Origin of the sequence: Promicromonospora sp. NPDC019610 (genome assembly GCF_044389365.1) — a bacterium.
GTDB lineage: Bacteria > Actinomycetota > Actinomycetes > Actinomycetales > Cellulomonadaceae > Promicromonospora.
This window is the reverse complement of record NZ_JBIRXX010000004.1, coordinates 170,584-228,048: the sequence shown is the minus strand read 5'-3', so window position 1 is coordinate 228,048 and position 57,465 is coordinate 170,584. Positions and strand designations below refer to the sequence as shown.

51 protein-coding genes (2 of these 51 cut by a window edge) are annotated in these 57,465 nt (G+C 74.4%); 25 read left to right on the top strand and 26 right to left on the bottom strand.

Going from position 1 to position 57,465, the window contains the following annotated elements:
- The 6 genes from eis to mqo all read left to right on the top strand — a co-directional run.
- Positions 1–219 carry the 3' end of an enhanced intracellular survival protein Eis gene (gene eis, locus ACH45N_RS25895; protein ID WP_397398838.1) on the top strand. 987 nt of this gene lie to the left of the window's left edge, so 219 of the gene's 1,206 nt are visible here — the last part of the coding sequence; the start codon falls outside the window, past its left edge; its stop codon occupies positions 217–219.
- A 138-nt stretch (positions 220–357) separates the two neighbouring features.
- Positions 358–576: an SCO4848 family membrane protein gene (locus ACH45N_RS25890; protein ID WP_397398837.1), complete on the top strand. Its 219-nt coding sequence runs from the start codon at positions 358–360 to the stop codon at positions 574–576.
- 126 nt (positions 577–702) lie between these two features.
- The gene (locus tag ACH45N_RS25885; RefSeq protein WP_397398836.1) at positions 703–1,356 is read left to right on the top strand and encodes a TetR/AcrR family transcriptional regulator; all 654 of its coding nucleotides are present in this window, start codon (positions 703–705) and stop codon (positions 1,354–1,356) included.
- Entirely contained in the window at positions 1,353–2,006 is a 654-nt protein-coding gene (locus tag ACH45N_RS25880; protein ID WP_397398835.1) for a pyridoxal 5'-phosphate synthase, read from the top strand. The genes ACH45N_RS25885 and ACH45N_RS25880 overlap by 4 nt, the downstream gene beginning before the upstream one ends.
- Positions 2,007–2,114: 108 nt before the next feature.
- Positions 2,115–2,804: a maleylpyruvate isomerase family mycothiol-dependent enzyme gene (locus ACH45N_RS25875; protein WP_397398834.1), complete on the top strand. Its 690-nt coding sequence runs from the start codon at positions 2,115–2,117 to the stop codon at positions 2,802–2,804.
- A 160-nt stretch (positions 2,805–2,964) separates the two neighbouring features.
- On the top strand, positions 2,965–4,458 hold the full coding sequence (mqo, locus tag ACH45N_RS25870) for a malate dehydrogenase (quinone) (protein ID WP_397398833.1): 1,494 nt from the start codon (positions 2,965–2,967) through the stop codon (positions 4,456–4,458).
- A gap of 123 nt (positions 4,459–4,581) precedes the next feature.
- On the opposite strand, the gene ACH45N_RS25865 is transcribed toward mqo, so the two are convergent.
- The 5 genes from ACH45N_RS25865 to ACH45N_RS25845 all read right to left on the bottom strand — a co-directional run bounded on the left by ACH45N_RS25865 (position 4,582) and on the right by ACH45N_RS25845 (position 11,264).
- A complete protein-coding gene (locus ACH45N_RS25865) occupies positions 4,582–5,850 on the bottom strand; it encodes an MFS transporter (RefSeq protein ID WP_397398832.1) in 1,269 nt (422 codons plus the stop codon).
- Between the two features lie 48 nt (positions 5,851–5,898).
- On the bottom strand, positions 5,899–6,474 hold the full coding sequence (locus ACH45N_RS25860) for an ArsR/SmtB family transcription factor (protein WP_397398831.1): 576 nt from the start codon (positions 6,472–6,474) through the stop codon (positions 5,899–5,901).
- 86 nt (positions 6,475–6,560) lie between these two features.
- Positions 6,561–8,132: a hypothetical protein gene (locus tag ACH45N_RS25855; protein WP_397398830.1), complete on the bottom strand. Its 1,572-nt coding sequence runs from the start codon at positions 8,130–8,132 to the stop codon at positions 6,561–6,563.
- The gene (locus ACH45N_RS25850; protein WP_397398829.1) at positions 8,113–9,777 is read right to left on the bottom strand and encodes a hypothetical protein; all 1,665 of its coding nucleotides are present in this window, start codon (positions 9,775–9,777) and stop codon (positions 8,113–8,115) included. The genes ACH45N_RS25855 and ACH45N_RS25850 overlap by 20 nt, the downstream gene beginning before the upstream one ends.
- Complete coding sequence (locus ACH45N_RS25845; protein WP_397398828.1) at positions 9,774–11,264, bottom strand: condensation domain-containing protein; 1,491 nt, start codon at positions 11,262–11,264, stop codon at positions 9,774–9,776. Before ACH45N_RS25845 ends, ACH45N_RS25850 begins: the two co-directional genes overlap by 4 nt.
- A gap of 189 nt (positions 11,265–11,453) precedes the next feature.
- On the opposite strand from ACH45N_RS25845, the gene ACH45N_RS25840 reads away from it, so the two are divergent.
- A complete protein-coding gene (locus tag ACH45N_RS25840) occupies positions 11,454–12,932 on the top strand; it encodes a hypothetical protein (RefSeq protein WP_397398827.1) in 1,479 nt (492 codons plus the stop codon).
- A gap of 17 nt (positions 12,933–12,949) precedes the next feature.
- Here the strand turns inward: ACH45N_RS25840 and ACH45N_RS25835 are convergent, their stop codons facing one another.
- Positions 12,950–14,320: a glycosyltransferase gene (locus ACH45N_RS25835; RefSeq protein WP_397398826.1), complete on the bottom strand. Its 1,371-nt coding sequence runs from the start codon at positions 14,318–14,320 to the stop codon at positions 12,950–12,952.
- 53 nt (positions 14,321–14,373) lie between these two features.
- Here ACH45N_RS25835 and ACH45N_RS25830 point away from each other — a divergent pair, with 53 nt between their 5' ends.
- Positions 14,374–15,864, top strand: coding sequence for a hypothetical protein (locus ACH45N_RS25830; protein ID WP_397398825.1), 1,491 nt, complete (start codon positions 14,374–14,376; stop codon positions 15,862–15,864).
- Between the two features lie 201 nt (positions 15,865–16,065).
- Here the strand turns inward: ACH45N_RS25830 and ACH45N_RS25825 are convergent, their stop codons facing one another.
- The 5 genes from ACH45N_RS25825 to ACH45N_RS25805 all read right to left on the bottom strand — a co-directional run bounded on the left by ACH45N_RS25825 (position 16,066) and on the right by ACH45N_RS25805 (position 21,965).
- Entirely contained in the window at positions 16,066–16,959 is an 894-nt protein-coding gene (locus ACH45N_RS25825; RefSeq protein WP_397398824.1) for a ketopantoate reductase family protein, read from the bottom strand.
- Complete coding sequence (locus tag ACH45N_RS25820; RefSeq protein ID WP_397398823.1) at positions 16,956–17,366, bottom strand: hypothetical protein; 411 nt, start codon at positions 17,364–17,366, stop codon at positions 16,956–16,958. Before ACH45N_RS25820 ends, ACH45N_RS25825 begins: the two co-directional genes overlap by 4 nt.
- A gap of 172 nt (positions 17,367–17,538) precedes the next feature.
- On the bottom strand, positions 17,539–18,975 hold the full coding sequence (gene pntB / locus ACH45N_RS25815; protein ID WP_397398822.1) for a Re/Si-specific NAD(P)(+) transhydrogenase subunit beta: 1,437 nt from the start codon (positions 18,973–18,975) through the stop codon (positions 17,539–17,541).
- Entirely contained in the window at positions 18,972–20,573 is a 1,602-nt protein-coding gene (locus ACH45N_RS25810; protein WP_397398821.1) for a Re/Si-specific NAD(P)(+) transhydrogenase subunit alpha, read from the bottom strand. The genes pntB and ACH45N_RS25810 overlap by 4 nt, the downstream gene beginning before the upstream one ends.
- 96 nt (positions 20,574–20,669) lie before the next feature.
- Positions 20,670–21,965, bottom strand: coding sequence for a cytochrome P450 (locus tag ACH45N_RS25805; RefSeq protein ID WP_397398820.1), 1,296 nt, complete (start codon positions 21,963–21,965; stop codon positions 20,670–20,672).
- Between the two features lie 346 nt (positions 21,966–22,311).
- Between ACH45N_RS25805 and ACH45N_RS25800 the strand changes: the two genes are divergently transcribed.
- Positions 22,312–23,073 (top strand): IclR family transcriptional regulator, encoded by a 762-nt coding sequence (locus ACH45N_RS25800; protein WP_397398819.1) that lies wholly within the window; start codon positions 22,312–22,314, stop codon positions 23,071–23,073.
- A gap of 172 nt (positions 23,074–23,245) precedes the next feature.
- Here ACH45N_RS25800 and ACH45N_RS25795 read toward each other — a convergent pair whose 3' ends face one another.
- A complete protein-coding gene (locus ACH45N_RS25795) occupies positions 23,246–24,247 on the bottom strand; it encodes a diacylglycerol kinase family protein (RefSeq protein WP_397398818.1) in 1,002 nt (333 codons plus the stop codon).
- Between the two features lie 21 nt (positions 24,248–24,268).
- The gene (locus ACH45N_RS25790; RefSeq protein ID WP_397398817.1) at positions 24,269–25,876 is read right to left on the bottom strand and encodes an FAD-binding oxidoreductase; all 1,608 of its coding nucleotides are present in this window, start codon (positions 25,874–25,876) and stop codon (positions 24,269–24,271) included.
- 107 nt (positions 25,877–25,983) lie between these two features.
- Here ACH45N_RS25790 and ACH45N_RS25785 point away from each other — a divergent pair, with 107 nt between their 5' ends.
- Both ACH45N_RS25785 and ACH45N_RS25780 read left to right on the top strand, forming a co-directional pair.
- Entirely contained in the window at positions 25,984–26,664 is a 681-nt protein-coding gene (locus ACH45N_RS25785; protein ID WP_397398816.1) for a TetR/AcrR family transcriptional regulator, read from the top strand.
- 94 nt (positions 26,665–26,758) lie between these two features.
- A complete protein-coding gene (locus ACH45N_RS25780) occupies positions 26,759–28,372 on the top strand; it encodes a glycerol-3-phosphate dehydrogenase/oxidase (RefSeq protein ID WP_397398815.1) in 1,614 nt (537 codons plus the stop codon).
- A 28-nt stretch (positions 28,373–28,400) separates the two neighbouring features.
- Here ACH45N_RS25780 and ACH45N_RS25775 read toward each other — a convergent pair whose 3' ends face one another.
- On the bottom strand, positions 28,401–29,147 hold the full coding sequence (locus tag ACH45N_RS25775; protein ID WP_397398814.1) for a phosphatase PAP2 family protein: 747 nt from the start codon (positions 29,145–29,147) through the stop codon (positions 28,401–28,403).
- 291 nt (positions 29,148–29,438) lie between these two features.
- Entirely contained in the window at positions 29,439–30,515 is a 1,077-nt protein-coding gene (locus tag ACH45N_RS25770; protein ID WP_397398813.1) for a LacI family DNA-binding transcriptional regulator, read from the bottom strand.
- 97 nt (positions 30,516–30,612) lie between these two features.
- Between ACH45N_RS25770 and ACH45N_RS25765 the strand changes: the two genes are divergently transcribed.
- From ACH45N_RS25765 to ACH45N_RS25750, 4 genes are all read left to right on the top strand, one after another.
- Positions 30,613–31,563, top strand: a complete 951-nt coding sequence (locus tag ACH45N_RS25765; protein ID WP_397398812.1) for a carbohydrate ABC transporter permease — start codon at positions 30,613–30,615, stop codon at positions 31,561–31,563.
- A gap of 3 nt (positions 31,564–31,566) precedes the next feature.
- Positions 31,567–32,496, top strand: coding sequence for a carbohydrate ABC transporter permease (locus ACH45N_RS25760; RefSeq protein WP_397398811.1), 930 nt, complete (start codon positions 31,567–31,569; stop codon positions 32,494–32,496).
- A 57-nt stretch (positions 32,497–32,553) separates the two neighbouring features.
- Positions 32,554–33,894 (top strand): ABC transporter substrate-binding protein, encoded by a 1,341-nt coding sequence (locus ACH45N_RS25755; protein ID WP_397398810.1) that lies wholly within the window; start codon positions 32,554–32,556, stop codon positions 33,892–33,894.
- Positions 33,895–34,014: 120 nt separating this feature from the next.
- The gene (locus ACH45N_RS25750; protein WP_397398809.1) at positions 34,015–35,853 is read left to right on the top strand and encodes a beta-galactosidase family protein; all 1,839 of its coding nucleotides are present in this window, start codon (positions 34,015–34,017) and stop codon (positions 35,851–35,853) included.
- Positions 35,854–35,916: 63 nt separating this feature from the next.
- Here ACH45N_RS25750 and ACH45N_RS25745 read toward each other — a convergent pair whose 3' ends face one another.
- Genes ACH45N_RS25745 through ACH45N_RS25735 form a run of 3 tightly spaced genes read right to left on the bottom strand, consistent with a single transcriptional unit; the run spans position 35,917 to position 39,511 of the window.
- Entirely contained in the window at positions 35,917–36,837 is a 921-nt protein-coding gene (locus ACH45N_RS25745; protein ID WP_397399503.1) for a carbohydrate ABC transporter permease, read from the bottom strand.
- 11 nt (positions 36,838–36,848) lie between these two features.
- Positions 36,849–37,817, bottom strand: a complete 969-nt coding sequence (locus tag ACH45N_RS25740; protein WP_397399501.1) for an ABC transporter permease — start codon at positions 37,815–37,817, stop codon at positions 36,849–36,851.
- A gap of 14 nt (positions 37,818–37,831) precedes the next feature.
- Complete coding sequence (locus tag ACH45N_RS25735) at positions 37,832–39,511, bottom strand: extracellular solute-binding protein (protein WP_397398808.1); 1,680 nt, start codon at positions 39,509–39,511, stop codon at positions 37,832–37,834.
- Between the two features lie 229 nt (positions 39,512–39,740).
- Here ACH45N_RS25735 and ACH45N_RS25730 point away from each other — a divergent pair, with 229 nt between their 5' ends.
- Positions 39,741–40,739 (top strand): LacI family DNA-binding transcriptional regulator, encoded by a 999-nt coding sequence (locus tag ACH45N_RS25730; RefSeq protein ID WP_397398807.1) that lies wholly within the window; start codon positions 39,741–39,743, stop codon positions 40,737–40,739.
- 27 nt (positions 40,740–40,766) lie between these two features.
- Here ACH45N_RS25730 and ACH45N_RS25725 read toward each other — a convergent pair whose 3' ends face one another.
- The 5 genes from ACH45N_RS25725 to hutH all read right to left on the bottom strand — a co-directional run bounded on the left by ACH45N_RS25725 (position 40,767) and on the right by hutH (position 48,761).
- Positions 40,767–42,050, bottom strand: a complete 1,284-nt coding sequence (locus ACH45N_RS25725; RefSeq protein WP_397398806.1) for an amidohydrolase family protein — start codon at positions 42,048–42,050, stop codon at positions 40,767–40,769.
- Positions 42,047–43,498: a formimidoylglutamate deiminase gene (locus tag ACH45N_RS25720; RefSeq protein ID WP_397398805.1), complete on the bottom strand. Its 1,452-nt coding sequence runs from the start codon at positions 43,496–43,498 to the stop codon at positions 42,047–42,049. Before ACH45N_RS25720 ends, ACH45N_RS25725 begins: the two co-directional genes overlap by 4 nt.
- A gap of 109 nt (positions 43,499–43,607) precedes the next feature.
- A complete protein-coding gene (locus tag ACH45N_RS25715; RefSeq protein ID WP_397398804.1) occupies positions 43,608–45,278 on the bottom strand; it encodes an allantoate amidohydrolase in 1,671 nt (556 codons plus the stop codon).
- Between the two features lie 23 nt (positions 45,279–45,301).
- Entirely contained in the window at positions 45,302–46,978 is a 1,677-nt protein-coding gene (gene hutU, locus ACH45N_RS25710; RefSeq protein ID WP_397398803.1) for a urocanate hydratase, read from the bottom strand.
- Positions 46,979–47,018: 40 nt separating this feature from the next.
- Positions 47,019–48,761 (bottom strand): histidine ammonia-lyase, encoded by a 1,743-nt coding sequence (gene hutH / locus ACH45N_RS25705; RefSeq protein WP_397398802.1) that lies wholly within the window; start codon positions 48,759–48,761, stop codon positions 47,019–47,021.
- 328 nt (positions 48,762–49,089) lie between these two features.
- Here hutH and ACH45N_RS25700 point away from each other — a divergent pair, with 328 nt between their 5' ends.
- The 3 genes from ACH45N_RS25700 to ACH45N_RS25690 all read left to right on the top strand — a co-directional run bounded on the left by ACH45N_RS25700 (position 49,090) and on the right by ACH45N_RS25690 (position 51,879).
- Positions 49,090–49,857: an IclR family transcriptional regulator gene (locus ACH45N_RS25700; RefSeq protein ID WP_397399499.1), complete on the top strand. Its 768-nt coding sequence runs from the start codon at positions 49,090–49,092 to the stop codon at positions 49,855–49,857.
- A 217-nt stretch (positions 49,858–50,074) separates the two neighbouring features.
- Positions 50,075–51,247, top strand: coding sequence for a UDP-N-acetylglucosamine--N-acetylmuramyl-(pentapeptide) pyrophosphoryl-undecaprenol N-acetylglucosamine transferase (locus tag ACH45N_RS25695; RefSeq protein WP_397398801.1), 1,173 nt, complete (start codon positions 50,075–50,077; stop codon positions 51,245–51,247).
- Positions 51,244–51,879, top strand: coding sequence for a hypothetical protein (locus ACH45N_RS25690; RefSeq protein ID WP_397398800.1), 636 nt, complete (start codon positions 51,244–51,246; stop codon positions 51,877–51,879). The genes ACH45N_RS25695 and ACH45N_RS25690 overlap by 4 nt, the downstream gene beginning before the upstream one ends.
- Before the next feature lie 33 nt (positions 51,880–51,912).
- Here the strand turns inward: ACH45N_RS25690 and ACH45N_RS25685 are convergent, their stop codons facing one another.
- A complete protein-coding gene (locus ACH45N_RS25685) occupies positions 51,913–52,335 on the bottom strand; it encodes a MarR family winged helix-turn-helix transcriptional regulator (protein WP_397398799.1) in 423 nt (140 codons plus the stop codon).
- A gap of 92 nt (positions 52,336–52,427) precedes the next feature.
- Between ACH45N_RS25685 and ACH45N_RS25680 the strand changes: the two genes are divergently transcribed.
- Positions 52,428–53,243 carry an SDR family NAD(P)-dependent oxidoreductase gene (locus tag ACH45N_RS25680; protein WP_397398798.1) on the top strand — a complete coding sequence of 272 codons (816 nt, stop codon included), beginning with the start codon at positions 52,428–52,430 and terminating at the stop codon, positions 53,241–53,243.
- Between the two features lie 68 nt (positions 53,244–53,311).
- On the opposite strand, the gene ACH45N_RS25675 is transcribed toward ACH45N_RS25680, so the two are convergent.
- Entirely contained in the window at positions 53,312–54,145 is an 834-nt protein-coding gene (locus tag ACH45N_RS25675; RefSeq protein WP_397398797.1) for a phosphotransferase, read from the bottom strand.
- Between the two features lie 104 nt (positions 54,146–54,249).
- Between ACH45N_RS25675 and def the strand changes: the two genes are divergently transcribed.
- The gene (def, locus tag ACH45N_RS25670) at positions 54,250–54,813 is read left to right on the top strand and encodes a peptide deformylase (protein WP_397398796.1); all 564 of its coding nucleotides are present in this window, start codon (positions 54,250–54,252) and stop codon (positions 54,811–54,813) included.
- 310 nt (positions 54,814–55,123) lie between these two features.
- Here def and ACH45N_RS25665 read toward each other — a convergent pair whose 3' ends face one another.
- Positions 55,124–55,474 carry a DUF429 domain-containing protein gene (locus tag ACH45N_RS25665; RefSeq protein ID WP_397398795.1) on the bottom strand — a complete coding sequence of 117 codons (351 nt, stop codon included), beginning with the start codon at positions 55,472–55,474 and terminating at the stop codon, positions 55,124–55,126.
- A 130-nt stretch (positions 55,475–55,604) separates the two neighbouring features.
- Between ACH45N_RS25665 and ACH45N_RS25660 the strand changes: the two genes are divergently transcribed.
- The 4 genes from ACH45N_RS25660 to ACH45N_RS25645 all read left to right on the top strand — a co-directional run.
- The gene (locus tag ACH45N_RS25660) at positions 55,605–56,180 is read left to right on the top strand and encodes a shikimate kinase (protein WP_397398794.1); all 576 of its coding nucleotides are present in this window, start codon (positions 55,605–55,607) and stop codon (positions 56,178–56,180) included.
- 87 nt (positions 56,181–56,267) lie between these two features.
- On the top strand, positions 56,268–56,687 hold the full coding sequence (locus ACH45N_RS25655) for a GNAT family N-acetyltransferase (protein WP_397398793.1): 420 nt from the start codon (positions 56,268–56,270) through the stop codon (positions 56,685–56,687).
- A 31-nt stretch (positions 56,688–56,718) separates the two neighbouring features.
- Positions 56,719–57,063, top strand: a complete 345-nt coding sequence (locus ACH45N_RS25650; protein WP_397398792.1) for a hypothetical protein — start codon at positions 56,719–56,721, stop codon at positions 57,061–57,063.
- Positions 57,060–57,465, top strand: partial view of an isochorismatase family protein gene (locus tag ACH45N_RS25645; protein ID WP_397398791.1) — the 5' portion only. It continues 152 nt past the right edge of the window; the window shows 406 of its 558 coding nt (coding positions 1–406); its start codon is at positions 57,060–57,062; the stop codon falls past the right edge of the window. Before ACH45N_RS25650 ends, ACH45N_RS25645 begins: the two co-directional genes overlap by 4 nt.

The window sequence follows — 57,465 nt, the reverse complement described above, 5'->3', positions numbered from 1 at the left end:
GACGGCGTCACGCACGTGGAGCGCGACGCCGTCGACGTCGACGACGCGCACCACGCGCGGCCCGTGCTCAGCCCGAACGGGCTGGCGCTGCTGTACACGGGGGCCCAGTCGGCGGCGAACCTGCGGATCGCGGGCCATCTCACCGGCCCGCCGGACCACGACGCCGCGCTGTCGACCCTGTTCGGCGGTCGCCAGCTCCACGTCCGGGACTACTTCTGACCGTCGCCCGCCGCCGGCCGGGCGATGTCGACCACAGCAGTTCCTGCCAGAACGGCGTCGATCCTGGCAGCAACCGCTGTGCTCAACGCCATCGGTGGGCGAGTCCGGACGGCGAGCAGGGCGGCGGATAATCGGCGGGTGGATATTCCTGTCGGCTGGTCCGTCGTACTCATCGTCACCGCGCTGTGGAACCTGCTCATCTGGCCGCGGTTCTGGCAGCGCATCGTCGCCGACCCCCGGTCGCGCGACGCCGACGGCCGGGCCACGACGTTCCTCACCGTGCACAGCGTGCTGATCGGTGTGTCGCTCGCGCTGGCCCTGGCCGTCGGCGTCCTGGGCGTGCTCACCCTGTTCTGACGCCGCCCCGCTGACGCGTCGAGATCTGGCCGCGCGCCGCCAGGTCCCGGCGCGACCACACCCGCCCGACCCCCTGACCGGGAGTATTCGGTTGGCACCATACCTGGAGGTAGGTATGGTGCAGGCATGAGCAGCAGCACCTCCGCACGTGAGCGGCTCGTCGGCGCCGCGCAGGACCTCTTCGCCGCCCAGGGCGTCGGGCCCACGAGCCCGCGCGCCGTGCTGGCCGCGTCCGGCGTCGGGCAGGGCAGCCTGTACCACCACTTCCCCACCAAGCACGACCTCGCCGTGACCGCCGTCGGCGCCACCGTGGACGACGCGCTCACCCGCGCGATGCGCACGCTGGGCGGCGACTCCCCCGCCGTCGAACGGCTGGTCGCGTACCTCGAACGGCCGCGCGACGCGCTGGCCGGCTGCAAGATCGGCCGCCTCACCGCCGACCAGGCGGTGATGGACGACGACGGCCTGCACGACGTCGTGACCGCCTACTTCGTGCGGCTGCTCGGCGCCGTCACCCAGATCTTCCGCGAGACCGGGCTGCCCGGCGACGTCGCCCGCGACCGCGCGCACGCCGCCCTCGCGATCATCCAGGGCGGCTACGTCCTGGCCCGGGCCACGCGGGATCCCGGCGCGCTCGACGCCGCGGTGCGCGGCTTCGTCGGCCTCCTGACGCAGGACCGGCCGCCGCAGGACCGGCCGCCGCAGGACCGGCCGCACCAGGACCGGCCGCCGCAGGACCAGCCGAACCCGGCCTCGCCGACCCCGAAGGAGAACTCGTGACGTTCCGCGAGCGCCTGCGCGCGCTGCCCACCTTTGCCCGGCCGGGGCTGCCGGTCTTCGACACCGCGGCCGCACCGGCCACGCCGCACGAGCTGTTCGTGACGTGGATCGAGCAGGCGATCGACGGCGGTCTGCTGGCCCCGCAGGCGGCGACGCTGTCGACGGCGGACGCCGCCGGGCGGGTGCACGCCCGCACCCTGGTGCTCAAGGACGTGACGGCGGACGGCTGGTGGTTCGCGTCGCAGTCCACGGGCCCCAAGGGGCGTGACCTGGCGGCGAACCCGAACGCGGCGCTGACGTTCTTCTGGCCGGAGCTGGGGCGGCAGGTCAAGGTGACGGGCACGGTGGCGTCGGCCGGTGCGGAGGCGAGCCGGGCGGACTTCGTCGCGCGGTCGGACCTGTCGCGCGCCTCGGGGCTGGTGAACCACCAGAGCGAGCCGCTCGGGTCCCCGGAGGAGTACGCGGACGCGTTCGCCGAGGCGCTGCGCGCCGTCACCGCCGACCCCGGGCTCGCCGCCCCGGACTGGACCGCGTACGTGCTCGCGCCGACGGAGGTCGAGTTCTGGCAGGCGCCGGACGACGGCCCGCACACGCGGCTGCTGTACCGGGCGACGGCCGACGGCTGGTCGACCGGCCTGCTCTGGCCCTGACCGGCGTCCGCCCGCCCGACGTACCACGGGTCAGACCCGCAGGCCCCTCGGGGTGACCTGCGCGTCTGACCCGCCCACCACAGCACGCCCCGACGAAGGGACATCCCCGTGAGCACCATCTCGACCGCCGCGCCCACCACCGACCTGATCGCCCACGCCCGCGCCGACGCGGCGTCGGGGCTGGACGACCTCCTGTCCGCCGTCGGGCGGCTGACCGCCGACGACCTCGCCGGTCCGTCGACCCTGGACGGCTGGACCCGCGGGCACGTGCTGGCGCACGTCGCGGGCCTGGCCACGGCGATGCTCGGGCAGGCGCGGGCCGCCGAGCGCGGCGAGGTGGTGCCCGTCTACGCCAGCCCGGAGGCCCGCGCCGCGGGCATCGAGGCGGGCGCCGGGCGCACCGTGGCCGAGCACCTGACGGTCCTCGGCGAGCTGCGCGACGACCTGGCCCAGGCCTGGCCGGAGCCCGGTTCGCCGCTGTGGGACGCCCCGAGCGGGTACCGCGGCGGGCCGCTGTCGGGCTGCCTGCTCGCCTGGTGGCGCGAGGTGCGCATCCACTCGGTCGACGCCCTGGCCGGCACCGCGCAGGAGGTCGGGTACGAGACGTGGGACGACGCGCTGTGCGCGCACCTCCGCGCGTTCCTCGCGGTGCGGCTGCCGGACGGCGTGTCCGTGGACGACGTCGCGGGCGACCCGCGCGACGTCACCGCCTGGCTGGCCGGACGCGTCCCGGCGACGCCCCTGCCGGGCGACCTGCCCGAGCTGGGCCCCTGGCCGTCGGCGACGCCCGCTCGCTGAGCCCGGCGGCCGCGTGGTGACCACGCGCGCCGCCGCAGCAGCAACAGCGGACGGCGTGGCCGCGCCGCTCCCCATACCGTGAGCGAGGTCACGGCACACATCACGTGATTCATGCCACAGCGCTCGTTCCGCTTTTCACAAGCGCGCTATCTTTCTGAGCGTGACTTCTTACCTCCAGACAGCCCCGCGTCCCTCCGAAGAGGTCGACGTCGCGCTGATCGGCGGGGGGATCATGAGCGCCACCCTCGGCGCGCTGCTCACGATCCTCGAGCCGACCTGGCGTGTCGGGATCTACGAGCGCCTCGACGAGGTGGCCCTCGAGTCGTCGAACCCGTGGAACAACGCGGGCACCGGCCACGCCGCCCTCTGCGAGCTGAACTACACCCCGGAGCGCAAGGACGGCTCCGTCGACATCTCCAAGGCGGTGAAGATCAACGAGCAGTTCCACACCTCCCGCGAGTTCTGGAACCACCTGCTCACCGCCGGCCTGATGGAGGGCACCGACTTCATCAACGTCACGCCGCACATGACGTTCGTGCGCGGCGCCGACAACGTGGACTTCCTGCGCCGGCGCTACGAGGCGCTCAGCGTGCACCCGCTGTTCAGCGACCTGGAGTTCAGCACCGACCCCGCCGTCATCGGCTCGTGGGCCCCGCTGATGACCCTGGACCGCGACGCCGACGAGCCCATCGCGGCCACGCGCGCCGCCGCGGGCACCGACGTCGACTTCGGCTCGCTCACCAAGAAGCTCATCGGCTTCGCCACCGCGCACAACACCGAGCTGCACCTGAACCACGAGGTGCGCGGGCTCAAGAAGCTCCGGGATGGTCGCTGGCGCCTGACCCTGAACGACCGCACCTGGAACGCCGGCACCCGCCGGCGCACCGTCACCGCGAAGTTCGTCTTCGTCGGCGCCGGCGGTGGCGCGCTGCCGCTGCTGCAGTCGTCGGGCATCAAGGAGGCGCGGGGGTACGGCGGCTTCCCGATCTCGGGCGAGTTCCTGCGCACCGCCAACCCCGAGCTCGTCGCCCAGCACAACGCGAAGGTCTACGGCAAGGCCGACGTCGGCGCCCCGCCGATGTCCGTGCCGCACCTGGACACGCGCATCGTGGACGGCCAGAGCTACCTCATGTTCGGCCCGTACGCCGGGTTCAGCCCCAAGTACCTCAAGAAGGGCAAGTACCTGGGCCTGATCACGTCGCTGCGCGCGCACAACGTGTTCTCGATGCTGGGCGCCGGCGTGAAGAACCTCGACCTCACCAGCTACCTCATCGGCCAGGTCGCGGCCGCCCCGGAGACCAAGTTCCACGAGCTGCAGCGGTTCATGCCGACGGCGCAGCCGGGCGACTGGGAGAAGATCACCGCCGGCCAGCGCGTCCAGGTCATCAAGTGGGTCAAGGGCAAGGGCGGCGTGCTGGAGTTCGGCACCGAGGTGGTCGCGTCCCAGGACGGCACCATCGCCGGCCTGCTGGGCGCCTCCCCGGGCGCCTCGACCGCCGTCGCCGCCATGACCGGGCTGCTGGAGCGCTGCTTCCCCGGCAGGTACGCCGAGTGGAAGCCGCAGCTCACCTCCATGATGCCGAGCCTCGGCGGCGGCGTGGAGTACGACGCCGCGCAGCTCGCCCCGACGGAAAAGGTCCCGGCCGGCGCCTGACCCGGCAGCCCCGACCGCACCTGAGCGCGGGTGTGGTGGCACTCCCCGTCCTGGGAGTGCCACCACACTCGCGTTCATCTTTCTGCGCGGCAGCGCCGGTCAGTTTCTGCGCGGCAGCGCCGGTCAGCCGCCCAGCGGGCCCGGCGGGAGCTCGCGGAGCCGGGCCAGCGGCGAGACCAGCACGCTCCACGTGGCGAGGCAGTGCACCGCCGCCATGAGCAGGATGGTCTCGCGCACGCCGAGCACCCCGCCGAGCCAGCCCGCGACGACGCCGGCCACCGGCATGGTGCCGAAGTTCACCACCTGCATGACCGTCATCACGCGCCCGCGCAGGCCGGCCGGCACGTAGCCGAGCCGCCACGCGTTGCGGATCACGTTGCCCGACACGACGCACAGGCCGACCAGGAACTCGCCCGTCCCGCTGATCGCCGCGCCCCATCCGGGCAGTCCGGCGCCCACGAGCAACGCCGTCGGGCCGGAGACCACGAGCAGGACGGTGGAGGCCCGCCCGCTGCCGAGCCGCGCGCTCAGGAACGGCGCGACCACGGCCCCGACGACGCCGCCTGCTCCCGCCAGCGCCAGCACCGCGCCGACCCCTGACTCCGTGAGCCCGAGGTCGCGCACCAGGAACAGCACCAGGAGCGCACCGTAGCCGGTGAGCCCGAAGTTCGACGCGCCGCCCATGCCCACGAACCACGGGAGGTAGCGGTCGCGCCGGACCAGCTCGACGCCCTCCCGGATGCGCGCCGCGAGCGGCTGGCCCGGTCCGGACGGCGGGGCGACCGCGCGCGCCGGCCGGATGCGCCACAGGCACACCGCCGACCAGAGGAACGTCACGGCGTCGAGCGCGAGCCCGACTGCCGCCGTCAGCCACTGGGCCAGCAGGCCGCCGAGGCCGGGACCCGCGACGTTGGCCGCCGACTCCGTGCCGAAGAGGCGCGCGTTCGCCGCCTCGAGCTGGCCGGCGGGCACCACCTCGGGCAGGAACACCTGGTAGGCCGTGCGGAAGAACACGGTGCAGACCCCGCCCACCAGGGCGACCACCGCGATCTGGGTCAGGGTGAGGATCCCCGACGCGAACGCCACGGGCACGCTCGCGAGCGAGACGGCGGCGGCCAGGTTCGCGACGATCATCACCGGCCGGGCCGGGAGCTGGTCGACCCAGGCGCCTACCGGCAGCCCGATGAGGAGCCAGGGCAGCCACGCCGCCGCGGTGATCAGGCCCATCCAGGCCGGCCCGGCGTCGAGCTGCGTCACCGCGAGCAGCGGCAGGAGCATGGAGGTCGTCGCGTTGCCCACCACGCTCACGCCCTCCCCCAGCCAGAGGAGGCCGAAGGCCCGGTTGCGGGACAGGGGCGCTGACTCGACGGCGGGCACGGCGGGGATGGTCATGCCGGTAGCGTATATGTACAACGCTCCTTGTACAACGGATCTTGCAGGCTATGGGCGGGAGGGGAACGCTCGCGCGAAGAGGAACACGTGCTCGGCCTGCTCGTCGGGCGTCGCCGCCCTCCCCCGCTCCTTCCAGCGCCGCACCACCTGGTTGATCTCGTCGCTCAGCTGCTGCAGCTCGGCGGGGGTGAGGCGCAGCCAGCTGTCGGTGGAGAGCTCGGCCCTGCTCCACTCGTCGTCCTGCTCGGAGCGCTCCAGCCAGGTGCGGGCGCGTTCGACCTGGCGCGCCAGCATGAACTCCTCCGCGGCCACCGCCTGCCGCTGGCTCTCCGCGTCCGGGGGCAGGGTCGACCGGCCCCAGGTGATCGACCGCGCCGCGCGGCGCCACCAGCGTTCGCGCCGGTCACGGGCGAGCTCCGGCGCCTCCTCGACGAGCGCGGCGGAGGCCAGCACCTTCATGTGGTGGCTGATGCTCCCGACGGCCAGCCCCGTCCGCTCGGCGAGCACCGACGCCGTCGCCGGCCCCTCGGCCGTGAGCGAGTCGAGGAGGCGGGACCGCGCCGGGTTGGCGAGGGCCGCGACCGCCCTGGCCTCGGTGAGCGTGCGGACGTCGTCGGTTGCCATGCAGGCAGGGTAGGACGGCGCCGCCGACGCCGTCGCCCCCGACGCACCCGGCCCCGGCCGTGCGCCCGCTCAGACCGCGGGCCTGCTCAGCCCTCCGGCCCGCTCAGCAGCTCCGACCAGCGGTCCAGGACGGCGTCGACCGTCGCTGTCGCCGTGTCGGTGCGGGGCATGCGGGCGCGGACGGCGAGGCCGGCGTCCGTGCGGGAGACCCAGACCTGCAGATCGTCGGCGCGGGTCGCGGCCGACACGTGGTGGGCCCGCCGCCCGGCGGCCGCGGCGTGCCCCGGCAGGCGGCGGTAGTCCAGGTACGACACCTGGAAGATGTCCGTCCGCGGGAACCGCAACGGCCGGGGCAGCGACGTCACCACCTGCTCCAGCGGCACCGCGGCCAGCTCGCGCGCGGCGCGCAGGGCCTTGCCGGTCGCCGCCAGGGCGGTGTCCGGCACCGCGGGCCGGACGGCGGGGGGCGGGCCCCACCGGCGATCTCTCGCGGGCGTGTGCCCGGCGCCGGAGTCGATCCGCAGCGGCACCGTGGTGGTGTGCCAGCCGACGGCGCCGCGCGCGGCCGCGTCGTCGCGGGTGTGCACCGGCAGCAGGGTCTCCAGGACGGCGGGCCCGCCCCGGTCCGCGACCGCCCGGGCCAGCGTGACCAGCACGGCCGCCGACGTCGACGCGCCGGCCGCCCGGGCGCGCGCCGCGACGGTGTCCGCGGCCGCGGCGTCGGCCAGCGGGCGCACGACGGTGCGCTGCGCCACCCGCTCGCCCTCCGGCACGCCGAGCGGCAGCGGGAACGTGGGCAGCGCCCAGCCGCGGTCGCGCAGGAAGCCGTGCCAGGCCGCGAGCCGCAGGTCGTCGGCGCCGACGGGCGCCGGGCCGGCGGGCGGCAGGTCGGCGGGCGCCAGGCCGGCGGGCGGCAGGCCGGCGGGCGGCAGGTCGGCGGGCAGTGGGCCGGCAGGCAGTGGGCTAGCAGGGAACAGTCCGGCAGGAGGCAACAGGCCGGCGGGCGCCGGGCCGGGCCCCGCACCGCCGGCGAGGATCGCGGCAGCGGCCTCGCCCCGCGCCCCAGCACCGGCCCCGGCACCGGCGGCCCGGCCCGGCGCTCCCCCGGTGCGCTCGGCGTACCGGGCGGCCAGCTCGTCGATCACGACGGTGGTGGACCAGGCATCGGTGTGCAGGTGGTCCATGCCCAGCACGATCGTCGACCGGTCGGGCCGGCTGATCGCGGCGGGCAGGAACGCCGGGTACCCGAACGGCGCGCACCGGCGGGTGAGCTCGGCCGCCAGGTGCTCGCGGGTCTCCGCGACCGTGCGGGTGACCGGGCCGTCGTGCCGCCGCCAGACCAGGCCGTCCGGGTCGTGCCGCACGAGGCCCACCCGCTCGGGCGCGGGCCGGCGGACCGCCTCGACCCACAGGCCCGGGTGGTCGGCCACGAGGTCGCGGAAGGCGGCCTCCAGGGCCCCGGGATCGATCGGCCCGTCGACGTCGAACGCGGCGGTGATCCACACGCTCGGCTCGCCGGAGCCGGCCCCGAGGAGGTGGTTGCGCTGGTTGTAGGTCGGCGCCGCCGCGGCCGGACGGCGTCCTGCCCCGGGCGTGACGTCCCAGGTGACGACCCGGCCGGGCGCCGGCTCCCAGAGGTCAGCCGAGAGGACCCGCACCGGTCGCCTCCAGCCGCACGTCCCGCTCGTCCGGCACGTCCGGCTCGTCCGGCACGTCCCGCTCGTCCCGCACGACGGCGGCCGGGGCGACGGCGGCCGGGGCCTCCGCGACGGCGGCCGGGGCGACGCCCGTCGGGGCCTCCGCAACGGCAGCCTCGGTGACGGCCGCGGCGGCGCCCTCGGCGGCGGCGGCCGCGAACGTCGCGGTCAGCTCCGCGAGGTACCGGTCCACGGCGGCCTGCGCCGCCGGGGTGTCCGGCGTCTGCGTGACGACGTACAGCCGCTCGTGGTCGCGGTTGACCCACAGCGACGCGTTCGCGGTGCGGCCCTCCCCGGTGAAGTGCAGGCCGTTGTCGTAGGCGGGCCGCCCGACGCCGGGGAACCGCCGCAGGTCGAGATAGCTGATGAGCTGCGGGCTGCCGAGGGAGGCCGGGTCGAGCACGCCGCCGGCCAGCATGACGCCGAGCGCGGCGTGCACCGGCACCTCGGCGACCTTCCTGGCCTGGCGGAACGCCGCGTCGGCGACGGGCAGGGCGGCAGCGAACGACGCCGGGTCCCCGCCGTCGGGCACCGGGAACGTGACCGGCGCGAAGTTGCACAGCCAGCCCTGGGTGGTCTCGAAGCCGGGGCCGCGCGTGCCGACCACGGTGACGCCGAACCAGTCGGAGGCGCCGGTCAGCCGGACGTCCGTGAGCGCGATCCCGGCGAACACCGCGCCGGTGAACCGGGCGCCGTGCGCGGCGGCCAGCGCGTCGACCCGCGCGAGGCCGGCGGCGTCGAGCAGGGTCGCCGAGCGGATCTTGACGGGGGCGGTCTCGCCCGGCGGCAGGCCGAGGTCCAGCGCGAACTGCGGCAGGCGCCCGCCGTGCGCGGTCACGGCGTCGGACCAGGCGCGGATCTGGGGCGCGTCCGGCGGGGTCGCCGCGGCGAGCTCGTGCTCGGCCCGGGCATGGTCGAGGAAGGACCCGGCGGTCGGCGGGGGCTCGGCCGGCGCGGGGCCCGGACCGACGTCGCCGGCCCCGGCGCCGTCGCCCGCCGTGAGCTCCTGCCCGTACAGCTCCTCGATCTCGCTGAGCACCATGAGCTGCGACCCGCCGTCCGTGAACGCGTGGTCGCAGCCCCAGAACAGCCCGAACCCGTCGTCGGTCACGACGGCGCCGAGCGCGAACGGGGCCCAGGAGTCGGGGCGGCACGCGGCGTCGAAGGTCGCGTTCAGGTGTCCCGTCACCCACTCGTCCCATCCGAGACCCGGCACCGGCGAGAGGGCCGGGACGTCCACGGGCGCGAAGTCGACGGCGTCCGCGGGGACCAGGTGCCGCACCGGGGCGCCGCCCTCGGCGCAGGCGTCGACGTCGAACCAGGTGCGCAGGCCCTCGTGCCGCCGCACGAACCGGGTCAGGGCGCGGGCCAGGGCGGCGCCGTCGAACAGCCCGTCGAGGCGGGACGCGGTGCCGGTCCAGGCGCGGTGCCGGCCGCCGGAGGCCCGGCGCGCCGCGAAGGCACGCAGGTGGTCGCCCTGCAGGAACGACGGCGGTCCGGCGTCCACCGGCGCCTGCCGGGCCGCGGCGAGCGCGGCGGCCGTGGGCCGCACGTGCACCACCTTCCCGGTACGCGGGGACCAGGTGCTCAGGGCGCCGAGGATCATGCGACCGCCTCGCTCAGGCCGGCGGTGCCGAAGGCCCGGAAGCAGGCGCGGAGCTCCTCGATCAGGGCGTCCGTCGCGGCGTGCGCCTCCGGTGTGTCCGGGTAGCGGGTGGAGACGTTGAGGCCGTCGTGCGTGCGCAGGAACCACAGGTAGAGCTCGTCGGTGCCGTACGCGGGGCTGCGCAGGGTGCGGGCGTCCCAGGCGCTCCAGCGCTCGGACCCCGGCACGAACCGGGTGTCCACGTAGGAGACGGCGAGGTGCGGGCCGTCGGTGATGCCGCCCAGCTCGGCGATGCGCGCGAACGAGTACCGCACCAGGGGCTTGCCGGCCGCGACCGCGGCGTGCACGCGCTCGACGGCGGCGGTGAGCGCGGTGCCGTCGACCACCCGGCCCGCGGCGGCCCGGCCGGTACCGACCCGACCGGCGCCGCCCGGCCCGCCCGTGTCGACCTCGCGCAGCACGGGGTCGAGGCCGGCCAGGTCGACATCGACGGGGCACAGGCCCACGTACCAGCCGACGGCGGCGGCGTGCTGCGGCGCGTACCGGGTGTGCATGGGCAGCACGAACCGGAGCCGGTCGATCCCGTGCACCCGCCGCGCGGCGTGCGCGAACGTGGCCAGCACGCCGGACTGGGCGGACGCGCCGCGGGCCCGGCTGCGGGCGCTGAGGTCGTCGGTCTGGTCGGCGGTCGCGAGCCACGCCGACCGGGAGGCCTGCGGGCGGGCGGCCTCGGCGGCGTCGGCGGCCGGATGCGTGACGCCCTCTGCGCCGTAGCGGGGGAACGTGGCGCCGGGGCCGAGGAAGTCGAGCCAGCGGCGCACGGGCTCGCCGTCGGCGGCGAGCGTCATGGCGAGCTTGCGGTCCTCCGCGGAGAAGTCCACGTGGGAGCCCACCTCCAGCGCGCGCAGCTCGGCGTCCGGCACGCCCCGGCGGGCGGCGTCGTACAGCGAGACGATCTCCTCGAACCACAGGAGCTGGGAGTAGGCGTCCATGACCGAGTGGTCGGCGCCGAACGCGAGCACGAAACCGTCGGAGCCGGGACCAGCCGCGTCCGCCGGCACCACGCTGGCCAGGACGCAGTGCGGCCACGCGGTCGGCGAGACGTCGGCGAGCAGGCTGGGCAGCAGCGCCGTGACCTGCTCGGCGGTCAGGTGGCCGACCACGAGGTCGCGGACGGCGACGGCCTCGGCCGGGGCAGTCACGCGCCGCCAGCCGGCACCGGCGTCGCGGGTCACGGTGGTGCGCAGCACCTCGTGGCGGCTCATCCAGGCGTGGATCGCGCGGCGCAGCGGCTCCGCCTCGTACGGGCCGGGGACCCGCAGCACCGAGCCGATCCAGGAGCCCGGCTCGGAGTCGCGCAGGTGCGCCTCGTGCCCCGGCGAGAGGTCGCGCGGGTCCTGCTGCCAGCGTCCGGCGTCGGCCCGCGGCGTCCAGGACGTCACGACCCCGGCGGGCAGGTCGTAGGCCGAAAGCTCGGTGTATTCCATGCGGTCGGGTCCCTCGATCGGTCTGTGGGCACGGCCAGCACGACGTCGGACGAGTTCCGCGGTCCCCTTGCGGCGACCTTTATACCGGATTCGCCGGGTGAAAGTTAGTCCCCCCGTAATGCCCGGTATGGTCGGGCTGCTGAAGCCCACGGTCCCCTCCGGGACCGCGAACCGACCGGAGAGACGAGCGTGACGGAACCGCCACCCGCACTGCGCCTGCAGTTCGCCGACGACATGTTCCTGCGCCGGCACGACGGCGGCGCGAGCCCCGCCGTGAACCAGGTGCTGTGGCGCCTCGACGGCCCCTTCGACGCCGACCGCCTGCGCGACCTGGCCGAACGCCTCGCCGCAGGGTCCCTGCACCGGCGCGTGGTGCGCGCCCGCGTGCCCGGCGCGCGGCACCGCTGGGCGCCCGCGGGCACCCTGCCGGTGCTGGACCTGCAGACGGAGCCCGTGCCCGAGGGCGGCATCGGCACCTGGGCGCAGGCCCAGGCCGACGTGCCGCTCGACCCGGCCCGCGGCCTCTCCTGGCGGATCTCCGCCGCGGACGTCGCCGGCCGCCCGGGCGCCGGCGGCGCCGGGACCGTCGCCGGGTCGGTGGTCTCGCTCACGTGCGCGCACGCCGTCGCCGACGGCGCCGCCCTGATCGACGCCGTGGTGCGCGCCGCGACGCACGCCGAGCCGATCGTCGTCCCGGCACCCGAGCGCGGCCCGCGGGCGCTGCTCGCGGACGCCGCCGACGCCGCGGCGCAGGCCGCCGCCGTCGCGCGCTGGGCCCGGGACAAGGCCCGGGCGAAGGCGCAGGCCGCCGCCCAGGAGGCCGCCCCGCAGATCGAGGCCGGGACGCCGGGCACGCGGCACGAGCCCGTGCCGCCCCCGCCGGACGAGCCCGCGCCCGGCGGCCCGGCCGGGATCGCCGCCGCGGAGGACGCGGCTCCCGCACCTGCCGACCCCGCCACCGACCCCTCCGCCGACCCCGCCGCCGACGCCGGCTGGCGCGTGCCCGTGCTGCACGTCGAGCTCCCCGCCGACCAGGTGACCCAGGCCGCCGCCGCGCACGGCGGCACGCCGAACACCTGGTTCGTCGCGTTCCTGGCCCGTCTGGTGCACGCGACCGGCCGGTTCCCGGGCGAGCCCGTGCCCGTCGCGCTGCCCGTCTCGACCCGCGGCGCCGACGACCCCCGGGCCAACTCGACCAAGATCGCCCGCGTCACCATCCCGGCCGACGTGCTGGCCCACCGCGACCTCGGCTGGGTCCGGGCGGCCGCCAAGGAGGCGTACACCGCCGTCGGGCAGGCGGAGCCCGGGGTGGCCCCGGTGCCCCTCGAGCTGGTGCAGATGCTGCCGGACACCCTGGTCAGCCGCCTGCCGCAGCCGCCGGTCGCCGCCGCGCTGGCGTCCAACCTGGGCCGCCCGCCCGAGGGCTACACGCAGGCGGCGGGCGGGCCGGTCCGCGCCGTGGCCACGCTGTCGCACTACCAGGGCGCGTCGGCGGCCGAGCTGCGCGCCGCGGGCGGCGGGCTGGTCGCGTTCTGCACCACCGCCGGCCGCACGACGACGCTGAGCGTCGCCGCCCTCGACCCCGACCGCGTGGCCGACGCCGACACCCTGCGCCGCCTGGTGCTGGCCGAGGCCGAGGCCTGGAAGCTGCCGGCGGCCCCGTGGTGAGTGGACGGGACCGGGGCTCAGGGTCGGTGTGCGCCGGTGATCGCGTCCGCCGCCGCAGCGACCGCCTCGGCCGGCGGCCTCAGCCGCGACCCGAGCGCGGCGGCGCGCGCCGCGGTGGCGTCGTCGAGCACCGCGGCCAGCGCCCCGGCGAGCACGCCGGGCTGCGTGAGGGTGCTCGCGCGGCGGGCGACGCCGACCCCCGCTCCGCGCAGCAGCTCGCCCCACATCGGCTGGTCCGCGGAGTACCAGCCGACGACGGCGGGCAGGCCCGCGCGCAGCGCCGCCGCCGTCGTCCCGGCACCGCCGTGGTGCACGGCCGCGCGGCAGCGGGGCAGCACCGCGGCGTGGTCGACGGCGCCGACGACGCGCACGCGCTTCGTGTCGGGGCCGAGCTGCCCGGTCTGCCCGGGCTGCCCGTCCGCCCCGGACTGCCCCGCCGGCCCGTCGGAGCCGGCCGCTCCCGAGAAGTCGTTCCAGCCCGCGCTGACCAGCGCTCGCACCCCGAGGTCGGCGCACGCGGCGTCGACGGCGGCGAGCAGCGCGGCAGGGTCCACCACGGGCATGGAGCCGAAACCCACGTAGACGGGCGGCTCGCCGTCCTCCAGCCAGGAGTCGAGCCCGGCGTCGGGACCCGGGTCGAGGCTGCCGCCCGAGCCGGCACCGGCCTCCCCGAGGCGCGCCCGCGCGGCGTCGTCCAGGGCGAGGAAGCCCGTCAGCGGACGCCGCGGACCCCACTCGTCGGCCAGCCCCGGCGCGAGGACCGGGTCGTAGGCCTGGATCTCCACGGCCCCGGCGGCGCGCAGGCGGGTGGGCAGGTGCACGCGCGTGCCGCCGAGCCCGAGCGCGGCGCGCTGGGCGTTCTCCGCCCGGCGGGTCAGGCCCCAGCGCACCCGCTCCCCCAGCGCCCAGACGGCCCGGGTCGCACCCGGGCCGCGCACGCCGCTCACCGGCGAGACCACGCGGTTGGCCCGCACCGGGCAGTAGTGCAGCGCCGCCATGGCCAGGCCGCGGCGTTCGGCCACCGCCGCGGCCACCTCCTGGCCCAGCAGGCCGGTGACCACGGTGTCCGCGCCGCCCACGTCGTCGAGCAGCGCGATCAGCCCGGTGCGCAGCTCGTCCCAGCCGGCCGACGCCACGGCGCGCAGCGCGCGCACCCGGCGCACCGGGTGCGCGGACCGCATGTCGCGCCGCACCAGGTCCGACCCCAGCAGCGCCCCCGAGTCGATGCCGAGCGGCACCGGGTCCAGCCCCAGCCGCGCGGCCAGCGGCACGAGGTTCGGCGCCACGCCGGTGACCACCTCGTCCCCACGCCGGCGCAGCTCCAGGGCGACCGCGAGGGCCGGCTGGACATCTCCACGACTGCCCACCAGGGCCATGACATGACGCACGCGCGCAACCTACACGCCCGCCGACCACCCGCCCGCCCGGCACCGGAGAACCAGTGACCAGCCCTGTGACCAGCCCGCCCGCCACCCCGCCGCACCGCACGCCGACCACCCCGCCGGCCGTCCCGCCGGCCGCGGCCTCCCCCGCCGCGAGCAACCGCCTGACCTACGATGACGACCTGTTCCTGCGCACGCGCCGGGTGCTCGGCGTGGCCGTGGTCAACCAGACCGTCTGGCGACTGCCGGCTCCGTTGGACCTCGACGCGCTGCGCGCGCTGCACCGCGGCCTCGCCGAGGGGCCGCTGCAGCGGGTGGTGCGGCCCGGCCGCCTCCCGGGCGCCCGTGCCCGGTGGGCGGCGTCCACCACGCTGCCGGACCTGCTCATCGGGTCCGCGCCGGTGCCCGAGGCCTACGTGCTCGCCTGGGCGGACGAGCAGGCCCAGGTCAGCCTGGACCCGGAGCGCGGCCCGACCTGGGCGCTGTCCGCGGCGCCGACGACGAGCGGCGGGAGCCTGCTCAGCCTCCTCACCTCGCACGTGGTGGCCGACGGCGGGATGCACGTGGGCGCCCTGGAGGCGGCCGTCGCCGCCGCCGCGGCCCGAGGCGCCTTCGCGGGCGGGTACGCCGAGGGCGCGCCGTCGTCCGACGGGCGCCGCCTGCCCAAGGAGGGCGAGCGGATCCGTACGGGCCTCGTGGCCGACCTGCGCGACGCGACGGACCAGGCGCGCGCCGCCGTCGGCGGCCTGCGCCGGATGGCGCGGCAGGGTCCGGTGCCGCCGCTGATGGCGCAGCAGTCGGCGGACCGGCCCCGGCCCGCCCCGCGGCCCGACGACGCGGAGCCGGCCCACCCGCCGATCGTCGTCGTCGACACGGACGCCTCCACCTGGCACCGCGCGGCACACGCCGCGGGCGGCACGGCGAACAGCCTGCTCATCGCGGTGTGCACGGAGATCCTGCTCGCCGCGGGCGCCGCCCGGGCGGGCATGCCGGTGCGCGTGTCGCTGCCCGTGAGCCTGCGGCAGCCGGGCGACCTGCGGTCCAACGCGACGTCCGGGGTGTCCATCGCCGTGGACACCACCGTGACTCCCGCGCCCGAGCGGGCCGGCGTGGTGGCCGACATGGCGCAGATCCGGGCCCGGTCCAAGGCGGAGTTCGCGGCGCTGACCTCCGGCACGCGGGTGGACACCCTGGGCCCGCTCAAGCCGCTCATGCAGATGGTGCCCGACGCCGTCGCGAAGATGGCGGCGCGCGACGGCACCGCGCCGCTGTGCCTGGCCTCGAACCTGGGCCGGCTGCCGACGGCGTTCGCAGCGCCGCTCGGCACGCCCGCCTCCAGCGTGCTCATGCGTGGCGTGACGCAGGGGCTGACCCGCGGCCGGCTGCGGCAGATGCGCGGCGGCCTGGACTCCTGGTGGTCCGAACACAACGGCATCGCGACCCTGGCGGTGCTCGGGCTGGACGACGAACGGCTGGGTACACCCGCCCAGGTGCGCGCGGCGGTCGAGAGCGTGTACGCGCGGCACCGGCTGCCGGTCCGGTTCTGGTGACCCGACCCGACGGTCTGCTCCAGGAGGCCGCGGCCCTGCTGCTGCTGACCGGCCGCGGCCCGGCGCCGTCCGCCCGCCGCCGCGCGAAAGTGCGCTTCTACCCCGCCATTGCGCCCGAAAACTAGCTGATTCCGGGCCGAATGACGGGGTAGAAGCGCACTTCGCTCGCGGCGCGGCGGCGGCCGGGGCGGCCGACGTCGCCTAGCGGCCGACCGACGCCGCCAGCTTGTCCACCGTCGCGGTGAGCACCGGCAGCACGATCCCGCGCCGCGCACCCGCGCGCAGGATCGCGCCGCCGATCGCGTCGAGCTCGCCCGGCCGTCCCGCCGACAGGTCGGCCTCCAGCGAGCCGACGGTCAGCGGCGGCATCCCGGCCAGCAGGCCGCGCAGGCCGTCGCCCGTGGAGGGCACGCCCTCGGCGGAGGCGACGGCGGCGATCTCGTCCAGCAGCCCGGCGGTGAGCGCCGGGTCGCGGTCCAGCGCGTCGGCGATCCCGGTCTTCCACGTCGAGGTCAGCAGCGACAGGCCGGCGAGGAACCGCAGCTTCTTCCAGAGCACCTCGGCCTCGGTGCCGCCGGTCTGCAGCGCGGCGCCGGTGTCCCGCAGGGCGGCGGTCAGGCCGAGGTCGGCGGCGGCGTCGGGCACCACGATCGTGAGCAGGTCGAAGGAGTGCGTGACGGTCGCGGGGCCGGGGCCCTCGGCGGGCGTGCGCCGCGTCTGGCCCGCGATGGTCGCGCCGAAAACGGCCGCTCCGGGGGCCGCCGCGCGCAGGGGCACCATGTGCTCGACGCCGTTGAGCAGCGCGATCACCTCGGCCGGGTCCGCGGCGCGGAGCAGGTCCGCCGTCGCGGCGACGCCGTCGGCCTTGACCGCGACCAGTACCCGGGCGCCGCGCGGCACCGCGGTGGACGCCGCCAGCGGCGCGTGCCACGACCCGAACATGTCGGAGACCACGTCGAGCCCGTGCTCGGCGATGTGCGCCGCCGTCGCCTCCCGGGCGACCACGGTGACGTCGTGCCCCGCGCGCTGCAGGAGGGCGGCCATGAGGCCGCCGATCGCGCCCGGGCCGACCACGGCGACCGGCGCGCCGCTCACGCGGCCATCCGCACCGGAGGGTGCCCCTTCGACCCGGGGATCGCGGTGGGCCGGACCGCCTTGCGGCGGCGGATCGTCACCAGCACGCCCGCGGACGCCGCCGCGAACGCCAGGACGCCGAAGCCGGTGGACCACGCGTCCAGGTCGACCGAGAGCGCGAAGGCGACGATCGCTCCGACCGGGGCGGCCATCCCGACGAGCACGGAGATGCGGGTCAGGCGCATGGCGCGGGCGATCCGGGCGACGGACCAGCCGACGACCGCCCAGGTGAGCACGGTGAGGGCGGCGCCGCCCACGGAGGCGAAGATCTCGCCGGCGTTGTGCGCGCCGGACGGAGGCCCGAACCAGAAGAGCTCGGTGGTCGCCACAAGCACCAGGAACCCCACGATCGCGGCCGTTCCGGTCACGAGAGAGCGTGTCAACACTCGGCCTCCGCACTGAGGGACTGCGCCGGACTTTCCTGGCGCGCCCCTTTATACCAACCCGTTACCGCGCGGTGTGAGCGCGTCACCCTCAATTCACCCACACATGACCACCAGAATGCAAAAGGCCCTGGCCAGGTCGGGGTGCCCGACGCGGTCAGAGGGCCTGGACGATGAGCTCCACCTGGTCCTTCGCGTCCCCGAACAGCATGGCGGTGTTCTCGCGGAAGAACAACGGGTTCTGCACCCCGGCGTAACCCGTGGCCATCGACCGCTTGAAGACCACCACCTCCCGAGCCTGCCACACCTCCAGCACCGGCATGCCCGCGATGGGCGAGCCCGGGTCGTCCTGGGCGGCCGGGTTCACCGTGTCGTTGGCGCCGATCACCAGCACGACGTCGGTCGCGGCGAAGTCGTCGTTGATCTCGTCCATGCCCAGCACCTGGTCGTAGGGCACCTTCGCCTCGGCGAGCAGCACGTTCATGTGGCCGGGCAGCCGCCCGGCCACCGGGTGGATGCCGAACCGCACCGTGGTGCCGCGCGCCGTGAGCCGGGCGACGAGGTCCGCGACGGGGTACTGGGCCTTCGCCACGGCCATGCCGTAGCCCGGCACCACGATCACCGACCGGGCGGCCGTCAGCCGGTCGGCGACCTCCAGCGCCGTCGTCTCCCGGTAGGTGCCCTGCTCGGCGGGCGCCCCCTGCGCCACGACGCCGGTCTCGGCGCCGAACCCGCCCAGGATCACGCTGACGAACGACCGGTTCATCGCGCGGCACATGAGGTAGCTGAGGATCGCACCCGAGGACCCGACCAGCGCGCCCGTGATGATGAGCAGGTCGTTGCCCAGCATGAAGCCCGCCGCGGCGGCCGCCCACCCCGAGTAGGAGTTCAGCATCGAGACGACGACGGGCATGTCGCCACCGCCGATCGCCGCGACCAGGTGCCAGCCGAGGGCCAGGGCGACCACGGTCATGAGCAGCAGCGGCACCAGCCCGGCCTCCCCCGCCGCCAGGAACCACCAGAGCAGCCCCGCGCAGGCCACGAGGGCGGCGAGGTTGAGCCAGTTGCGGCCCGGCAGCAGGAGGGGCGACGAGCGGAGCCGGGCGGACAGCTTGCCGAAGGCCACGATCGATCCCGTGAACGTCACGGCGCCGATCAGCACGCCCAGGAACACCTCGACCAGGTGCACGGTCGCCCCGGCGCCGTCCGCCCCGGCCGTGCCGGCGGCCCCGCCTGTCCCGGGGTCGGTCAGGTAGGAGCCGAAGCCCACCAGCACCGCCGCCGCGCCGACGAACGAGTGCAGGAGCGCGATGAGCTCGGGCATCTGGGTCATCTCGACGGTCCGCGCCCGCCAGGTGCCGACCGCCGCGCCCACCAGGAGGACCAGCAGGATCAGCCCGGCCGTCACACCCACCGGCCGCTCGGACCGGTCCAGGGCCAGCGCGACCGTCGCCACCAGCGCGAGCGCCATCCCGGTCATGCCGAGCAGCACGCCGCGCCGCGCCGTCTCCTGCTTCGACAGGCCGGCCAGCGACAGCACGAATAGCACCGCCGCCACCAGGTACACCGCCTGGACCACCGACTCGACGCTCATCGGCCCGCCCCCTCGCCCGGACTGTGGTGGAACATGCCGAGCATGCGGTGGGTCACCAGGAACCCGCCGAAGATGTTGATGCTCGCGACCGCCGAGGCCAGCACGGCCAGCGTGGTCACCACCGGGTCCGCCGAGCCGATCTGCAGCATCCCGCCCACCAGGATGATCCCGGAGATCGCGTTGGTCTGGGACATCAGCGGGGTGTGCAGGGCGTGGCTGACGTGCGAGATCACGTAGAACCCGACCACCACGGCGAGCGCCAGCACGGTGAAGTGGGCCGCCTGGTCCGGCGGGGAGGCCGCCACGGCCAGCGCCGCCAGCACGGCGCCGAGGGCGACGAGCACCGTTCGGGCGGACCGGGTGCGGGTGGCACCGACGACCGCCGGTCGAGCTTGTCGAGACCCCGGTGCGGTCTCGACGGGCTCGACCCGGGACGGATCGACCCGCGAAGGATCGACCTGCGACCGGGGCGCCGAGACCGCCACCGGGGGCGGCGGCCACAGCACCTCGCCGCCGGCGGCCACGGTCATCCCGCGCACGACGACGTCGTCCGGGTCGAGCGCGAGGCGGCCGTCGCGTTCCGGGGTGCCGAGCTGAACCAGGTTGGCGACGGCGGTGCCGAGCAGCTCCGAGGCGTGCCGCGGCATGCGGTCGGGCAGGTCGGTGTACCCCAGGACCACCACGCCGTTGTCGCTGACCACGCGCCGCCCCGGCACGGTCAGCTCGCAGTTGCCGCCGCCGGGCGCGGCGAGGTCGACGACCACGCTGCCGGGCCGCATCCGCGCGACCATCTCGGCCGTGATCGTGGTGGGCGCCGTCCCGCGCACGAGCGCCGTGGTGATCACGATGTCGGCCGCGGCGGTCTCGACGGCGTACGCGCGCAGGGCCGCCGCCTCCTGGCCGGCGGTCAGGGCCTGGGCGTACCCGTCGGCGCTGACCTGCTGCGCGGCGTCGTCGGCCCGGACCACCGTGGCGCCCATGGACTCGATCTGCTCCGCCACCTCGGGGCGCACGTCGAAGGCACGGACCTGCGCGCCGAGGCTGCCCGCCGCGCCGATGGCAGCGAGCCCGGCCACGCCGGCGCCGATGACGAAGACGTTCGCGGGCGGGGTGGTGCCCGCTGCGGTGACCTGGCCGGAGAACATGCCGCCGAACTCGGCGGCGGCCTCGACCACGGCCCGGTACCCGGCGACGTTCGACAGCGCGCTCAGCACGTCGAGCGACTGCGCCCGGGAGATGCGCGGCACGGCGTCCAGGGCCAGGGCGGTGACACCGCGGGCCGCGAGCGCCCGCACGAGGTCCGGCCGGGCAGCCGGCGCGACCTGGGCGATCAGCACCGCCCCGGGCCGCAGCGCCGCCGGGCCGGGCGCGGTGAGGTCCTCCGGCGCCCGCGTGACCGCCACGACGTCGGCGGCCCACGCCTCGCCGTCGGGCACGACGGCGGCGCCCGCGGCCGTGTAGGCGGCGTCGGGGAAGCCCGCCCCCGCGCCTGCCCCCGTCGCCACGGCCACCTCGTAGCCGAGGCCGACCAGGCGGCCGGTGGTCGCGGGGGTGGCGGGCACGAGCGGCCCGCCGTCGTCCGGTATGCCGATGCGCATGTGACCCTCCTTGCTCACAGGCGCAACCTACCTCCGGGACCCTTCGCGCGGGCACTACCACCTGCCCAGGGGTCGCGTGCTATGCCTGCCCGCCGGTCATGCGTGGTCGGGCGGCCCGGCCTTCTCGACGGGCACGGGGAACGTGACCGGGAGGCTCACCGGCTGGCGGATCCACAGCGCCCGGTCCCATGCGACGTCGGCGGCGGGGATCCGCAGCACGACCTCCAGCCGGCGCAGCACCGTCTCGACGGCGATCCGCGCGATGACGCGGGCCGTGCGGGGCGCCGGGCAGGCGTGCGGGCCGGTGCCGAAGGAGACGTGGGCCCGGCTGCCGACGTGGTCCCACGGGTCGCCGGTGTCCATCCGCGGGTCCGTGTTCGCCGCGTGGATCGCCAGGACGAGTGGGTCGCCCGCGGCAACGAGCTTGTCGTCGAGCACCACGTCCTGACGGGCGAACCGGGGCAGGCTGTGCAGGGTCGGCGTCGAGCGCCACAGCACCTCGTCCATGGCGCTGTCCAGGTCGATGCGGCCGCCGTGCAGCCGTCCCGAGAACCGCGCGTCCGCCAGGGTGAGCAGGAGGGTCTGCGCCACCCAGGCGGTCAGTGTCAGGTTGCCCGAGTAGGCCACGGTGAGGAGGGTGTGGGTGACTTCGACGTCGTCCCGCATGTTCGGGTGGGCCACCAGCGAGCTCGCCAGGTCGCGCCGCGGGTGCTCCCGGCGCACCGCCACGAGGTCGCCGAGCATCCGGTCCAGCTCGTGCACGGCGTCGGCGGCGTCGGTGCCGCCCCCGGCCATGCGGCGGGTCAGGTCGAACAGGCGCTGGCCGTCCTCCGGGTCGAAGCCGATCATGTCGGCGACCACGAGGAGCGGGATCACCGACGCGTACTCCAGCATCAGGTCCGCGCGGCCGCGGTCCTCGAAGCGGTCGATGAGCAGGTTGCAGAACGACCGCACCTTCGCGGCCGTGAGCGGCTCGGAGAGCTGCTCGAACGCGTCGTCGAGGGGGACGCGGAGGCGCTGCCGCAGCGCGCCGTCGGCGTGGTTGGCGGAGAAGCGCTGGTGGGACGTGAGCACGGGGCGCAGGCCCGACGTCCGCGGCAGCCCGCCGCGCGCGTGCCCGTTCCAGAGCTGCGGGTCGGTGCCGAACACGTGCTCGTTGCGCATGATGTCGTACACGAGCCGCTGCCCCATGACGAGCCACGCGGGCACGCCGGGCTCCAGCTCGACCGGGGCCACCTCGCCCCACTGCGCCCCGAGCTCGTCGTAGAGCTCGCGCGGTTCGGCCAGCCCCGACGCCTCGACCAGCGGCCGCAGGTGCGTGACGGCGTCGAGCCGCAACGGCCGCGTGCCTCGCCAGGGCCGGTCCTGGGTGTTGCGCAGGTCATCGAGCACGGTCGCGGGCCTCTCGGGGGACGGCTCCGGCCCGCGCGGGCGGTCCGGTGACCTCGGGGGGACTTGTCGGATATCACCCAGTTCGTGTATTTTCATTGACTCACCGTATCTGTGCAGTCGCCCTCGATCGCCCAGGGTGAACCCACCCGCGTTGCTGTTTTGTACCGTGACCTCGGCCACACCCGTGGCTAACATGTCAGCGAGGGCAGACAAACTGTCGCACCCTCGTACCACCCTGTCGAGACCCGCCGGACCACGTTCACCCTCGACAGTGCACTCTCGAAAAGGCACCGTCACAGAGGTACTACAGGTACTGTCGGCCCACTCCGACGAGCAAGGGGGACACGTGACACTCAACTCCGAGCGGGAGCGCCCCGACGACCTCGTGCAGAGTGTCGCCCGCGCCTTCCGCGTCCTCGAGGTCGTCACCCGGTTCCCGGGCCTGCCCGTCAAGGCGATCGCGCGCCGCAGCGGCCTCAACCTCTCCACCACGTACCACCTCGTGCGCACGCTGGCCTACGAGGGCTACGTGACCCGGCTCAAGGACGGCACCTACGACGTCGGCGAGCAGGTGAGTCACCGGTTCTACGAGCAGCTCGGTTCGCTCGGTCGCGGCCCCGACACGCGCGAGGTGCTGCGCCACCTCGCGCAGAGCAGCGGCTACAGCGCCTACCTGGGCCGCATCAGCGCGGGCCGGGTGGTCGTGGTCGACTACGCCGAGGCTCCCGGCTCCCCGTACATCGAGGACCTGGAGCGCGGGCTCGACGTCTCGGCGCACGCCACCGCGCTCGGCAAGGCGCTGCTGCTGGGCATGTCCCGCCGCGAGCGTCACGAGCTCGTGGTCGACGCCGGGATGCGCAAGTTCACGCCCCGGACCGCGGCCGACATGACGTCGCTCGACGCCCAGCTCGCCCGCCTGCGCCCCGACGCCGTCGTCGAGGAGCACGGGGAGTTCCGCAACGACATCGCCTGCGCCGCGCACCTCGTCCCCCGCCGCGTGGGTGACGACACGTCGTGGGCCGTCGGGCTGAGCATCCCGGGCGAGGTCGTGCCGCCGCACGCCCGCCGCGAGCTGAGCCTGGTGGCAGGGGACCTCGCGGGAGCCTGACCCGCCGTCCGGCATCCCCGCCGTCCGACACCCTCCGCCGTCCGACACCCCCGCCGTCCGACACCCTCCGCCATCCGACATCCTCTTTGAGGCCCGGCTTTCTTCGCTCTGGGCCGGCTCAGAGCGAAGAAAGCCGGGCCTCAAAGGGGATGAGGGCAGCAGCCCCTGGGCGTCAGGACGGGACACAGAGGGTCAGGGACCGGCGGTGGGCCTCGATCGTCACCGGGACCGGTCCCATCGGCTCGCCGTCCGCGTACGTGACCAGGCCGGCCGGGGCCGTCAGGCGGACGACGGACGCCCGCAGCGTCGTGACCTCCGGTCGCTCGACGTGCGTGCCGGCCTTGATGAGCGCGTCGAACGCGAGCAGCCGGAACCGGCCCATCGCCTGGACCAGCGTGAGGTCGAGCAGGCCGTCGGCCGGGTCCGCGCCGGGGCAGATCGGCACGCCGCCGCCGTAGGTCCTGGTCAGGCCGATCGCGAGCATGTACCCGTCCTGCTCCAGCACGCGTAGGCCCGACGCCGGTGCCCCGCCGGGCCCCGCCCCGCCAGGCCCTGCTGCACCAGGCCCCGCTGCACCAGGCCCTCCCGCACCAGCCCCGGCCTCCCCCGCCAGCTCCAGCCGGTAGGCGAACCGGCGCAGCCGGAGCCACTCGAGGTAGACGGCGGCCAGGTACCGCGCCGGCCCGCGCGGCCACGTCATGCGGTTGGTGCGCTCGTTGGTGCGCGAGTCGAGGCCCGCGCACAGCACGGTGACGAAGTGCCGCACGGTGCCGTCGGCGGCCGTGACGGTGCCCGTGTCGACCTGGCGGCGCGCGCCGTCGAGCACGAGGTCGGCGGCAGCCGCGGCGTCGTCCAGCGGGATGCCGTGCTCGCGCGCGAGGTCGTTGCCGGTGCCGCCGGGGATCACGGCCAGCGGGACGCCCGCGGCCAGCACGGGCCCCAGCACCGACGAGACGGTGCCGTCGCCGCCGACCACCACGACGACGTCGGGCCGCGTGTCGACGGCCTGCCGCCCGAGCGCGACGGTCTCGCCCTCGTCCGCGCCCTGGTAGACCGTGACGCGCGCGCCCCGGGCCCGCAGGCGCTCGACGGCGACCTGCCCGCTGTCCGCCCCGACGCCGTGCCCCGAGGCGGGGTTGACGAGCACCGCGATGTGCCCGACCTGCTCAGTCATGGCCGCAACCTACCCGAGGTGTCATCCCAGCAGGGCGCCCGGGTTCATGATCCCGGACGGGTCCAGCTCGGCCCGCACCGCCCGGAGCAGACGCAGGCCCGTGGCGCCGATCTCCTGCTCCAGCCAGGGCGCGTGATCGGTGCCGACGCCGTGGTGGTGGCTGATGGTGCCGCCCGCGGCCATGATCGCGTCGTTCACGCCGGACTTGACCCGGTCCCACGGCTCCAGCGGCTCGACGCCGAGCCCCGCGATCACCGTGAAGTACAGCGAGGCGCCTGTCGGGTAGACGTGCGAGATGTGGCACAGGATGCGGTGCTTCGCGTGCTCCCGGTCGAACCCCTCGGCCAGGGCGGCGGTGACGGCCGCCTTGAGCGCGGCCAGGTTCGACCAGGTGGTGGCGGTCTCCAGCGTCTCGCAGAAGACGCCGGCGGCGAGCAGCGCGTCGCGCAGGTACGGCGCCCTGAACCGGCCGTGGTCCCAGGACGCGGCCAGCTTCTCGGCGGCGGGCCGCCCGCCCGCAGCGCGCAGCACACGTGTGGTCGCCTCCCGGCGTGCGGCGGCCAGGTCCGCGGGCCCCTCGTGCAGGACGACGGCGGAGCAGCCCCGCGTCAGCGCCTTGCCGATGTTGCCGACCTGGGCCAGGGACACGGCCGTCTCCTCCTCGTCGGACAGCCGGAGCACCGTGGGGCCGGTGCCGAGCTGCGCCACGCGGCGCAGGCCGTCGGCGCCCGCGGCGAAGTCGCGGAAGGTCCAGGCGTCGAACAGCCGCGTCTCGGGCGTGGGGTGCACGCGCAGGCGCACCTGCGTGATCACGCCGAACCTGCCCTCCGAGCCCAGGAACCAGCGGACCAGGTCGGGCCCGGCCGCCGAGCCGGGCGCCCGGCCCAGGTCGAGCGTGCCCGTGGGCGTGACCACCCGCAGGCCGGTCACCATGGCGTCGAACCGCCCGTACCCGGCGGAGTTCTGGCCGGAGGACCGCATGGCGGCGAACCCGCCCAGGGTCGCGAACTCGAAGCTCTGCGGGAAGTGCCCCAGCTCGAAGCCCCGCCCGGCCAGCGCGGCCTCGGCGGCGGGCGCCGTCGTCCCCGCGTGGAAGGTCGCCTCGTGGGAGACGTCGTCCAGGGCGACGAGCCCGGTCAGCCGGCGCAGGTCGAGGCTGACCACGCCCCGGTGCGGCCCGGCGTCCGGCGCGAGGCCTCCGGTCACGGCGGTGCCCCCGCCGAAGGGCACGATCGCGAGGCCACGCTCGACCGCGACGGCCAGCACCGCGGCGACGTGGTCCTCCGAGCCCGGGCGCACGACGGCGCCCGGCGCCGCCTGCTCCGCGAGCCGGCGGCGCAGCAGGTCCGGCGTGGACTTGCCGCCGGCGTGCAGCAGCCGCACGTCGTGGCCGGTGTCCACGTGCTCGGCGCCGACGGCGGCCGCGAGCGCCGCGACGTCGTCGGCGGGCAGGGGCGGGGTGCTGATCGCGACGTCGGCGAGGTCGGGGCCGGGCGGCGGCGCGGGCGTGCGGCCGAGCACGGCCGTGAGCAGGAGCTTCACGCCGCCCGGGAGTCCGTGCGCGCGGGCCGGGTCGCCCCAGCCGTCCCACCGCATGTCGATGCGCTCGTCGTCGGGCTGTGTGCTCACGCGTCCTCCGGGTCGTGTCGACGGCCGGTCGTGTCGCCGGCCGGGTCGTGGTCGGCGGCGGCCGGTCCTTGGCTACCGACCGGCGCCGCGTTACAGTGTTACACAAGATGACAATTCGTAATGCACCCCTGGAGGGGATCTCGCCGGCACCGGACGCCTTCGGCGACCCCGGATCCGGCGACTCCGGAACCGACGACCCCAGATCCGGCGAGCCCGGTCCCGACGTCGCCCCCGACCGCACCGAGGCGCGCCTGCTGGAGGCTGCCGCGGGGCTGGTCGCCACGCGCGGCACCCGCGGCCTGTCCGTCACGGAGCTCGCCCGCGCGGCCGGCGTCTCGCGACCCACGGTCTACCGCCGCTGGGAGTCCGCCGACGACGTGCTGCGCGCCCTGCTCGCGCACCGCGCCCAGCTCGTGATCACCGCGGTGGGCCCGCGGGCCGCCGACCGCGCGACGATCGTCGACAAGGTGGTGCGGTTCGGCGAGCTGCTGCGGGCAGACCCGGTGTACGGGCACCTCCTGACCGAGGAGCCCGAGGTCTTCACGCGGTACGCCTTCGAGCGGATCGGCCGGTCGCAGCGCGTGATCCTCGAGTGGCTCGCCGCCGCGGTCGCCGCGGCCCAGCAGGGCGGCACGGTGCGGGCGGGGTCCGCCCCGGACATGGCGGTCATGGTGCTGCTCATCTCCCAGTCGGCGGTGCTCTCGCACCGGACCGTCACCACCGTGATCGACGACGCCGCCCTGCGGGCCGAGCTCGCGCGCTCCCTGGACGGGTACCTCCGCCCCTGACCTCGACACGTGCACCGGCGTCCGCCACCCCGAACCCGACCCGAACCCGAACCCGCCGCGAACCCGACCTCGAACACGACCCCGGAGCAGACCGATGCAGCGCACCGCCCTCACCGCCCGGCGCCGCGAGCGCGAGCTCGACGAGCTCGCCGCCGAGCCGGTGGACCTGCTCGTGGTCGGCGGCGGCGTGACCGGCGCCGGCGTGGCGCTGGATGCCGCGGCGCGCGGCCTGTCCGTCGCCCTCGTCGAGGCGCACGATCTGGCGTGGGGCACGTCCCGGTGGAGCTCCAAGCTGGCGCACGGCGGCCTGCGGTACCTGGCCACGGGCGACGTCGGCGTGGCCCGCGAGAGCGCGCGCGAGCGACACGTGCTGATGACGCGCACCGCGCCGCACCTGGTCCGGGCGCTGCCGCAGGTGCTGCCGCTCACCCAGGGCGTGGGGCCGCGGCAGGGCATCACGGCGGGCATCGGGTTCGGGCTCGGCGACCTGCTGCGGCGCGACGCCGGGACGTCGTCCGTCGTGCTGCCCGCGCCGCACCTGGCCCGGCCGGGCGAGGCCGCCCGGCTCGTGCCGGCGGTCGCCCGCGAGCACCTGCGCGGGGCGTGGGTGGCGCACGACGGCCAGCTCGTCGACGACGCGCGGCTCGTCGTCGCCCTGGCCCGCACCGCCGCGGGGCGCGGTGCCAAGATCCTCACCCGCGTCCGGGCCACGGAGCTGCACGCGGACGGCGCGACGCTGACGGACACGCTGACGGGCTCCGGGCTGCGGGCGTACGCCCGCGTCGTCGTGAACGCGACGGGAGTCTGGGCCGGGACCGTGGACCCCTCGGTGCGCCTGCGCCCGAGCCGCGGCACGCACGTCGTGGTGCCCGCCGCGCGACTGGGCCACCCCGCGGGCGCGCTCATGGTGCCGGTGCCCGGGTCCACCTCCCGGTTCGTGTTCGCGCTGCCGGCCCAGCTCGGACGCGTGATCATCGGCATCACCGACGAGGAGGCGCCCGGCCCCGTCCCCGACGTCCCCGAGCCCACCCGGGCGGAGATCGACTTCCTGCTGGCCACGGTCTCCCGGGTGCTGGACCGGCCCCTGCTGCCCGACGACGTCGTGGGCGCCTACGCGGGGCTGCGGCCCCTGGTGGACTCCGCCGGGCCGGGCGACGGCGCGGGGCTGGGCTCGTCCGACGTCTCCCGCCGGCACCTCGTGGCCGTCTCGGCCGCGACGGGCGCGGTGAACGTGCTCGGCGGCAAGCTGACGACCTACCGGACCATGGCCGAGGACGCCGTCGACCTGGCCGTCCAGCATGCCGGGCTCACCGCGGGCCCGTGCTGGACGGCGGACCTGCCGCTGGTCGGGGCACCGGAGCGGGCGCTGCCGCGGGCGCAGCCGCCGGTCGACGTGCGTACGGCGGCACGGGCGGGCGAACCGCCCCTCGCCCCCGCCCTCGTCGCCCGGTACGGCGCCGAGGCCGCCGACGTGCTGGCCGCCGCCGCGCTGCCGGGGGCGACGGACGCCGTCGGACAGGACAGTGCGGGCACCGGGCACCTGGACGTCACGCGCGCCGAGATCGAGTGGGCGGTCACCCACGAGGGCGCGCTCGACGCCGACGACGTGCTGGACCGCCGGACCCGGATCGGGCTGGTGCCGGCGGACCGCGCGGCGGTGCGCGACGTCGTCGGGGAGCTCGTGGCGGACGCCCTGGGGCGGCTCTGAGGCGCGCGGTCGCGCCGCCGCAGCGGCTCTAGGCCGGCGGCGCAGCCGGCGGCGCGGGTTCTCGTTCGCGGCGCGGGGCGCGCAGCACGGAGAGCGCCACCATGCAGGCGATGAACCCGAGCAGCCAGCCGCCCGGGATGTCGCTCAGCCAGTGGTAGTCCAGCCAGGACATGAGGGCACCCGCGATCATCACGATCACGGCGACGACGGGGATCAGCTTGCGCAGCCGGGACACGCTCGGGTGCAGGCCGTGCTGGGTGAACAGCAGGCACAGGATGAAGAAGCCGGTGAAGAACGTGTTGGCTGCGTGTCCCGACGGGAACGCCTGGCCGCCGGCGTGCAGCACGTCCATGTTGTGGTGCGGCCCGGTGCGGCCCAGGCCGAACTTGGTGCCGTAGCCGATCAGGGCGATGGTCGCGAGGCCCGCCAGCACGGCGAGCACCGGGCGACGCGTGCAGATCTCCCAGAGCGAGCCCGGGCCGCCCTGCTTGCGGGCCACGTACAGCGCGGTGCCGCCCACCATGGGGATGGTGAACATGCGCTCGCCCGTGATGCTCGCGACGATGTCGAGGAACATCTTCTCCCAGCCCACGGGGTGGTGGGAGTCCACGTAGTAGTGGAACTGCCAGTCCCAGGCGATGAACGGCCCGCGGACGACGACCTGCCAGATGCAGAGGCCGAAGACCAGCGCGGCGAGGACGGCGGCGACGACGGAGCTGCGCCAGGTCGGACGGGTCGACGGGTCGAGCAGAGCCCCTGTCGTTTGTGACTCCACTCGGGTAACACCCCTGCCGTCTGATTGCGCCATCGAGCCGATCCTACGGGTTTCGGGGTGAATGTTCGGTGCCGGAGACGTGTCCGGCGAGGGCTCCGGGTAACGATCCCGGCACGGTCACCCCGACCCAGGGGTGACCGTATACCGTCCGCCTGGGACAGCGTCCCAGGCCAGGCGCATACGGCCCGACGACGCCGGCGCGCCGGGCCCGCCGTGACCGCCCGTCGCGCGGCGCCCCGGACGACGACGGACGTGCCCAGCGTCACCCCCACGTTCACCCGCCGGCCCGGCTCAGCCGCGCGGCGGCGCCGTGCTCTCGCGGACCTTGAGCTCCACCGGGACCACCTCGTGCAGGTCGGCGGCCTCGTCACCGCCCTCGTCGTCCCCGTCGACACCGCCGGCCACCTCAGCGGCGGCGTCGCCGCCCGCACCGGCCCGGACCTCGCGCAGCAGTCGGGCCACCAGGCGCCGGCCGATCTCGCCGAAGTCCTGCACCACCGTCGTCAGCGGCGGCCAGAGGTACTCGGCCAGCAGGATGCCGTCGAACCCCACCACGGACACGTCGCCCGGCACCGTGCGGCCCGCCTCGTGCAGCGCCCGGAGCACGCCGGCGGCCATCTCGTCGTTGGCGCAGAACACCGCGGTGACCTCGGGGTCCGCGGCGAGGCGCCGTCCGGCGTCGTACCCCGAACCCGCCGTCCAGTCTCCCGGGACCACCTCGGGGACGGGGCGCCCGGCCGCGACGAGCGTGGCGCGCCAGGACTCCTCGCGGAGCTGCGCGGGCGCGGACCCGGCCGGCCCGCGCACGTGGTGCACCGTGCGGTGCCCCAGGTCCAGGAGGTGCGCGGTGGCCTGCCGGGCGCCGTCCACCTGGTCCGCGCCGACGGCAGGGTGGTGGCCCACGAACCGCGAGTCCGACACGACCACGGGCAGCCGGGACGGCAGCGCGAGCCGGTCGGGCGTGACGGTCTCGGCCCGGATGATCACCAGCCCGTCGATCGCCTGGTGGGAGAGCCGGGTCGCCGCGGCGGAGACCACGTCGGACGACGGGTTCTCGACGTCGATCAGCGTGACCGTGTAGCCCTCCCTGCGCGCCGCCTCGACCACCGCCTCGATGGTGCGCGACTCGCCGGTCCGGGCGAGCCCGTGCGCGATCATGCCGATGGTCCGGAAGCTCCCGTACCGCAGCGCCCGGGCCGCGGTGTTCGGGGCGTAGCCGAGCTGCGCCATCGCCGCGAGCACCTTGTCGCGCGTCGCGGGACGCACGTTGTCGAGCCCCATCGACACCCGGGACACGGTCTGGGTCGACACTCCCGCCAGCGCCGCGACATCGCCCAGGGACGGACCTCTGCCCTCCACGGCATCCACCTCCTCGTGATGTGCCTCGCACCGGTGTGCGCTTGACACCTCCGGTAACTCACGAGCACCCTAGTCCGCGTCACCATGTTTACGTCAACACGACGACATGCTGACCCCACTCGTGAAGGAGCGACTTCCCTTGACCACGCTCGCATCGCCGCCGGCCGTGCCCAAGACCCTGGGGCGGACACGACGCCGCTCCCGCTGGACCGGATGGGGGTTCGTCGGACCCTTCATGGCCGTGTTCGCCCTGGTCTTCCTCGCGCCGATCGTCTACTCGCTCTGGCTGAGCCTGTTCCAGACGCAGCTCGTGGGCGGCACGTCGTTCGTAGGATTCGACAACTACGCCCGGGTGCTCAGCGACCCCCAGTTCTGGGACGGCGCGGGCCGCGTCACGCTGTTCCTGCTGGTCCAGGTGCCGGTGATGCTCGGCATCTCGCTGCTGGTCGCCCTCGCGATCGACAGCGGCCGCCTGTACGGGCGTGACTTCTTCCGCCTGACGATCTTCCTGCCGTACGCGGTGCCCGGCGTCGTCGCCGCCCTGATGTGGGGCTTCATGTACGGCGAGCGGTTCGGCCTGGTCGGCAACATCAACGACCTGTTCGGCACGAGCATCCCCGATCCGCTGGCCTCCGCGCTGGTGCTCCCCGCGATCGGCAACATCGTGACCTGGGAGTTCGTCGGCTACAACATGCTGATCTTCTACTCGGCCCTGCGCGTGGTCCCCGCCTCGCTGTACGAGGCCGCGGAGATCGACGGCGCCGGCCCGTGGCGCGTGATCTCGGCGATCAAGCTGCCCGCGATCCGGGGCGCCCTCGTGGTCGCGACGATCTTCTCGATCATCGGCTCGTTCCAGCTCTTCAACGAGCCGAGCATCCTGCAGCCGCTGTCGCCCAACTACATCTCGACGCACTACACCCCGAACCTGTACGCCTACTCGCTGTCCTTCTCCGGCCAGCAGTACAACTACTCGGCCACGGTGGCGATCATCATGGGCGTGCTCACGATGCTCGTGGCCTACGTGGTGCAGCTGCGCGGCATGCGCAAGGAGGCCTGAGCCATGACGAACGTCCTGCTGTCCGCGCCCACCGTGCGCCCCCGCAAGTCCCCTCCGCGCCTGCGCTCCAACCGCCGCACCTCGCACGCCCGGCCCACGCGCAGCATCCTGCTGACGGTGCTGACCGCGCTGATCGGCCTGTACGCGCTGATCCCGCTCGTGTGGCTGCTGATCAACGCGACCAAGACGCAGCCCGACCTGTTCAGCTCGTTCGGCCTGTGGTTCAGCGGCGACTTCGCCCTGTGGGACAACATCACCGGCGTCCTGACCTACGACGGCGGCGTCTTCGGGCGCTGGTTCCTCAACACGCTGCTCTACGTGGTGGCCGGCGCTGGCGGCGCCACGCTGCTCGCCCTGCTCGGCGGCTACGGCCTCGCCAAGTTCGACTTCCCCGGCAAGCGCGCCGTGTTCGCCGTCGTCATCGGTGCCGTGGCGGTGCCCGGCACCGCCCTGGCGGTGCCCACGTTCCTGATGTTCGCCAACCTCGGCCTGACCAACACGCCCTGGTCCGTGATCATCCCGTCGCTCATCTCGCCGTTCGGGCTCTACCTCATGTGGACCTTCGCGGCCGACGCCGTGCCCGACGAGATCATGGAGGCCGCCCGGATCGACGGCGCCAGCGAGGCGCGCACCTTCTTCCAGGTGTGCCTGCCGATGATGGCGCCCGGCATCGTCACGGTGCTGCTGTTCACCGTGGTGGCGACGTGGAACAACTACTTCCTGCCGCTGACCATGCTGCGCGACCCGGACTGGTACCCGCTGACGCTGGGCCTGAACGCGTGGAACGCGCAGGCGACGACGGCGGGCGGCGAGGCGATCTTCAACCTCGTCATCGCCGGCTCGCTCCTGACCATCCTGCCGCTCATCGCGGCCTTCCTGCTCCTCCAGCGCTACTGGCAGTCGGGTCTCGCCGCCGGCAGCGTCAAGGAGTAGCACGCACCCGCTCCACCAGAGACCGATCCGCTTGACGATGAAGTGAGAGGAACCACCATGACCATCCGCCACCACCGCGCGCTGGGCGTGCTCGCCGCGGCGAGCGCCCTGGCGCTCACCCTGACCGCGTGCGGTTCGGGGTCCGACGGCGGCGACGCCGCGGAGACCGTCTCCCCCGAGGACGTCTCCGCGGCCCTCGAGGAGGGCGGCGACCTGCTGGTCTGGGCCTGGGAGCCCACGCTGGACCAGGTCGTCAAGGACTTCGAGGCCGAGTACCCGAACGTGAACGTCGAGCTGGCGAACGTCGGCACCGGCAACGACCACTACGTGGCCCTGCAGAACGCGATCAGCGCCGGCTCGGGTGTGCCCGACGTCGCGCAGATGGAGTACTACGCCCTGCCGCAGTTCTCCATCGGCGAGTCGCTGGCCGACCTCGCGCCGTACGGCGCGAGCGACCTCGACGACACCTACTCCCCCGGCCCGTGGGGCGCCGTGACCAGCGGTGACGCCGTGTACGGCCTCCCGATGGACTCCGGCCCCATGGCGCTGTTCTACAACGCGAAGACCTTCGAGGAGGCGGGCGTCGAGGTGCCGGCCACCTGGGACGAGTTCGTCGACGCCGCGAAGAAGATCCACGAGTCGGACCCGAACACGTACATCACCGCGGACAACGGCGACGCCGGTTTCGCGACGTCGATGATCTGGCAGGCCGGCGGCCACCCGTTCGCGGTGGACGGCACCGACGTGACCGTGGACCTCGGCGACGAGGGCTCGACGAAGTTCGCCGAGATGTGGCAGCAGCTGCTCGACGACGACCTCGTCGCCGACGTGCCGGCCTGGTCCGACGAGTGGTTCCAGGGCCTGGGCAGCGGTGAGATCGCCGCCCTGGTGACGGGCGCGTGGATGCCCGCGAACCTGGAGTCCGGCGCCGCCCCGGCGTCCGGCGACTGGCGCGTCGCGCCCATGCCGCAGTGGACGGCGGGCGCCACCGAGACCGCCGAGAACGGCGGCTCCGCGCTGTCGATCACCCAGGCGAGCGAGAAGAAGGCGCTGGCCTACGGGTTCCTGCAGTACGCGAACGCCGGCGACGGCGTGGCCACCCGCCTGGAGGGCGGCAACTTCCCGGCGACGCTCGCCGACCTCACCGACGAGAAGTTCCTCGCCGAGGAGTCCGAGTACTTCGGCGGGCAGAAGATCAACGAGGTGCTCTCGGCGTCGGCCACCGGCGTCGTCCCGGGCTGGCAGTACCTGCCGTACCAGGTCTACGCCAACAGCATCTTCCCCGACACCGTGGGCCAGGCGTACACGGGCTCGACCCCGCTGTCGGACGGCCTGGCCGCCTGGCAGGAGTCGATCGTCAAGTACGGCAACGAACAGGGCTTCACCGTCTCCGAGTGAGTCGCGGCTGAGCTGACCGGGACGACGGCGGGGGCTTCCCCCGCCGTCGTCCCGTGTCCCCACCTACCCCCCACGCCTCGTGCCTCCGCCGCACGACCGCACCCCCCTGAGGAACCACACATGGCCACGTTCGAGATCGGACCCGAGGACTTTCTGCTCGACGGCGAGCGGATGCAGGTCGTCAGCGGTGCGCTGCACTACTTCCGCGTGCACCCCGACCAGTGGGCCGACCGGATCCGCAAGGCCCGGCTCATGGGCCTGAACACCATCGAGACGTACGTGCCGTGGAACTTCCACGCGCCCGACCCGGAGTCGTTCGACCTGACCGGGCGGCGCGACCTCGGCCGGTTCCTCGACCTGGTGGCCGCCGAGGGCCTGTACGCCATCGTGCGGCCGGGGCCCTACATCTGCGCGGAGTGGGACGGCGGCGGGCTGCCCGGCTGGCTGTTCGCCGACCCTTCGACAGGTTCAGGGCAGCGCCGCGCCGTGGGCGTGCGGCGGCACGAGCCGCGGTTCCTCGCGGCGATCGGCACGTACTTCGCGAACCTGCTGCCGCTGGTAGCCGAGCGTCAGGTGACGCGCGGCGGGCCGGTGCTCATGGTGCAGGTGGAGAACGAGTACGGGGCCTACGGGAACGACCCCCTGCCGGAGCGGCAGAAGTACCTGCGCGCCCTCGTGGACCTCACGCGCGAGCAGGGCATCGACGTGCCGCTGTTCACCTGCGACCAGGCGGACGACGAGATGCTCGCCCGCGGCGGCCTGCCGGAGCTGCACAAGACCGCGACGTTCGGCTCGCGCAGCACGGAGCGGCTGGAGATCCTGCGACGGCACCAGCCCACGGGCCCGCTGATGTGCATGGAGTTCTGGAACGGCTGGTTCGACTCGTGGGGCCTGGAGCACCACGTCGCTCCCGCCGAGGCGAACGCGGCCGACCTGGACGACCTGCTCGCGGCGGGCGGCTCCGTGAACCTGTACATGTTCCACGGCGGCACCAACTTCGGGCTGACCAACGGCGCGAACGACAAGGGCATCTACCGGCCCATCACGACGTCGTACGACTACGACGCGCCGCTCGCCGAGGACGGCACGCCTACGGCCAAGTACCACGCGATGCGCGAGGTGATCGCCAAGCACCTGGCGGTGCCGCAGGTCGGGGCGACGGACGCCGGCGCGCCCGCCCCGGCGCCGGTGCTGGACGTCGACCTGACCACCCACGTGCCGCTGGCCCACGCGCTGCCGAGCCTCCTGCGCGAGGACCTGCGCGCGTTCGGCTCGACGCCTACCACCGACGACCTGCGGCTGTGGTCGGGCTTCGCCGTCTACCGCACGCGGATCGCGCCCGACGACCTCGTGCTGACCGTCGCCGAGGTGCGCGACCGCGCCGTCGTGCTGGTGGACGACGAGCAGGTGGGCGTGCTCGACCGCGCGTCGCACACCTTCGCCGTCGCGCTGCCCGCCCGCGCGGGCGACCTCACGCTGCTGGTTGAGGACCAGGGCAGGGTCAACTACGGGCCCCGGATCGGCGAGCCCAAGGGCCTGATCGGGCCGGTGCGCACGGCGACCCGCACGCTGGACGAGTGGGAGGCCGGCGCGCTGCGCGTCGAGGACGCGCCGGAGCTGCTGCGCGCGGCCCTCGACGCGCCGGGCCGGGCGATGCCGGTCGTGGGCGACGGCGGCGAGCCGCGTCCGGTCGGGGCCGGGCTGTACCGGGCGGCGTTCGACTCGGCGGGCGGCGCCGACCACTTCCTGCGGCTCGACGGCTGGTCCAAGGGCCTGGCCTGGGTCAACGGCGAGCTGCTGGGCCGGTACTGGAGCCTCGGCCCCACGCACACGCTGTACGTGCCGGGCCCGCTGGTGCGCGACACCGACAACGAGCTGGTCCTGCTGGAGCTCCACGGCGCGGCCGGGGCGCGGGCGTCGTTCGTCGGGGGGCCGGACCTGGGCATCACCGAGCAGTAGGGCGAGGCCTGAGACGCGACGGGCTCGACCACCGGCGGCGGTGGCCGAGCCCGTCGGACCCGCTCAGCCCTTGACCGAGCCGAGCATGACGCCCGAGACGAAGTAGCGCTGGACGAACGGGTAGACGCACAGGATCGGGATGATCGTCAGGATCATCGTCACGGACTGGATGTTCGCGTTGATGGCAGCTGTCGTCGTCCCGGCGACCGCCGCTCCCTCGGACGCCGTGGTCGACGCGCCCGCGATGAGGTTGCGCAGGAAGAGCGTGACGGGAAAGAGGTCCTGCTTGTCGAGGTAGAGGAACGCCGCGAACCAGTCGTTCCAGTACGCGACCGAGTAGAACAGGATCATCGTGGCGATCACGGGCTTCGACAGCGGCAGGACGATCCTGCGGAAGATGCCGAACCAGCCCAGCCCGTCGATCTGCGCGGCCTCCTCGAGCTCCCGGGGCAGGCTCTCGAAGAAGGCCTTCATCACCAGGAGGTTGAACACCGAGATCGCACCCGGCAGGATCACCGCCCACATGGTGTTCTTCATGCCGAGGGCCGAGATCAGCACGTAGTTCGGGACGATGCCCCCGTTGAAGAACATCGTGAAGACGGCGATCCCGATGAGCACGCTCCGGCCCCGCAGGTGCGGCTTGGAGATCGCGTACGCGAAGGTCGTCGTGAGGACCATCGCGATGGTGGTGCCGAGGACGGTGTACAGGACGGTGTTGCCGTACGCGTTCCAGAACGTTCCGTTCTGTGCCACGGCCCGGTAGGTGTCGAGGTTGAACCCGACGGGCCACACGCTGACCAGGCCCGCCTTGATCGCGCCAGGGCTGGAGAAGGACTGGGCGAGCACGGTCACGAACGGGTAGAGCATCACCGCGCACACCAGCAGGAGCACCACCGTGTTCACCGCCGTGAAGGCCCGGTAGCCCCTGGTGTCGCGCGGGCCGACCGGTGTGCCCGCGCCCGCTCGGACGGACGGCGTCGTCATGGCGTTCTGGGTCACCACAGGCTTGCTCCCGTCACTCGCCGCGAGATGAGGTTCGCCGACAGCACCATGACGAGCCCGATGCAGGCCTGGAACAGCCCGATCGCCGCCGCATAGCTGAGGTTGTTGGACACCAGGCCGACGCGGTACAGGTACGTCGAGATGACGTCACCCGTGGAGTAGGTCAGCGGGCTGTACAGGAGAAGGACCTTCTCGAACCCGACGTTGAGGAAGGTCCCGATGTTGAGGATCAGCAGCGTGATCATGGTGGGCCGGATCCCCGGGATGGTGACGTGCCACGTCTGCCGCCACCGGTTGGCGCCGTCGATCCGCGCGGCCTCGTAGAGCGAGGCGTCGACCGTCGTCAGCGCGGCGAGGTAGAGGATCGTCCCCCACCCGAGGGTCTGCCACACCTCGGACCCGACGTAGATCGTGCGGAACCACTCCGGCCGCTGCAGGAACGGGACGGCTTCCCCGCCCAGGGCCTCGGTGATCTGGTTGACGGTGCCCTGCAGCGACAGGAGCTGCATGACCATGCCGGCGACGATCACGACGGAGAGAAAGTGCGGCAGGTAGGAGATCGACTGGACCGCCCGCTTGAACGCCTTCTTGCGCACCTCGTTGAGCAGGAGGGCCAGGACGATGGGCAGCGGGAAGCCGACGACCAGCGTGAGCGCCCCGATGGCGAACGTGTTGCCGAACACCTGCCAGAACGTCGGGTCGTTGATGAACATGTCGACGTAGAGCAGCCCTACCCATTCCTCGCCGAAGATGCTGCCGCCCGGCCGGAACCGGCGGAACGCGATGACGTTCCCCAGCATCGGGCCGTACCGGAAGATCAGGAGGAACACGATCGGCAGCACGGCCATCAGATAGAGAACGCCGTCGCGCCGCCAGACGACGCGCCACGGAACCTTGGACCCGTGGCGGCCCTGCCGACCGTCGGTCCGCGGTCGGCCGACCGCGGGCCGACGGTCGACCATCGGTTCGGCGACCACTATCCGTTGCTCTCGGCGAAACGCTCGTGGGCACCGTTGACGAGGTCCAGGTACCCCTGAAGGTTCTGGCCCTCGAGCTCGGCGACGTACGCGTCCCACTCGCTGAGGTCGCGCTCGCCGAGGATGAACTTCAGCGTGTTCGTGTTGACGGTGTCCGTGAGCGTCGTGGTCAGGAGCGAGGCCTGCTCGAGCTCCGCCTCGTTCAGCGGCGCGGGCGGGAACGGCTCGCGCGGCGTCCTCGTCGAGAGCACCGAGTCGATGTACTCGACGAACTGCGGCGAGTTGTACGACTCCTTCAGAGCCCTGGACTCGGTGGAACCCGAGAGAACCTCGTTGGAGAAGCCCAGGTCCTTCGCGATGTCCGTACCCGCTTCGAAGTTGATGTTGAACGAGTCGAGCGAGTAGCCGGGCTCGAGCGTGAACTTCCCGTCGTCGGACCTGGTGTAGGTCTCGCCCTCGACACCCCAGCGCAGCATCTCGCGGGCGTCGGGGTTGTAGTACAGCCAGTCCAGGAACTGCAGCATGGCGATGAAGTGCGGGTCGTCCTTGGCCTCGGCGTTGACCATGAAGCCGTTCCAGAAGTTGCGCGGCTCGACGACCTGGCCGGCCGGTCCGCCCGGCGGCGCGATCTGGACGACCTCGTGGTTGCCCTTGCCCACGGTCTCGTCGAGCGCCGTCGAGAACTCCTGCACCGTGCCGTTCGCACCGGAGGCGGCGAACACCTTGCCTGCGGCGAACTTCTCGGTGACGGTCCCGGCGCCGTCGTTGGTGGCGGTGAACGACTCGGGGTCCAGCAGCCCGTCGTCCACCAGGCCGCGGAAGTACTCGACCATGTCCCGGTAGCCGTCCGACGTGCCTGCATAGACGAACTCGCCGGACTCCTCGTCGAAGAACGTGCCGTCGCCGAAGCCCCAGCCGGCCCTGGTCCCGAAGGCGTGCGACGCGTAGTTGAGCATCGACGCGCCCTCGAACCCGTCGGCCAGCGGATAGCTGTCGGGGTAGGCGGCCTTGATCTTCTCGAGTGCGGTGCGCAGCTCGTCCCAGGTCTCCGGGATGGGCGCGCCGACCTCGTCGAACACGTCCTTGCGCACCAGGAGTGTGAAGACCGGGACCGAGACCTCCTGCAGGCCGGGCATCATGTAGTACTTGCCGTCGGCCTGGCGCAGGTTGTCGATCATCGGGCGCAGGTCCCACTCCTCCACGTACTTCTGGAAGTTGGGCATGTACTCCTCGTAGTCGCTGAGCGGCAGCACGGCGCCCGACGCCGCAAAGCTCTTCTCCTCGCCCGTGTAGACGAGCGGGATGATGTAGGGGGCGTCACCGGCGCTGAGCAGGAGGCTGCGCTTCTCCGTCGCGTCGCTGAACGGGATGTTGGTCAGGTCGAGGGAGACGTTCGTCCGCTCCTCGATCTCGTCGAAGACCTGCCAGGAGTCCTTGACCGGGGACTCGGGCCAGTCCGTCCAGAGCATCGAGAAGCTCATCGGCTCGGTGGCCTTGAACTGCTCGTCCGCCGCGAAGGTCGCCATGGAGCCCGCGGTCTGCTCGAGGCCGTCGACCTCGTCGCCCCCGCCGCCGTCCGTGGTGCATGCCGCCAGGGCGACCAGGACGGTCGCTCCGACGGCGGCCGTCAGGCGCCGGCCCGCGCGCCGTCCTCGCCGGGATATCACGTCACGAGTCATGTCTCTCCTCATTGAGAACCGGTCCCGCGCGTCGTTGCTCAGGACCTACCTACGACTGTCGTGCCTGGCCGACGGCGTTCGGCGACTCACCGAGTCGCACACCGACCGAAAACCTTTTCGTGCCGTTTTAGCGTTAAAATAGGGCAGTGTCCGGCACCCGTCAACCCCTCGACCGTCCGGTCCGTGGTGCAGTCCGGGTGGCCGGCAGGATTCCTCTGGGAGGTGGCAGATGGTCACGATGAGCGACGTCGCCCGGGAGGCCGGCGTCTCGATGATGACCGTGTCGAACGTGCTCACCGGTCACCGCCGGGTGATCGCGCCCACGCGGGACCGGGTCCTGGCCGCGGTCGACAGGCTCGGGTACGAGATCAACCTCACCGCTCGACACCTGCGGTCGGGCCGCACGGACACCGTCGCCCTGATCGTGCCGAGCTTTCACGACTACTACAGCGAGGTCGCCGACCGGATCGCGCCCTTGGTGGAGCAGGGCGGTCGCCACCTCGTGCTCGAGCGCACCGGTGCGCGGCCCCAGAGCGAGATCGAGTCGTTGGGCGTCGCCCGTCTGCAGATCTACGACGGCGTGGTCCTCTCGGTCGTCGGCCTGGACCGCGAGCGCCTGGAGAAGGTCCGGACCACGGCGCCGATCGTCCTCCTCGGTGAGCGGGAGGTTCCCTCGCGGTTCGATCACGTCCAGCTCGCCAACGAGGAGGGGGCGCGGCTCGCCACCGCGCACCTGCTCGCCCGGGGCGCCCGCAGGGTTCTCGTGCTCGGCGGCACCCTGGACGAGGCCTCCGGCATGGCGTCGTTGCGGCGGGCCGGGTGGGAGAGGGCGCACCGGGACGCGGGCGTACCCGCCGACCGCGCGCTCGTCGTCCCGCTGGCGGCGTACTCGGCACGTGAGTCGCACGGGGTGGTCGGCGACCTCCTGGACGCGGGTCTGCGCGTCGACGGCATCTTCGCGGTGACCGACACCGCGGCGATCGGGGCGCTGGCGGCGCTGGCCGACCGTGGGATCGCCGTCCCGCACGACGTCCAGGTCGTAGGTTTCGACAACCTGGACGCCGGGCGGTACTTCTCCCCCGCGCTCACCACGATCGACCCCAACCACGACGAGGTCGCGCGCAGCACGGTCCGCCTGCTCGACCGCCGGATGGCGGGCAGCGACGACCCGCCCGAGCGCGTCGTGGTCCCCGTCAGCCTCGTGGTGCGGGGCTCGACGCTGCCCTGACCAGCGCCTCCGCGGGCACGGACCCGGTCAGGGCCGCGCGCCGTCCTTCCAGACCTGGTGGACCAGCGGGACGCCCGGGCGGTACGCGAGGTAGGTGTGGCTCGGGGCGTCGAGCACGGTCAGGTCGGCCCGCGCGCCGACCCCCAGGTGTCCGACGTCGTCCCGGCGGAGCGCGAGGGCACCGCCCGCCGTCGCCGACCACACCGCCTCTGCGGGGCTCATGCGCATCTCGCGCAGCGCGAGCGCGACCACGAACGGCATGGACGACGAGTAGCCCGAGCCGGGGTTGCAGTCCGTCGCGAGCGCGACCGGCACGCCGGCGGCCAGCAGCCGGCGCGCGTCGGGGTACGACGACCGCGTCGAGAACTCGACGGCGGGGAGCAGGGTCGCGACGGTGCCGTACCCGGCGCCCGGGGCGCTGGCTCCCGGGGCGCTGCCCAGCGGGCGGGCCGGGCTCCACGAGTCCGCCAGCGCGGCGACGTCGGCGTCGGTCAGGTAGGTGCAGTGGTCCACGCTCGCCGCCCCGACCTCGACCGCGAGCTGTACCCCCGGGCCGGCCGAGAGCTGGTTGCCGTGCACCCGGGCGCCCAGGCCGGCACGCAGCCCGGCGCGCAGGACGGCGCGCGCCTCGTCCTCGTCGAACGCCGTGGGCGCGGCGGGCTCGCAGAACACGTCGACCCAGCGGGCGTGCGGGGCGCAGGCGGCGAGCATCGGGCCGGTGACGAGGTCGACGTAGCCGGCGCGGTCGGCGGCGTACTCGGCGGGGACGGTGTGGGCGCCCAGGTACGTCGTCTCGGGCGTGAGCTCCCGGGCGATCCGCAGCGTGCGGGCCTCGGTGGCGACGTCCTGGCCGTAGCCGCTCTTGATCTCGACGGTCGTGGTGCCCTGCGCGAGCATCTCGCGCACCAGCGCCCGGCCACGTGCCCGCAGCTCGTCCTCGCTCGCGGCGCGCGTCGCGGCGACCGTCGTCGCGATGCCACCGCCGGTGTAGGGCTCGCCGGTCATGCGCGCGGCGAACTCGGCGGCGCGATCGCCCGCGAACACGGTGTGCGAGTGCGAGTCCACGAACCCCGGGAGCACGCAACGTCCTTCGAGGTCGACGACGTCGTCCGCCGCCGGGGCCGACGCCGCCGGCCCCGTCCAGGCGATGCGGCCGTCCTCGACGACCACGGCGGCGTCGGGCACGAGGCCGATCCCGTCGGCGACGGTTTCCCGGCCGCCCGGCATGGTCCCGCCCCCGGCCGGCCCCGACCCGCCGTGCGCCGGGTCGTTGGTGACCAGCTCGCCGATGTTCGTCAGCAGCACGCTCATGTGTCGCTCCCCCTGGTGAGGTCGTGCGCGAGGTCGTAGGTGAGGTCCCGCGCGACGTCGCGCTCGGTCGCGGCCCAGATCTCGTCGATCGCGTCGGCGAGCATCCCGGCCACGTCGCCCGCCCGGTGCACGCCGTCGCGCACCACGAGCTCGCCGCCCGCCACGACGTCGGACACGTCGGTCGCACCCGCGACCAGGGCGATCTGTGCGGGGTCTGCCCCGGCCGTGCGAGGCGTGTCGAGGCGTACCGCGACGAGGTCGGCGGGCGCGCCCACGGCGATGCGGCCGGCGTCGGGCCGGCCGAGCGCGGCGTGTCCCGCCGACGTCGCCAGGTCGATCAGGGTCGCGGCGGCGAACGCACCGCGCCGGCCGCCCGCGAGGCGCTCGTGCTCCTCGACGCCGCGTGCCTCCGCCAGCACGTCGGCGCCGACGTGCTGGTCCGTACCGACGCTGAGCGGGCTGCCCGCGAGCAGCAGCCGGAGCCCGGGGGCGATGCCGTCGGCGAGGTCGCGCTCCGTCGTCGGGCAGAGGCAGACGCCCGTGCCCGAGCCGCCCAGCAGCGCGACGTCGTCGTCGGACAGGTGCACCGCGTGCACCGCCGTGGTGCCGGGTCCGAGCGCCCCGGCATCGTGCAGCAGCCGCGTCGGCGTGACGCCGAAGGCGGCGAGCGCCGCCTCGTTCTCCCCCGGCTGCTCGGACAGGTGGACGTGCAGCGGCGCGCCGGCGTCCCGCGCCCAGCGCGCGACCGCGGCGAGCTCGTCCGGCGCGACGGCGCGCACCGAGTGGGCTGCGGCGCCGACCAGCACGCGGTCGTCGTCGGCCCAGGCGGCGCGCAGCGCGTCGACGCGCCGCGCCCACCGTTCGACCGAGCCGTCGCCGAACCGGGCCTGCTCCGGTGCGAGGGGCTCGTGACCCTGGGGGCCGAGGCCGCCGTGCAGGTAGCAGGTGTCGAGCAGCGTGAGGTGCACGCCGGCGTCGCGCGCGGCGGACCGCAGGGCCTCGGCCATGGCGTTCGGGCCGCCGTCGGCGGCCGGGTACGGCGTCCCGTCGGCGCGGTGGTGCACGTAGTGGAACTCGCCGACAGCGGTGGTCCCGCCGAGCGCGAGCTCCGCGAGCACGGCGCGGGCCAGGCGTTCGTACCGGTCGGGTGTCAGCGCTGCGGCCAGGGCGTACATGCCCTGGCGCCACGTCCAGAACGACCCGCCGTCGGCGTGGGTGCGCCCGCGCAGCGCGCGGTGGAACGCGTGCGAGTGGGTGTCCGCGAGGCCAGGGAGCACGATGCCCCGGAGCCGCACGTCGCCGTCCGACGGTGGGGTGCCGGGCGCGACGCGCACGATCCGCCCGCCGTCGGTCTCGACCCGGACGGACTCGGCGACGTGGCCGGGGGCCGCGTCAGGCGCCTCGTCCGGCGCCGGCAGCCAGGCCCGTTCGCACCAGAAGCTCGTCACGACTCTCCTTCCACGTGCCACGCTCTCTCTGCTCGACGATCCCCTTTGAGGCCCGGGTTTCTCCGCTTTGACGTGCTCCACAGCGGAGAAACCCGGGCCTCGAAGGGGATCACCGCGGGTCCGCCGGAACCGACGGCGCGCGCCCGGCCTGCCGGGCAGACCCGTTCGGTCCGGACGGCAGCCTCGCCGGGGCCGTCAGGAGGTCCGCGAGGACGGCCGTCAGGGCACGGACCCCGGCGTCGCAGTCCGCCTGCTCGGCGTGCTCGGCCGGTGAGTGGGAGACGCCGGTCGGGTTGCGCACGAACAGCATCGCGCTGGGCACACCGGCGGCGGCGAGGATGCCGGCGTCGTGCCCGGCGCCCGTCCCGATCACCGGCGCGGGGAGGGCGGAGCCCGGCCGCCCGACGACGTCGGCGAGCCGCGCGGCGAGCGCCGGGTCGAACACCGTGGCCGGCGTCCAGGACTCCTCGACGGGCCGCCACGCGCCCAGCCCCGTGCCGCCCGCGACACCCCGGCCGCTGCGGTCCGGGTCCCCCGCGCTGTCCCCGGCCCGCCCGTCGGCGGTGTGGGTGCCGGCCCCGCCGTCGGCCGCGTGGCTACCGGCCCGACTGTCGGCCGCGTAGCTGCCGACCCCGCCGTCGGCCGCCGAACGTAGGGTTGGTCGCTCTGTGAGCCCTGATGCGGCGACTACTCCTACGTTCGCCGGCTCGCTGCTCGACGGCGCGCCGATCACCGAACGGACGGCCTGTTCCGTTTCGGCGCGGGCGTCGATCCAGGCACGCACGCGGGACGGGATCGCGTTGACGCCGTTCGGCTCGACCTCGACCTTGGCCAGCGTCGCGAGGGCGCCGGTGTGCTCGGCGGCGGCGCGGACGTCGGTGATGAGCCGCGCGAGGTCGAGCATCGGGTCGTGCCGGTGCGCCAGCGGTGTGGTGCCGGCGTGGTTGGCCTCGCCGGCGAGGTCGACGCGCCACCGGCCGTGCGGCCAGATCGCGGCGCCGACAGCGACGGGCGCGGCCTCGTCCACGGGCAGGTCGGCGAGGTACCGGCCCTGCTCCACGTGCAGCTCGACGAAGACGCCGATGCGCGCGAGGGCCTCGGGATCGCGGCCGTAGTGGTCGAGCCGCACGCCGCCACTGCGCCAGGTCTCACCACCGCCGACACCGACGCCGACGCCGCTGGGCGAGACCCGCCCGAGCACGTCCGCGAGGCTGTCCCCCGCCCGGTCGCGCAGCGCGAGCAGCCGTTCGGCCGGTACCGTCCCGGTCACGGCCCGCGAGCCGAGGCAGGCGAGCCCGAACCGGGCGCCCTCCTCGTCGGAGAAGTTCACGATCCCCAGCGGCCGGACCGGCGTGACACCGGAAGCCCGCAGCGCGTCGAGCGCCGCGAACGCGCTCGCCACACCGAGCGGGCCGTCGAACGCGCCGCCGGCCGGCACCGAGTCGAGGTGGCTGCCGGTCACGACGCCGGGACCGTCGGCGTCCGGGTCGCCCCACCACGCCCACTGGTTCCCGGCCCGGTCCACGGTCACGTCCAGGCCGCGCGCCGCGGCCTCGGCGGCGAACCACTCACGCAGGGCGAGGTCGTGAACGGTCCAGGCGAACCGCTCGTACCCGCCGGACGGCGCCCGCCCGACGTCGGCGATCGCCGCGAGGAACCCGCCCACACCGGTCGAGCCCACCCTGCTCGAGCCCGCCCTGCTCGAGCCCGCGCCCGGCGCCGCGCTGCGGGGCTCCCCGCGCCCGACCCCGCCGTCCGACACTCCGCCGACGGCCGCCAAACCCGCACCCGTACCCGCACCAGTCACGACGTTTCCCGCATCGGCACCCGCAGCCCGCCGCGCTCCGCGGCCGCGACGGCGTCGTCGTACCCGGCGTCGACGTGCCGCAGCACGCCCGTCGCGGGGTCGTTCGCGAGCACGCGCGCGAGCTTCTCGGCGGCGAGCGCCGTCCCGTCCGCGACGGACACCTGCCCGGCGTGGATCGACCGTCCCATGCCGACGCCGCCGCCGTGGTGCAGCGAGACCCACGTTGCGCCCGAGGCCGTGTTGACCAGGGCGTTCAGCAGCGGCCAGTCCGCGATCGCGTCGGAACCGTCGGCCATCGACTCCGTCTCCCGGTACGGCGAGGCCACCGAGCCGGAGTCCAGGTGGTCACGCCCGATCGCGAGTGGCGCGGAGATCTCACCCGATGTGACGAGCTCGTTGAACCGCAGCCCCGCGACGTCCCGCTCCCCGTGCCCGAGCCAGCAGATGCGCGCGGGCAGGCCCTGGAACGCGACCCGGTCCTGGGCCGCCCGGATCCAGCGGCCGAGGTGGTCGTCGTCGGGGAAGAGGTCGAGCACGGCCTGGTCGGTCACCGCGATGTCGCGGGCGTCCCCGGAGAGCGCGGCCCAGCGGAACGGTCCCTTCCCCTCGGCGAACAGCGGCCGGATGTACGCGGGCACGAACCCCGGGAAGTCGAACGCCCGGCCGTAGCCGCCCTGCCGCGCCTCGTCGCGGATCGAGTTGCCGTAGTCGAACACCTCGGCGCCCGCGTCCTGGAAGCCGACCATGCCCTCGACGTGCCGCGCCATCGACTCGCGCGCCCGCTCGGTGAACCCCTCGGGGTCCTTCTCGGCGAGGTCGGCCCAGTCCGCCAGCTCCACGCCGGACGGCAGGTACGACAGCGGGTCGTGCGCCGACGTCTGGTCCGTCACGACGTCGACCTCGACGCCGCGGCGCAGCAGCTCCGGCACGACGTCGGCCGAGTTGCCGACCACGCCCACCGAGAGCGCGCGCCGGTCCCGCTTGGCGGCCAGCGCCAGCTCCACGCCCTCGTCCAGCGAGGACGCGACGACGTCGAGGTAGCGCGTCTCGACGCGCCGGTGCAGGCGGGCCGGGTCGACGTCGACCACGAGGCACACGCCGCCGTTGAGCGTGACGGCCAGGGGCTGGGCGCCGCCCATGCCGCCGCAGCCGCCGGTCAGGGTGAGCGTGCCCGCGAGCGTCCCGCCGAACCGCTTGGCGGCCACGGCCGCGAACGTCTCGTACGTGCCCTGCAGGATGCCCTGGGTGCCGATGTAGATCCAGGAACCGGCCGTCATCTGCCCGTACATCGTCAGGCCGAGCTGCTCCAGCCGCCGGTGCTCGGGCCATGTGGCCCAGTCGCCCACGAGGTTGGAGTTGGCGATGAGCACGCGCGGCGCCCACTCGTGCGTGCGCAGCACGCCCACGGGCCGGCCGGACTGGACCAGGAGTGTCTCGTCCTCGCGCAGGTCCGTCAGGGAGCGGACGATCGCGTGATAGCTCGGCCAGTCCCGGGCCGCGCGGCCGGTGCCGCCGTAGACCACCAGGTCGTCGGGCCGCTCGGCCACCTCGGGGTCGAGGTTGTTCATGAGCATGCGCAGCGGCGCCTCGGTCTGCCAGCTCCGGGCGGTCAGGCTCGTGCCGCGCGGGGCGCGGACAGGGACGGGGGTCCCCCGGTCGTACGGCTGGTTCACTTCGGTCTCCTTCGGCTCTCGGCTGGGGTGTGGGCGCGGCTCAGTGGAGGTGCCCGACGGCACCCGCGGCGGCCGCCACGACCTGTGCGCCGGCCACGAGCCGCACCACGTGCTCGATCTCGGGGGCGAGGTACCGGTCGGGTCCGGGTCCGGGCACGACGGCGCGGACGACGTCGTGGACCGCCGCCGTACCCGCCGCCGGGGCCTGTTCCCGCAGGTCCAGGGCACGCGTGGCCGTCAGCACCTCGATCGCGAGCACGCGGGTGAGCCCGTCCACGGAGCGGCGCAGCTTGCGTGCGCCGGCCCAGCCCATGGACACGTGGTCCTCCTGCATCGCGGAGCTCGGGATGGAGTCCACGCTCGCGGGCGCCGCGAGGCGCTTGAGCTCCGAGACGATCCCGGCGGCGGTGTACTGGGCGATCATGTGCCCGGAGTCGACGCCGGGGTCGTGCGCGAGGAACGCGGGCAGGCCCTCGTTGCGCGCGACGTCGAGGAACCGGTCGGTGCGCCGCTCGCTCATGCTCGCCAGGTCGGCGGCCGCGATGGCGAGGAAGTCCAGCACGTACGCGACGGGAGCACCGTGGAAGTTGCCGTTGGACTCGACCCGCCCGTCCGACGTCACGACGGGGTTGTCGATCGCGGAGGCCAGCTCCCGGCCCGCGACCGTGGCCGCGTGGTCCAGCGTGTCGCGGGCGGCGCCGTGCACCTGGGGCGCACACCGCAGGGAGTAGGCGTCCTGCACGCGGGTGCACGCGGGGTTCCCGGCGTCGTCCAGCTCGCGGTGGCTCGCCATGAGCGGCGACCCCGCCAGGAGGCGGCGCATGTTCGACGCCGACGCCGCCTGCCCGGGGTGCGGCCGCAGCGCGACCAGGTCCTCGGCGAACGGGGCGTCCGAGCCGAGGAGGGCCTCGACGGACAGGGACGCGGCGACGTCGGCCGTGGTGAGCAGGCGGCGCAGGTCGTGGATCGCGAGGCAGAGCATGCCGAGCATGCCGTCGGTGCCGTTGATGAGGGCCAGGCCCTCCTTCTCGGCGAGGACCAGCGGCTCGATCCCGGCGTCGGCGAGCGCCCGGGCCGCATCGACGACGGCGCTGTCGTCGTCGGTGGACGAGCCGGCCTCGCCGGCCGAACCTGCGCCGCCGGCCGAGCCTGTCGAGGCCCCCCGCCGGACGACCCGCACCTGCCCCTCCCCCATGGCGGCGAGCGCCACGTGCGCGAGCGGCGCGAGGTCGCCGGAGCAGCCGAGGGAGCCGTACTCGTGCACCACGGGCGTGATCCCCGCGTTGAGCATGCCGGCGTAGGTCTGCGCCGTGACCGGACGGGCGCCCGTATAGCCCGTGACCAGGGTCGCGAGCCGCAGGAGCTGGAGGGCGCGCACCACCTCGGTCTCGACCTGCGGCCCGGATCCCGCCGCGTGCGAGCGCACGAGGCTGACCTGGAGCTGCGCCCGCATCTCCGCGGGGATGTGCCGGCGGGCCAGCGCGCCGAAGCCGGTGGAGACGCCGTAGTGCGGCGCGGCGTCGTGGGCGAGGTCGTCGACGACGGCACGGGTCTGCGCCATACGGGCCAGCGCGCCCTCGTGGATCTCGACGGTCGCGCCGTGCCGGGCGACGGCGACGACCTGCTCGACGGTCAGCGGAGTGCCGTCGAGCACGACGTGCCGGGGCAGGTCGTGCCCGGTCCGGTCGTGCGGGGCCTGTTCCTGGGGCTGGTCGTGCCCGGGCCGGCGGGGAGCGGACGCGCCGGTGGCGGGCGTCGTCGCCGCGTCGTGCAGGGTGCTCATGCGCTCATCGAACCCCGCCGCGACCCCGCTGGCGCGGCCACGGGCGGCGATAGAGTCTGGGATACGAGACAACCGCTCGGGTTGGCATGGTCGGCACTTCGGGGTAGTCGGCACTTCGGGGTAGTCGGCACTTCGGGGTAGTCGGCACTTCGGGGTGGTCGGCGATCTGTCAGGTAGTCGGCAGCTCGGATTGCCGACTACCTGACGGACTACCGACCACCCGAAACTGCCGACCAGCCATATGAGCCACACCACCCGCACCCGCACCCGCACCAGCACCAGCACCAGCACCAGCACCAGCACCAGCACCAGGCAGGAGACCAGCACCGTGGGCACCAGCAGCAGCGTCCCCGCCGCGCGCACCACCGCGCGGCTGCTCTCGTTCCTCGCGGCGCAGCCCGGTCCGGTGCCCGCGGGCGCGATCGCGCACGGCCTCGGCCTGCCCCGGTCCAGCGTCTACCACTTGCTCTCCGTGCTGGGCGACGAGGGCTTCGTGCGGCACTTCCCCGACGAGCGCCGCTACGGCCTGGGTGTCGCGGCCCTCGGCCTGGGCAGCGCGTACAGCCGGCAGGCGCCGCTCACCCGTCTGGCGGCGCCCGTCGTCGCCCGCCTGGTGGAGGCCGCCGGCGAGAACGGGCACCTGGCGGTGCTGAACGGCCGGGAGGTCCTGTACCTGGTGGAGCAGCGGGCGGCGGGGCGTCCGCCCCTGGTGACCGACGTCGACGTCCACCTCCCGAGCCACCTCACCGCCAGCGGCCGAGCCGTCCTCGCGCTGCTACCACCGGCGCAGGTGCGTGCCCTGTACCCGACGCCGGGGTCGTTCACGGACCTGACCGGCGCCGGGCCGCGCACGCTACGCGAGCTGCGCGACGTGCTGCGCCTGGCCCGGGCGCGCGGCTTCGCGGTGGAGGACGGCGAGGTGACGGCGGGCTTCGCGTCCGTGGCCGCCGCCGTCGTCGACCACACGGGCCGCCCGGTCGCGGGACTGGCGATCACCTTCCGCTCCGAGGAGTACGACGACGACGCCCGAGCCGGCCTCGCGGAGCAGGCGACCCGGGCGGCGCGCGAGGTCAGCAGGCGACTCGGGGCGCGGTGATCTACGTCTCACCGAGGACCGTCGGAGGGCGCCCAGCGCTCCTCTTCGAGGCCAGAGTTTCTCCGCTTTCGGGCCACCGAAAGAGGAGAAACTCTGACCTCGAAGAAGACCCGCTGAACTGCGACTATCCGTACCTCACTGGCGAAGCGGACGACCGCCGTCGACCCCCTAGAGTTGGGAGCACGCCCCCTTCCGCTGCCGTCCAGGGAGATGTCTCGTGAGTTCACAGCCGTCCGAGTTCCGACTGCTCGTCACCGGTGGCGGGACCGGCGGCCACACGTACCCGGCGCTCACGACGCTGCGCGCGCTGCAGGCCCGGCTGGCCGAGTCGGGCACCGCCGTCAGCGTCCTGTGGGCGGGCACGGCCGACGGGCTGGAGGCCCGGGTCACGGCGTCCGAGGGCATCCGGTTCCTGCCGGTGGCGACGGGCAAGCTGCGCCGGTCGGCCAACCCGCTGGGCATGCTGTCGGCCAGCAACATGAAAGACATGGCGCGGGTGCCGATCGGCGTCGCGCAGGCCCGGTCGATCGTGTCCGAGTTCAAGCCCGACGTGATCCTGTCGACCGGCGGCTACGTCGCCGTCCCGGTCGGCATCGCGGCGGGCCTGGTCCGCCGTCCGCTCGTGGTGCACGAGCAGACCGTGCGGCTCGGGCTGGCCAACCGCCTGCTGGCCAAGCGGGCCACGCGCATCGCCGTGTCGTCGCCGTCCACCCTGGAGCTGCTGCCCGACGCCGTGCGCGAGCGGGCCGTGGTGACCGGCAACCCGGTGCGCGCCGAGGTGCTGACCGGCGAGCCGCTCAAGGCCGTCGACGCGCTGGGCCTCGACTCGTTCGACCCCGACCTGCCGGTCCTGTACGTCACGGGCGGCGCGCAGGGCTCGGTGCAGATCAACGAGCTGGTCGCCGAGACGCTGCCCTGGCTGCTCCAGCGCGCGAACGTGATCCACCAGTGCGGCCCGAACAACCTCAAGGAGATGTTCGAGCGCACCGCCACGCTCCCGGCAGAGCTGGCCGCGCGGTACCGCGTGCTCGGGTTCGTCGGGGCGGAGCTGCCGGACGTGCTCGCCCTCGCCGACGTCGTCATCTCCCGCAGCGGGGCCGGGACCATCGCCGAGCTGACGGCGCTGGGCAAGCCCGCGGTGCTGATCCCGCTGGCGTCGTCCGCCGGGAACGAGCAGGCACACAACGCCCGCCGGCTCCAGGACCTGGGCGCGGCCGTCGCCCTGGAGGGCGACCTCACGTTCTCGGACCTCCGCGGGGCGCTGGCCGGGCTCCTGGACGACGCCGGACGGCGCGAGCGCATGGCCGACGCCGCCCGCAAGAACGGGGTGCCCGACGCCGCCGAGCGGCTCGTGGACCTGCTGCTGGAGGTCGCGGGCGCGCGGAAGTGAGGGGCTCCGCGGGTGTCGGGGCAGCACTGGCAGTCGCCGCCCTCGCGCTGGTCGTGGGCTGCCAGGCCGACACCGGGATCACGTTCCACGGCGACGACGACGAGCACCCCCTGTCCTTGCAGTCGGGAGGCGGCGCCTTCGCCGCGTCCGCGGAAGATCGTGGTCCGGACGGAACCTGGACGACGACGTTCGGGTCCTTTCTCCCCTGCATCGCCGACGGAGACGGCCCGATCGTGATCGACGGCGTCGACTGGACCAGCGACAAGGATCTGGACCCACTCTCCGTGCGGGTCTTCCTCCGGTCGTTCGACGACTCGACCTCGGACCCGATCGCCAGCATGCGCGGCACGCCGCTCCAGGACGGTCCCGTTGCCCTCTCGGGCAGCATCCAGGAGGGGGTCGAAGGCTTCCGGGTCGAGCGAACCTGCGCGGACAGCGCCGACAACATGGGCCAGACCGAAGAACTGCTCGTCGCTGTGAAGGCGGACGAGGGCGGCGCCCATGTCGGGGACCTCACGGTCCGCTACACGACGCCGGACGGGAGGAAGTTCGGCGCGGTCAGTGAGTGGCAGATGTACATCTGCGGGTCGGAAGTCCCGGAGGATCTCTGCGACGGGAATCCCGCGACCTGAACACACGCCCCGCAAGAACCGGGGCACAGGCCCTCAGCTCCGCGCCGCGAGCGCCTTCGCCAGCAGCCCGGCCAGCTCCCGCAGGTCGTCGGCGTCCAGGCCAGCGAACGGGGTCCGGTCCAGCGTCCCTGCGATGACCTCGGTGCGCACGCGTCGGCCCTCCGCCGTCAGGACGACGACGCGCGACCGGCGGTCGTGCGGGTCCGTGGCGCGCTCGACCAGGCCCCGCTCGACGAGCTGGTTGGTCACGAAGCTCAGGTTCGGCGCGTTGCAGTGCAGGCGTTCGCTCATCACCTTCATCGACGGCGGCACCTCGTCGGGGTCGATGACCCACAGCGCCTGCGCCGTCTGGAGCGTGAGCCGGTGCCGCGCGACGACGTCGGCCGCCCGGTCGCCCGTGAGCATGAAGAGCTCGTGGTTCGCCCGGACGACGGCTTCGAGATCGGTCTGGCTCATCCGGCGATCCTAGCCCGTATTAGTTCGAGACTCGAAGGTGTTAGGGTCCAAACTACTTCGAGACTCGAAGCATTCACGGACGAAGGCGGACCATGTACAGCTACCGCGGCACCACCACACTCGTGACCGGAGCCTCCCGCGGGCTCGGCACGTCCTACGCGACCGAGCTCGCCCGGCGCGGATCAGACCTCGTGCTCGTCGCGCGCTCGGCCCCGGAGCTCGACGCGCTGGCCGCCCGGCTCCGCGCCGCGCACGACGTCGCGGTGACCACCCGCGCGACGGACCTGACGGATCCCGACCAGGTCGCCGCCCTCCTGCGCGACCTCGGCCCCGCCTCGGTGCCGGTCGACCTGCTCGTCAACAACGCGGGCATGGGCCCGGCGGGGCCGTTCCTGGACCGCCCGCTCGAGCCCCAGCAGACGGCGGTGGATCTCAACGTCACCGCGCTCATGGCGCTGACCCACGGGTTCGGCGCCGCGATGACGGCCCGGGGCCACGGCGGCATCATCAACGTCGCCTCGACGGCGGCCTTCCAGCCCATGCCCTACCAGGCCGCCTACGCCGCGACCAAGGCGTTCGTGCTGTCGTTCACGGAGGCGGTGGCCGAGGAGCTGCGCGGCACGGGCGTGCACGTGATGGCGGCGCACCCCGGCGGGACGGAGACCGCGTTCTTCGCGGGGACCTCGCACACCATGGACCCGCGGTTCCTCGACTCCCCCGGGGACGTGGCCCGGCGGACCCTCGACGACTTCGCCCGCGGCAGGAGCGCGTCGTACCCGGGCCGGCGGCTGAACCAGGTCGGATCCTGGCTGCCGCGCTTCCTCCCGCGCACCACGACCGCGTGGATCACCGGGAAGCTCAACAGCAACCGCGGGCTCGACGCCGTCCGCGCGGTGCCCGCCGCCTGACGGCGCCCGCCCCTGACGGCGCCGTCGCGCCCCGACCAGCCCGGACACGCGCGCGGCCGCGCGGCCGGTCAGCCGAGCTGGTCCCGGACGACGGCCTCCGCCTGACGCCGGACCGGGTCCGCGATCTCCGGGTACGCGCCGATGCCGACCAGCCGCAGGTACTTGTCGGCGGCGGCGAGCTGGGCGACCGCGCCGGAGTAGGTGCCGAGCACGTCGGCGAACTCGGCGCGGACCCGGGCGGCGACGTCGGGCTGGAGGACCGCGGAGCAGGCGAGGACGGCGGCGTCGTAACCGGCGGGCGCCCAGCCCCAGTACTCCCAGTCGAGGATCGACAGACGCGGGGCGGTGAGGTTGCCGAAGTGCAGGTCGCCGTGGGCGACCTCCCACTCGATGCGGCCGAGGTCGATCTCCACGCCGAACCGGGCGAGGATCGAGGACCGGACGGCGTCGGGCTCCAGGACCCGGCGTTCGGTCGCGGTGACCCGGCGCAGGGTGTCGAGCCCGGCCCGCAGCCCGGTCCACCAGGTGTCGGGCAGGTCGACCGGATGGTCGAGCACGAGGCCGGTGCCCACAGCGGGCTCGTCCACGAAGGTGATCAGATCGGCCCGGACGACCTGGTCGACGTCGTCCCATCGCGCAGCCCACTGGGCGGTCCGCAGGTGCCGGGGCATCGGGACGTCGTCGAAGGCCTCGCCCGTCGCGGTGGCGATTCCGTCCCAGATCTCGCCCTGCGCCCACTCCGGCGGCTGCGCCGTGACCCGCAGCCACGCCGGGCCGGACGTGCGGACGGCGAGGGTCCGGTCATAGGACCCGCGGATCGGCTCGCCGTCGAGCGTCACACCGAACCGGGCGGCGGCCTCGGCGAGGAGCCCGGCGAGCCGGTCCCGGCGTGCGTCCGACATGTGTCTCCCCTGGTGATGCGCCCTGAGCCGAGCGTGGATGCGCACCACGGAACCATGCCGCGGGTACGGTGGCGCGGAACCACGCCCGGCCCGGAAGGAATCGAGTGAGCCAGCACCGCAGCGACGACAACTGGATCAAGGGTGTCGCCGACGACGACCTCGTCACGATCGGCGACCCACGGCTGAAGGCCCCCACCTCGGAGATCGAGGCCGGCGCTGCCCAGGAGCTCCTGACGACCCTCACCACCCGGCTGCGCGAGCTGAAGGGCGCCGGTTTGGCCGCCCCGCAGATCGGCGTCTCGGTGCGGGCCGCGATCGTCGAGGTGCGCCGGACCGACGTGTTTCCCGACCGGCCCGAGACCGGCCTGATCCAGCTCCTGAACCCGACCGTCCTGGAGCGCTCCGCCGAGACGGTGCTCGACTGGGAGGGCTGCTTCAGCGTGCCCGGCTACCTGGGCCAGGTGCCGCGGTCCGCGAGCATCACGGTCCGGTACACCGACGAGACCGGCCAGGCGATCACCAGCGAGGTCAGCGGGTACGCGGCGCGCGTCTTCCAGCACGAGATCGACCACCTCGACGGCCTGGTCTACCTCGACCGGATGCCCGACCTGACAAGCCTCACGACGACGCAGAACTACCTGGACCACCACCGTCCGACGTCGGCATAGGGCTCCGGCCCGCCAGTCGGGCCGGACGCCCGGCACGCCAGAGGCCGGCAGAGGCCGGCAGACCGGGCGGCGGCCAGGTCGGACAGCGGCGGGTGGGACGGCGGCGGGCCGGACGGCGGCCGGGTCTCGTCGTGACAGGCGGAGGGTGCCGGACCTGCCGGAGAACGTCCACGTGCACCCCGCCAAGTTCGCCCCAGCTGAACAATCCTGCAGAGGCGGACAACCCGTGGCCCCGGTGAACGAAGTACGCCGCACCCGACACCCCTCACCCGCGTGGTGTGTGACCACAGCCCGGCCACCAGGGCGTTGGTCAGGCGTGGATGCTCGCGGCAATTCCGTCGAGCTCCTCCGGCGGATCGGGGTGACGCACGCCCACTCCCTCCGCCACGCGCCGCGCTGTCCAGCACGCCACGGCGGCGTCGACCTCCAGGATGCGTGGCCCGAGCGCCCACGCCTGCCGGCTGATCCCCTTGCCGGACACCCGACGCGCGATCTCCAGCGCCGCGGCATAGTCCGGCGCCGTCAGTGCCGCGCGTGGCGGCGTCATGAACACGGACGGCCATCGCGGTCCAACAGCCAGGCGTGCCAGCACGTCGGCTTGCCGATGTCCGGCACCGTCGGGCATACCGATGGGGATGACGATGCCCAGCACCCGGACCATGCCCTCATCGTCACCGACACCGGCGCGCGGAGCACGGGCTGTTCCGCACCATGCGCGGAGCGTCGCTGCACCCACCACCGCGCCGTGGGTGATACTTACGCATTTCGCCCACAGCACGGGAGGCTCGTCGATGATCCTGGTTGGCCCGCTCGCCGCGGGGAAGTCCACGCTCGGCGCCCTCGTCGCCGAGCGGATCGGGCTCCCGTTCGTGGACATCGACGACATCGCCTGGGCCTACTGCGCCGAGGTCGGCTGGAGCCTGGACCGGCTCCTGGAGCGGGACGATGCCGTCGGCTGGGCCGCCGCCGAGCGCGAGTGGGAGCCGGCCCGCGCCCACGCCGTGCGGCGTGTCGTCGAGGAGCACCCCGAGGCGGTCATCGCGTTCGGCGCCGGCTACACCAGCTTCACCGACCCGCAGCACGCCGACCAGGTGCGGCGGGCGCTGGCACCGGTCCCCGACGTCGTCCACCTGGTGCCCAGCCCCGACCCCGAACGGTCGGTGACCGTGCTGCGCGAGCGCGCGGTCGCGAGCCGGGGCAAGGACTGGATCATCGAGGGCCACGACTGGATCGCGCGGTGGGTCGCGGAGCCGCTGGCCGGCGAGCTCGCCGCCGCCACCGTCTTCACCGACGGCGTCACCCCCGAGGAGTCGGCCGACCAGCTCGTGCGACTCCGCGAGCGCCTGCTGGCCGAGCTCGCGGCGTAACGGCGCCTCGCGTCAGGCCGTCGCCACCAGCCGCTCCAGGGCCGCCCAGCCGCCATTCCGGGCCGCGCGCATGCTTAGGGTGCCTTCATGAGCGACGACCCGTACCTCCTGGTCCCCACCGCGCCCAGCGTCGACGAGTACCTGCACCTGCGCGCGGCCTCCGGCCTCTCCCCCAAGAACGCCGAGCAGGCCGCCCCCGTGCTGACGTCGAGCTGGGCCTTCTGCCACGTCCGCGAGCTGGCGACGGACCGGGCGGTCGCGATGGGCCGGACGCTCGGTGACGGCGGCTGGTACTTCCACATCGCCGACATCGCGACCCTGCCGGAGCACCAGGGCCGCGGGCTCGGCCGTCGGGTCATGACGTGGCTCCTCGACCAGATCGCGGACCGCGCGCCCGCCGACCCCTACGTCACGCTCAACGCGGACGAGCCCGGCCGGCCCCTGTACCGCAAGCTGGGGTTCGTCGAGACGGCACCCGCGAGCATCGCGATGCGCCTGGCCCGGTAGCGCCCGTGTCGGACCTGGCACGATACGACCCGTGACCGCCGAGCCCCGCCATCGCCTGCGCTGGATCGTCGCCGCGGTCGTGGTCGCGACCGTCGTCGTCCCCCTCGTGGCGCTCGGCACGTCCGGGTACGACACCGCCCAGGACCGGTGGGCGTGGCGCCTGGCCGACCTGGACCGCAACGAGCTGCACCTGTCGCCGCACGCGAAGGCGATCGAGGACGGGACGGTCGTCGAGGAGTCGTCGGGCCACGTCGTGGTCAGATACTCCCGCGACATCAGGGACTGGATGGGCGGCTACACCGGCAAGGTCGAGTCCGTCTGCTACCAGTTCTCCTTCGCCGATCCCGACGACTTCCACGAGGTTGCCTGCCCATGACCACGCCCCCGACCACCGCCGTCCTCCTCATCGACCTCCAGGCCGACGTCGTCCGCGGCTGCTTCGACGCCGACGGCGTCGTCGCCCGCTCCGCCGCCCTCGCCGAGCGCGCCCGCGCCGCCGGCACGCCCGTCGTCTGGGTACAGCACCACGAGCCGGGCCTGGAGCGGGACACCCCGGGCTGGGCCCTCGCGGACGGGCTGGACCGCCGCTCCGACGAGGCGCTCGTGCACAAGGCGTACCGCGACTCGTTCGCCGACACCGACCTCCGCGACGTCCTCGACGCGCTCGGCACCACGCGCCTCGTCGTCGCGGGCGCGCAGTCCGACTTCTGCGTCCGCACGACGACGCAGCGGGCCGCCGCGCTGGGCTACGACGTGACCCTCGTGAGCGACGCGCACA

Coding starts and splice junctions, on each gene's coding strand:
- ACH45N_RS25730 (WP_397398807.1), top strand. CDS start 39,741: ATGGTCACGATGAGCGACGTCGCCCGGGAGGCCGGCGTCTCGATGATG.
- ACH45N_RS25655 (WP_397398793.1), top strand. CDS start 56,268: ATGAGCGACGACCCGTACCTCCTGGTCCCCACCGCGCCCAGCGTCGAC.
- ACH45N_RS25765 (WP_397398812.1), top strand. CDS start 30,613: ATGCTGACCCCACTCGTGAAGGAGCGACTTCCCTTGACCACGCTCGCA.
- ACH45N_RS25660 (WP_397398794.1), top strand. CDS start 55,605: ATGATCCTGGTTGGCCCGCTCGCCGCGGGGAAGTCCACGCTCGGCGCC.
- ACH45N_RS25760 (WP_397398811.1), top strand. CDS start 31,567: ATGACGAACGTCCTGCTGTCCGCGCCCACCGTGCGCCCCCGCAAGTCC.
- ACH45N_RS25725 (WP_397398806.1), bottom strand. CDS start 42,050: ATGAGCGTGCTGCTGACGAACATCGGCGAGCTGGTCACCAACGACCCG.
- pntB (WP_397398822.1), bottom strand. CDS start 18,975: ATGAGCGTCGAGTCGGTGGTCCAGGCGGTGTACCTGGTGGCGGCGGTG.
- ACH45N_RS25865 (WP_397398832.1), bottom strand. CDS start 5,850: ATGACCATCCCCGCCGTGCCCGCCGTCGAGTCAGCGCCCCTGTCCCGC.
- ACH45N_RS25850 (WP_397398829.1), bottom strand. CDS start 9,777: ATGATCCTCGGCGCCCTGAGCACCTGGTCCCCGCGTACCGGGAAGGTG.
- ACH45N_RS25785 (WP_397398816.1), top strand. CDS start 25,984: ATGACAATTCGTAATGCACCCCTGGAGGGGATCTCGCCGGCACCGGAC.
- ACH45N_RS25755 (WP_397398810.1), top strand. CDS start 32,554: ATGACCATCCGCCACCACCGCGCGCTGGGCGTGCTCGCCGCGGCGAGC.
- ACH45N_RS25795 (WP_397398818.1), bottom strand. CDS start 24,247: ATGACTGAGCAGGTCGGGCACATCGCGGTGCTCGTCAACCCCGCCTCG.
- ACH45N_RS25745 (WP_397399503.1), bottom strand. CDS start 36,837: ATGACGACGCCGTCCGTCCGAGCGGGCGCGGGCACACCGGTCGGCCCG.
- ACH45N_RS25685 (WP_397398799.1), bottom strand. CDS start 52,335: ATGAGCCAGACCGATCTCGAAGCCGTCGTCCGGGCGAACCACGAGCTC.
- ACH45N_RS25680 (WP_397398798.1), top strand. CDS start 52,428: ATGTACAGCTACCGCGGCACCACCACACTCGTGACCGGAGCCTCCCGC.
- ACH45N_RS25780 (WP_397398815.1), top strand. CDS start 26,759: ATGCAGCGCACCGCCCTCACCGCCCGGCGCCGCGAGCGCGAGCTCGAC.
- ACH45N_RS25810 (WP_397398821.1), bottom strand. CDS start 20,573: ATGCGCATCGGCATACCGGACGACGGCGGGCCGCTCGTGCCCGCCACC.
- ACH45N_RS25885 (WP_397398836.1), top strand. CDS start 703: ATGAGCAGCAGCACCTCCGCACGTGAGCGGCTCGTCGGCGCCGCGCAG.
- ACH45N_RS25735 (WP_397398808.1), bottom strand. CDS start 39,511: ATGACTCGTGACGTGATATCCCGGCGAGGACGGCGCGCGGGCCGGCGC.
- ACH45N_RS25665 (WP_397398795.1), bottom strand. CDS start 55,474: ATGGTCCGGGTGCTGGGCATCGTCATCCCCATCGGTATGCCCGACGGT.
- ACH45N_RS25740 (WP_397399501.1), bottom strand. CDS start 37,817: ATGGTCGACCGTCGGCCCGCGGTCGGCCGACCGCGGACCGACGGTCGG.
- ACH45N_RS25845 (WP_397398828.1), bottom strand. CDS start 11,264: ATGGAATACACCGAGCTTTCGGCCTACGACCTGCCCGCCGGGGTCGTG.
- ACH45N_RS25860 (WP_397398831.1), bottom strand. CDS start 6,474: ATGGCAACCGACGACGTCCGCACGCTCACCGAGGCCAGGGCGGTCGCG.
- ACH45N_RS25750 (WP_397398809.1), top strand. CDS start 34,015: ATGGCCACGTTCGAGATCGGACCCGAGGACTTTCTGCTCGACGGCGAG.
- hutH (WP_397398802.1), bottom strand. CDS start 48,761: ATGAGCACCCTGCACGACGCGGCGACGACGCCCGCCACCGGCGCGTCC.
- ACH45N_RS25675 (WP_397398797.1), bottom strand. CDS start 54,145: ATGTCGGACGCACGCCGGGACCGGCTCGCCGGGCTCCTCGCCGAGGCC.